The following is a 57,671-nucleotide window of genomic DNA, read 5'->3' as shown; positions in this document are numbered from 1 at the left end:
TAAATTCACCGCAGACGTGGTCGCTATCGCACCGGATGTCAGCGGCTTACTGACCGAGGTACCGGTAAAAGACAACCAACTGGTGCAGAAAGGCCAGATTCTGTTTGTCATTGATCAGCCCCGTTATCAGCAAGCGTTGGCCGAAGCCGAGGCCGATGTGGCTTATTACCAGACCTTGGCTGCTGAGAAACAACGGGAGTCCAGCAGGCGGCACCTCCTGGGTATTCAGGCACTGTCACAAGAAGAGATTGACCAGGCAAGCAATGTGTTACAAACCGTCCAGCATCAGCTGGCAAAAACCATTGCCGTGAGGAATTTAGCCCGCCTTGATCTGGAAAGAACCACGATACGTGCACCAGCAGAAGGGTGGGTGACTAACCTGAATGTACATGCTGGCGAGTTTATTAACCGAGGGGCTACGGCGGTCGCATTGGTGAAAAAAGATACTTTCTATATTTTAGCCTATCTGGAGGAGACGAAGCTCGAAGGGGTTAAACCGGGCTACCGAGCGGAAATTACCCCACTGGGCAGTAACCGCATCCTGCATGGCACCGTCGACAGTATTTCAGCCGGTGTCACCAATAGCAGTAGCCGTGCCGACAGCAAAGGGCTGGCGACCATTGATAATAATCTTGAATGGGTACGGTTGGCGCAACGGGTACCGGTGAAGATTCATCTGGATAGCGAAGACCTGCAATATTTGTATCCGGCGGGCACCACGGCCACGGTGGTGATCACTGGGCCGAATGACCGTGATCCTTATCAGGCATCGCCCATGACCAAGTTGATGCATCGCCTACGTGAGTTTGGCTAAGATGACCCACCCGAGCTTTATTCGCCTACGGTTTGCGTTCAAGCTGAGTTTTGCCATTGTGGCGGCATTGTTTCTTGGCTTTCATCTGCAATTAGAAACACCGCGTTGGTCAGTGCTCACTGCCGCTATTGTTTCTGCCGGGCCTGCCTTCGCTGCGGGTGGCGAACCCTTCTCTGGCGCTATTCGCCACCGAGGTTGGCTACGGATTATCGGCACCTTTATCGGCTGTATTGGGGGGCTGATCATTATTGTTTTGACCATTAGAGCGCCAGTATTAACGTTGATGCTGTGTTGCCTATGGGCTGGGATCTGTACGTGGATCTCATCGCTGGTACGGGTAGAGAATTCGTATGCGTTCGGCTTGGCCGGTTATACCGCGTTAATCATCATTGTCACTACTGGTGAAACGCCACTACTGACGCCCCAATTTGCGGTTGAGCGCTGTAGCGAAATTGTCCTCGGGATTGTCTGTGCGGTGATGGCGGATCTGCTGTTTTCACCCCGCTCGATCAAACAGGATATTGATCGATTGGTCGATAAGGTTTTAGTGGATCAATATCAGCTCTTACAACTGTGCATTCAGCCAGCAGAAAAAAACGAGATTGACCGCGCTTGGAATGAGTTGGTTAAAAATACTACGTCACTCAATGGGATGCGCAGCTACCTGATGATGGAGTCTTCCCGTTGGCAGCGCTGTAATCATCGTTTACGGGCATTACATACCGAATCTTTGGCGCTGATCACACAGGCGTGTGAAACCTATCTGGTCATGACCAATCACCCGGAGGTGATCAGTGCTGAACTGAAAACCATGCTGTGCGAACCCGCTCAAACTCCTGCTGAGATCCACCAACAGATGAAAAAACTGCGTCAGTTTATTGCTGCCAGCCACAGTGAGGCGATCCCGCACACCATCAGCAGTTGGGTTGGGGCGGCGACTCGTTATTTATTGCTGTCCAAAGGGGTCCATACCAACAGCAGCATCAGTCAGGTCGAAGAGGATATTCTGGCGGGCGATACACCGGTTAAACCTATTTCTGCCGAAGGCCATCATGCGATGATCAATGGCTTGCGAACCGGTATTGCCACGGCGATTGGTGGCCTGTTCTGGCTGTGGACCGGCTGGACATCCGGGGCGGGATGTATGGTGATGGTTGCAGTGGTCACTTCGCTGGCGATGAGGACACCGAATCCACGGAGGATGGCGCTCGATTTTCTGGTCGGCGTAATTATCGCACTGCCCATCGGGGCGCTTTACTTTATGTTTATTATCCCGTCCACCCAGCAAAGTATGCTGTTGCTTTGCATTAGCTTGGGTGTGCTGGCATTTATTATTGGCATCGAAGTGCAAAAACGGCGTTTGGGTTCACTGGGGACACTGGCTAGCACCATAAATATTATCGTGCTAAGCAACCCAATGATATTCAATGTCCGCCAGTTTCTCGATAGCGCATTAGGTCAAATTGTAGGCTGTTTTGTCTCTTTAATTGTCCTGCTGTTGATCCGTGATAACGCCAAGGACAGAACGGGCAGAACCTTACTCAACCGCTTTGTTTACAGTGCGGTATCGGCTCTGACCACCAATAAAACCAAGCGCCGTGAAAATCATTTACCCGCGCTGTATCAGCAACTGAACCAGTTATTGATGATGTTCCCTGCCGATATTGATAAATATCGTCTGGCATTAACGCTGATCATTGCTCACCAGCGGTTAAACAGGACTGAAATCCCGGTGAATGTGGAGTTGAGCGCTTTTCATAAACAGATCCGCTCTACCGCAGAGCGGGTAATTACGGTCAACAATGACCAGAAACGGCGTTATTATTTTGCCCGGTTATTACAGGAACTGGATCAATATCAGCAGAAATTGGTGGATTATCAGGCTGCTGATGCGGTTATTCGTCCGGTTAAGCGGCTGGCAGAGATGTTGCGTAAATATCAGAGTGCGCTGATTTAGCCATACACCTATGGATATAAGGTGTTCTCATCACCTTATCAAGGGCTATAATAAGTTTGGTACCAGACTGCTGACAAACCCCGATAATTCGATCTTAAATGGTGAGGATAGGCAGGCAAGGCACGGTTCGAGCCCTCATAAAGGAGTTCACGGCGTCTCTATGATTTATCTATTCTCCCGCTGCTGGCACGTTGTCATCAACCTCGGTACTTTCCTTCTTCGCCTTCCTTTGATGGGGGGCATCATCTCCTCAGGAGGTTGACACTATGCCCGCACAAAATCCTTTACAAAATCAACGACAGCACGACGGTATATACCACATTGGCTATTTTGTCGGTGGAAAATGGTATCAGGCACAGGATCAATTTGACGTCCGTAACCCTGCAACTGGCGAACTGGTCGCTAGAGTAGCTAAATCCGGTAAACAAGAAACCGAAGCGGCGATTAAAGCCGCCAGCGAGGCTTTCCCCGCCTGGCGAAAAACGCCAGCTAAACAGCGAGCCGAGATTTTACAGCGTTGGTATTTGCTGATAATGGAACATCAGCAATCATTGGCAGAACTGATGGTCTCAGAGCAAGGAAAACCCTTAAAAGAAGCCTTGGTTGAAGTGGCTTATGCCGCCAGTTTTATCCAATGGTTTAGTGAGCAGGCCAAGCGTGCTAACGGTGAGATTATCCCGTCAGCCAAAGAGGGCGCTCGTATACTGGCGACCCGTGAACCTATTGGTGTGGTAGCCGCTATCACACCGTGGAATTTCCCGCTCGCGATGCTCACCCGCAAGCTGGGGCCAGCACTGGCCGCCGGTTGTACCGGGCTGATTAAACCCGCTAATAACACGCCATTATCTGCCTTCGCCTTACTGGCACTGGCAGAACAGGCTGGCGTGCCTGCTGGGGTACTCAATGGCGTCGTGGGGGATACTCATGCTATCAGCGACGCGATTATGGCCAGTTCAGAAGTGCGTAAAATCTCCTTTACCGGCTCAACTAATGTCGGTAAGACGCTGATGCGTAATGCTGCTGCAACCATGAAGAGAATTTCGATGGAGTTGGGCGGCAACGCGCCTTACATCGTTTTTGATGATGCCGATTTAGATGCGGCGGTCGCCGGTGCGATGGCGTGTAAATTCCGTAATGCCGGGCAGGTGTGTGTGTGCGTCAATCGCTTCTATATTCAGGATGCTATCTACGACGAGTTTGTTAGCCGCCTGGCTGCCGAGGTGAAAAAACTGAACGTCGGCAACGGGATGGATAAAGACGTCAACATGGGGCCGTTGATTAATCTGGCCGGTCTGGAGAAAGTAGAAGAGCACGTAAAAGACGCGCTTGAGAAGGGGGGGCGTCTTTTAGCCGGGGGGCATCGCCATGCACTGGGCGGTAATTTCTTCCAGCCAACGGTGATTGCAGATGCCAATGAGCAGATGAAAGTGGCCTCGGAAGAGACATTTGGCCCGTTGGCCGCCTGCTTCCGTTTCACCACCGAAGCAGAAGTGATTCAACGGGCCAATAATACGCCATTCGGGCTGGCTGCCTATTTCTATACGCAGAACTTGCAACGGGTGTTCCGAGTTTCAGATGCGTTGGAAAGCGGTATGATTGGCGTCAATGAATGCTCGGTTTCTACCGAGTTGGCCCCTTTCGGCGGTGTTAAAGAATCTGGCATGGGCCGTGAAGGTTCGGTGCTGGGATTGGATGAATTTATGGAAGTGAAAACCTTGCATTTGGGTAACTTATAGACAGCCTTGTCGGTCGAATTAATGGGCCAGCGTTAAGCATGGCTTGTAGCAATGATATGGCTTGTAGCGATGACATAGATGTAGCGATGGCATAGATGTAACGATGACATAGATGTAACAATGATTAGCACTGCCGTAGTAGGGAGCCTGAGGATTAAGGGAAACCATGAATAAAAGACTGATGGCCATACTGGGTGCTGTGCTGTTATTGATCGCAGGTGTATGGCAAGGGATTGATGGTGTAACGGCGCGTGATGTTGGTTCCTCGGCGGAGCTTGAGCGCCCGCTGCCGTCGGCCTCTGCCGCTATCGAGCCGTTAACGCAGCATCAGAACGTAGTGAAATATTTACAAACGTATCATCGGCTACCGGATTTTTATCTGACCAAGAAACAGGCCCGTGAGCAAGGTTGGGAGCCACAAAAGGGGAACCTGTGTCATGTGTTGCCGGGCAAAGCTATTGGCGGTGATCGTTTCTCCAACCGTGAGCGTCGGTTGCCTGATGCTAAAGGCCGTCATTGGCGAGAAGCTGATGTGAATTATCGCTGTGGGCGTCGTGGTAGTGATCGCTTGTTGTACTCCAATGATGGCCTGATTTATCTGACCCAGGATCACTATAAGCATTTCATTCGGATGGAGTAAGAAGATGGTAAAGGCGGTATTCGATTTTAACCATATACCGGATCTTCCTGCATTTTACCGCGCATTTGCTCAGCATTTTGCGCTGCGCGAAGATTTCGGTGCCAATCTGGATGCGTTGTGGGATGTGGTCACCGGAGAAATAGTGTTACCGGTAGAGATTGAATTCGTTCATTTCAGCCGCCGCCATCAACGGCGCTTTGCTGCGATTGTATTGCTGTTAGAAGAGGCTGAAGAGGAGTTGGCAGGGCGTTTACATTTTAATATCGTTGATGAACACATCGTTTGATGAATACACTACTTTGTGAATAAATCATTTTGTGAATAGATTATTTGGCCCCCAACGGTATTGAGTCGGGAGCCGGGAGTGACCCGGCCCCGCCCGATTACTTTTGTTTTTCAGCCAGTTCACGTAAATACTGGAAAATCTGACGGAATGATTTTGGCGGCTTATTCGCGGCCTGTTCTTTTTGTGCATTACGCACCAGACTGCGTAATTGTTGGCGGTCAGCATCGGGGTACAGCTCTAGCACCGTTGGGATAGCATCATCACCTTCCGCGATCAGGCGGTCACGCAGTGTTTCCAGTTTATGAAACAGCGAGACTTGCTGGTTGTGGCGGTTTTTCAGTTTATCCAACGCGGTCTGGATTGGCTCGACATCACGGGCGCGCAGCATTTTACCAATTAACTGGATCTGGCGGCGGCGGCCTTCTTTTTTGATCTTCTGCGCCAGTTCAATGGCGGCCAGCAGATCTTCATCCAACGGGATGCGTTCGAGTGCGTTTTTACCCAGATCAACCAGCTCGGTACCAAGGTCTTTCAGCACTTCGGCATCACGTTTAATTTCACTTTTACTGACCCAGATAATCTCATCGTCATCGTCGTTTTTATTTTCTGGGATTTCATCTAGCCAATCTTCGGGCTGTTTGTTCATGGTCAAATTCCTTAAAAAGAGGCTAATCGTAGCAGGTTGTTGGCTTTCTGCGAAATTGTACAAAGATCCTGTTAGACTCAGAACTATGGCGTTCTATATTTTATCCGTATAAGTCGTCGTATTACTACGCCGCCACGGCACTTTCCTGAACGATTATCTCATTAATTATGGCAGATCGATGAAAGTAGTCACTCAAGTTGCAGAACAGCGTAAAACGCTGGAACAAGCTGTTGCACAGGCTTTGGAATTAGCCCGTGCGGGTTCTGATGCGGCCGAAGTCGCCGTTAGCAAAACCACCGGGATCAGCGTTAGCACCCGCTTTGGTGAAGTGGAAAACGTGGAGTTCAACAGTGATGGTGCGCTGGGAATTACCGTTTACCACCAACAGCGTAAAGGCAGTGCGTCCACCACAGATCTAAATCCGGATGCCGTTGCCCGCACCGTGCAGGCGGCATTAGATATTGCCCGTTATACGTCACCCGACCCTTACGCTGGACTGGCAGACAAATCTCTGCTGGCCTTTGATGCACCAGATTTGGATTTATTCCATCCTGGCGATCTGGATGCTGAGCAAGGTATCTTGCTGGCGGCCCGCGCAGAACAGGCGGCATTGCAGGCTGACAAACGGATCACCAATACCGAGGGAGGCAGTTTTAACAGCCATTATGGCATCAAAGTTTTCGGTAACAGCCACGGTATGTTGCAGAGCTACTGCTCCAGTCGTCACTCGCTCTCTAGCAGTGTAATTGCCGAGCACAATGGGGATATGGAACGTGATTACGCCTATACCATTGGCCGCCGGATGGAAGATTTGTCCACGCCAGAATGGGTAGGTGAGGAGTGTGCGCGTCGTACTCTGTCTCGCCTGTCTCCACGTAAATTGCCAACCATGCAGTCACCTGTGCTGTTTGCGGCTGAAGTGGCAACTGGCCTGTTTGGTCATTTGGTGTCAGCGATCAGTGGCGGTAATATTTATCGCAAATCGACTTTCTTACTCGATCATTTAGGCCAACAGATTTTACCTGAATGGCTGACCATTGAAGAACATCCACATTTATTGCGTGGTCTGGCATCGACACCGTTCGACAGTGAAGGCGTACGCACACTGCAACGTGAAATCGTTAAGGACGGGGTGCTGCAAACTTACTTGTTGACCAGTTATTCTGCCCGTAAATTGGGGCTGCAAAGCACCGGGCACGCTGGTGGCATCCATAACTGGCGCATTGCCGGTCAGGGCCAGGATTTCGCGGGTATGTTGAAGCAACTGGATAAAGGTTTGGTCGTCACTGAATTGATGGGCCAGGGCGTTAGCACGGTTACCGGGGATTATTCCCGAGGTGCTGCGGGTTTCTGGGTCGAAAATGGCGAGATTCAATACCCGGTTAGTGAGATAACCATCGCGGGTAACCTGAAAGATATGCTACGCAATATCGTCAGTGTGGGCAGTGATATCGAAACCCGCAGTAATATTCAGTGCGGCTCCGTTTTATTGCCCGTTATGAAAATCGCGGGCGAATAATAACCTTCCTGTCATCTTACTGTTCCACAACTCGCGGGTAGAAAATACCCGCGAGTTTGTCTGCGCTTTTCCTTGATATGATAGTCTTCCCCAGTTTATATGGATGTTTTATACTCGTCATACTTCAAGCTGCATATGCGTTGGCTGCTCTCTTTCACCCGAATCACTTACTGCAGTAAGCTCATCGGGACTCTCTCGCTTGCCGCCTTCCTGCAACTCGAATTATTTAGGGTATATAGTCAAAAGAAATGATTATGCCGGTATTGATTCGGGGAAGTTCAAATATGATTGTTATGCCAAGTACTTATAGTCCAGCGACAATTGCTAGAGAATTTAAGGTCATTCATGAATTTGAATTGTCTAGCATGAAATACGGTGTGATTTTCGATAAAAATGTCCCTAAAGCGGCCATTATCCGCATGAATACGGAAAGTTTTAATGGTATACCGCGTCACCGGATTATCGCGGCTCTTGATCTGGTTGCGAAGCAAGAGTTAGGTGAAAACGTTATTTCTGTTCAGCACTTTTGGCAAGATTCTGCTCTTTTTCAAGTGGAAGGAATGGTGGTTGAACAGGGGGCGCGTGGCAAAGGGTTGGCTACATTACTTTATGAAGAATTAGTCGTTAAGTGTGGCGTGATTTTAATGAGTGATAATAAACAATATGAAGCCGGTAAGGCGCTGTGGCAGAAGATTTCTCAAGAATCGGACAAGCTGGCGGTGTTTATATTAGATTCTGACGTTGGTCAGTTTTACCCTTATTGTGGTGATCGCGTTCTCTATAATGGTAAAGGCATTCCTGAAGAAAGAATTTGGAGCCTGCATCCAGATACCACCAAATGGGGCGTGGTTTTGGTCGCTGAGAATAGAGAGAAAATATCGCAGTATTGTTGATAAATGAGTAAGTCTGCTACTGTTTCCAATTCTTGCTGTCTGCTCATCGCTAAGGTTGTCGGTGTACGCTTTTAATCTACTTCCCCCTCCCTTATTTTTCACCGATTACTAAAATTAACTGTCAGTTTTACCTGCCATTGCCTATGTTAAGGAAGAGCAAAATAAGTCGTAAATACTAACCTAACGATAACAATAGGAATGTGAGCATGGGTAAAACACTAATGGCATTAATCACCGCGGCGTTACTGAGCACAAGCAGTTTAGTCATGGCGGCCAGCGTTGCTGACGATATGGAGACGATTGCCGAGCATTACGGCAAGGTATTGAAGGCCGACTCTACAGAGGTGATTAAACAAGATTTACAGGCGATGCGAGTGGCCGCAGTGGATGCACAAAAGGGCATTCCCACAAAATTGAAGAGTAAAGTTGCAGACAGTCCTGAAATGAAGGATTTTCGCCATGGCATGGATGTGCTGATTGGGGAAATTGATGGGGCGCTGGCCTTGGCGGATCAAGGTAAGTTGGATGAAGCAAAGCAAGCGGCACAAGATTTTAAGGACACCCGCAATACTTATCACAAAAAGTACCGTTAAGCCTGAGATAGATAAGGGCGCAGATTGGAACGCGGCTTGCCGTGGCGAAGCCCATAGATGGGCTAGGCAATGAGTGCAGCCAACGCCCTGCATCTTGAAGGATGGCGGATATAAAAGTGAGCGATAGAGGGTAATGGCCTGCGGCGGTTACCCTCTATTATCTTCTATTACCCTCTATTACCCTCTATTACCCTCTATTACCTTTTTACCTGACACTGCATCTCTGCATCTCTGCATCTCTGCATCACGTATTAGCGGTGATATTCACCCGCTGATTCTGGCTGATACAGCAGTTCCAGTACGGTAATGCGGGTTTCATCCCCACCAGGTAATTTCCAACTGATCTCATCATTGACGTGCAGGCCCAGCAGTGCAGCGCCCAGGGGGGCCATGACTGAAAGTTGCTCGTTACTGTCTTTTAATGATGCAGGATAAACCAGTGTACGAATGTGTTCTTCTTGGCTATTCAGGTCAAGAAAACGCACGCGGCTGTTCATGGTCACCACATCCGCTGGAATCGCATTAGGTGGCAAAATTTCTGCCCGGTCCAGTTCTTCATTGAGCGCTGTTGCGACCACAGAACCGGCAAAAGCCGGTTGCGCCAGCAACGCATCCAAACGCTCAGCATCCAGCTCGTTAATCGTGATGGTTGGCTTGGTCATAACACTCTCCAATTCAATTTCAGCAAAACATAAAAACAACACCCCCACGCCATAGGAGAGGGGGTGTTAGAAAATAGCTTAATGTTAATCTGATATTAGGCGCTTCCGACAAGAAAAGAAAGAGATCCGGATCACGAACTTTTTTCCACCACGAATAGCAGCCGCACATTGATATGAAAGTTATTTTGTTGTTAATGATTACATTGGAAAGTTAACAGCATATTTTGCGAATACGACCCCATCAGGACATTTTGCGCTTATGGATTCACCTATCACCGGCCCTTCGAAAAATGACACTTTTATCCAATGATTACCTAGCCAATAAATTACCCTCGCACCCAATAAATCCCCTCATATCCGCGTAATACCATGTCTTGCGGTTGGAAGGCGCTTTGGTCGTAGCTGCTCATCAATAATTGCCAGTTACCGTCCAGCGTGAGGTCCTCGGGTTGCCACCGCTGTGGTTTCTCACTCAGGTTAGCGACCACCAACAGTTGCTTCCCTTGCCAACTGCGCAAATAGCACCATAAATCAGGGTGCTGTGGGCAAAGATCCTGATAATCACCGAAAGTGAAAATATCGTATTGCTTACGCAGAGCTATCAGATGTTGATAGGCATAAAACACCGAATCAGCGTCTGCCAATGCGGCATTAACGTTAATCTCATGATAATTGCTGCAAGGGGCAATCCAGGGAGTGCCTTGGCTGAAGCCCGCATTATCGCAGCTATCCCATTGCATGGGGGTACGGCTATTATCACGGGATTTGGCTGCCAGAATCGCCAATAACTCATCGGGTTCGCGGCCAGCAGCACTCAGTTCGGCAAACATATTCAGGCTTTCAACATCACGGTATTGAGTGATATCAGTGAAATTGGGGTTCGTCATGCCAATTTCTTCCCCCTGATATATATAAGGCGTGCCCTGCATACCGTGCAGTACCATCGCCAACATTTTTGCCGCTGGCAAACGTAGTGCGCCTTCATGACCAAAACGCGAGACAATACGTGGTTGATCGTGATTACACCAAAATAGTGCGTTCCATGCACGGTTGTGCATCCCTTGCTGCCACTGATTAAAAATGTGTTTCAACTCCACCCGATTCGGCGGCATCAACGACCATTTTTCACCGTTAAGATAATCCACTTTCAGGTGATGGAAATTAAAGGTCATGGATAACTCATCACCGCCTAATGCCGCATATTGCTGACAATGCTCAAGACGGGTAGATGACATCTCGCCTACCGTCATCAGGCCGCGTGGCTGGAACACATCGCGGCTCAGTTCCTGCAAAAATTCATGAATGCGTGGGCCATCGGTATAAAAACGACGGCCATCGCCGTCCATATCATTAGGGAAATCCTGCTGTTTGGACACCAGATTGATGACATCCAAACGCAGACCATCAACCCCCAGATCGGCCCAAAATTCACACACCTTTTTGAGCTCATCGCGTACCGGTTGGTGTTCCCAGTTCAGATCAGCCTGCTCTGGGGCAAACAAATGCAGATAATACTGGCCGCTGGCCACGTGCCATTGCCAGGCGTGACCACCGAATTTCGAGCGCCAGTTATTCGGTAAGCTGCCGTCTCCACCGTCACGCCAAATATAAAATTGCCGATAAGGGTTATTACGATCCTGCGAGGCTTTAAACCAGGCATGTTCTGTGGAGGTGTGATTGAACACCATATCCATGATGATGCGTATGCCTCGCTGATGAGCACCTGCGACCAAATGTTTAAAGTCATCCAATGTGCCATAAGCGGGATCAATGGCGCAGTAATCCGCCACGTCATAACCGTTATCCACTTGTGGCGAGACATACACCGGTGTCAGCCAGATGGCATCAACGCCCAGCTTTTGCAGATAATCCAGCCGCTGCGCCACACCCGCCAGATCACCATAGCCATTACCGGTGCTGTCCTGAAAGCTCTTCGGGTAAATCTGATAGATGACACCATGTTGCCACCAAGGGATTGGATTATTCATAGCGGACTCTTATGTATTGAAAAATGACCCCGCCAGACGATCACCGCTGGCGGGAGAACACAACTTACTATCGATATCATCCAGAACGACATCATCCAGGACGACACCATTCAGACCGGCAATTCACCACGGCGTTCTTTACGTTTATACACCAGAATGGTCAGTGCTAATGGCACAACGATAGCCACTAACATCGCCACGGCATAAATTCCCCAGAACTGCGGTTGGATAGATAAAATACCGGGCAACCCACCCACACCGATGCCGTTCGCCATCACTCCCGTCAACCCGCAAATCAGGCCAGCCAGTGCGGAACCGATCATGGCGCATAACATCGGAAAGCGGTATTTCAGGTTGATACCGTACATTGCTGGTTCGGTCACACCCAGATAGGCGGAGATCGCTGCGGGTACTGAAATCTCACGTTCATTGATTTTACGGCTGATGATGATGATACCCAGTACTGCCGAAGCTTGTGCGATGTTGGACAACGCAATCAATGGCCAGACCGGTGTGCCGCCCATGCTCTGAACCATCTGCATATCAATAGCCAGCGTGGTCTGATGTACCCCGGTAATCACCAGCGGTGCATACAGGAAACCAAATAGTGCTGCACCGACCGGTGCGAAACTGCCGGTCATCACCGCCTTCACGCCCCATGCCACACCGTCACCAATCATGCGGCCAAACGGCCCAATCAGTGTATGGGCAAGGAATACGGCTAGTAGCAGGGAGACCACTGGGACGACCACCAGGTAGAGGTAGGCGGGGATGATTTTCTTCAAGTTGGTTTCAATCCATCCTAGTGCCAGACCCGCCAGAATAGAGGGGATCACCTGTGCCTGATAACCGACTTTCTCAATGGTAAACCAACCGAAGTTCCAGACTTCAGGCAGTTGTTGCCCTAGTAAGTAGGAGTTCATCAATTGCGGAGATACCAGTGTTATCCCCAGCACAATCCCTAACACCGGTGTCCCGCCCATTTTCTTCACTGTTGACCAGCAGATAGCCACAGGCAAGTAGAAGAAGATGGCTTCGCCAAGTAACCAAAGAAAGTCATAGATGGTTTGCCACGCTGGGTACATCTGCGCCAGCGTTTTCCCCTCCGACATTGGGATGTCACCGATGACATTACGGAAGCCGAGGATCAACCCTCCGCTGATCAACGCCGGTAGCAACGGGAAGAAGATCTCAGCAAAGTGAGAAATACCGCGCTCAAACCAAGTCATGTTCTGCCGCGCCGCCAGCTTGGTCTGCTCTTTGTCTACTTCACTTTGGCCAATTTTAGCAATCAATGCCTTATAGTAATCATCGACTTCTGGCCCGATGACCACTTGAAATTGGCCAGCATTAGTAAAACAGCCTTTGACCATTGAGAGATTTTCAATCTCTTTTGGTGATGCTATCGACGGATCTTTTAACACAAAACGTAATCGAGTAATGCAGTGACTGACGGTGGCAATATTTTCTCTGCCTCCCACCAGAACGATCAGTTGATCGATATCCTGCTGTTTTACTTTGCCCATTTTATCGTCCTTTCCGTAAAGGTTACGTGCGCGCATGAGATGTCATATCTGCCTGAAATAAGCAGCGAATTAAATCTATATTCCCTTTTTATTCGGTGTTACCGCGACGCTCACTCACCCAAATCACTCATCTGAACCAGCTCATCGGGGGGGCGCATTAATGCTGTTCAAATCAGTCGATAACTGATTTGTCATTCGCTTTCGGTCTTATTACAACACCAATGACGTTGGATATAGGTGGAGAAATATCCAACTTAATAAAGATTAGCTAGATATTTATTTTTATGGAATGGGAACGTTCCCATTTTGTATTAAAGATCACAATTTGATAAATTTTTATACAGTTGTTCACTGTTAAGGCAATCGATGCAGAGTTATTCCCCTGTACAGGGTGGGATCAGACGAGTTGGCCTGGAATAATAATTTGCTGAATAGGCTGGCTATTATTCAGTTGATCCAGTAATTGCTGTGCGGCTTTCATGCCTGCACGGCCATAACCCAGCTCAATTGATAAGGTATCGGGAAATAAAAAGTGTAACAGCGGTGTATTACCAATACCGCATACCTGAATGGGTTGTTGCCCCTGCTGTTGCAAGTATTTACTGACGCCCATGGCGATAGTGTCAGAGGCACAAACCAAGGCTGAGGTCTGTGGTGTTATCACCTGAGGAGCCAACTGAAAGCCACTCTGATAGCTCAATTCCCCCAATGCGACCACGGGTGTCAGGCCATGCTGTTGGCTGTAATCGAGATACGCTTGATGGCGGCGCACACCGGTGGTTGCATCGGAAGGTTGTACGCCGATATAACTGATATGGCGGTGCCCGGCTTGACATAATTTGTCCATTAAGAGGTATATGGCACCTCCGTCGTCATAACAGACCGAAGAAAAACCACTGTACTCCCGCGCCAGTACCACCATTTTTTCCTGCCACGGTGCTAGTATTTCCGCGGTTAATCCGCTGAAACCGAACAGGATAACGCCATCAACATGGCGCTGTTGCAGAATATGTAAATGCTCGCTAACCAATGCGGTATCAAATTGGCTCTCCATCAGGATCGGGTCGTAACCTTGCTGATAGAACAGCGGTAACATAGTACGTACCGCCTGATTCTCGGATGGCGAATCGAGACGAGAGACAATGATGCCAACAACCTTGTCGCTTTGCCCACGCATAGCTCGGGCTGATTTGGAGGGAGTAAAATCGTGCTGGCGGATCACCGCCTCGACCCGTTCACGGGTCTGTGGGCTGACGCTGTTTTCATTATTTAGTACCCGTGAAACTGTGGATTTTCCAACACCACTCATGCGGGCAATATCTTTGATGGTCAAACGGTTTTGCATGGTTTGCCTAATGTTCAGGTTTGAAAATACATTTTAAACTCATTATTTATATATGCGGTGGCATTGGGAAGTTCGAGATGCATAGAACCAGATGGCACGCATGATATTCCAATGGCCGGCAGCATAGGGATACCCTAACGGATTTTCTCACCGTTAGGGTATTTTTTACTGCGGTGATAGCGATTATGTGGTTTGGTTTTATTGGGGGTGAACTGAATTTGAATGCAGAACCATCAGTGGGGTGGAGCATCGATGGGCAGACAGACCTCACAAAGTTCTTTCAGTAGTGATATATAATCACTTTTGGTATCTGATTGAATACTCAATACTTTATTGATGCTTTTCGGCCCCAGGCTGAAGGCATCAACCTGCAAATAGTTACCTGATCCAGTAGTCAATTGGGATACGATCAATTCTTTATTGCCATCACCATTGATATCAATAAATTCTACCCGAGGTTTTCCATTATCTTGGAATATCGAACCATCACGAGGAAACACTCCGCCAGCAATAAAGTCCAAAAAAGTATCATTCTTGAAAATAGCGACAGAATAGCTGCCGACAGATGCCGATTCTAAATCTCCCTCAGACAACACCGCGATTCGCTTATCAGGTAATGGGATGGCGACACCATTTTTGGCTATTGCGGTACTTCCCCAAAAAAAAGTTGAGCATATTATCGGCATTAATAACCGAGTGCGCAGTTTCATCCTTAATCCCCTCTCAATAGGCTACAGAGTATACGAATGCGGTAGCTGAACCGTATCCGTTTGATAACGCGGCGTTCGAAGAGTTTACTGTACCTTGGGCGCTTGGGTGACTTATGCCGCTTGTATCTACGACCCAACGGCCTGTATCCCCTTCATCTAATCTTGTCGGCAGCCCGATAGTCCCCGCTTTTTTTAAAACCGTCAACGGAGATTCGGTCATGGAACGCGAAGAGAGAGGCAGAGAGGAGAGAAATAAAATCACCACATACGGCTGGCGATAACCAGCCGTATGTGGTGATGGGGGAGGGATTAACGACGTACGGCGATGGCTTCGATTTCGATTTTTACATCTTTTGGTAAACGGGCTACTTCAACACAAGAACGGGCTGGGAACGGGGCGCTGTGTTCTGTAAAGAAGGCTTCGTAAGTTGCGTTAACGGTACTGAAATCATTCAGATCTTTAACGAATACGGTGGTTTTCACGATATCGGCAACTTTCAGGCCAGCCGCTTCAACAATGGCTTTCACGTTTTCCAGTGACTGACGAGCCTGAGCGGCAATATCATCAGCGACTAAGCCGGTTTTTGGATCGACCGGGATTTGACCGGAAGTGATGATCATGCTGCCTAGATCGACACCTTGAACATAAGGGCCAATAGCTGCTGGGGCGAGTTCAGTACTGATAACACGTGACATGTTGACTCCTGATTTACGTAATGCGGAAAGGGATATCATAATGATCCCGACCATTATAAAGGCGAACTGAATTACAGCAACCCGTGGGGCGAAGTTAGCCACTGCCCATTGGGATGAATGTTACTGTCATCGTTAATACTGGCATTGTTGTTAATACTGGTATTGTTGTTAATACTGCCACCATATTAATACTGACAATAGTACTCTCCGCGCTGGCTTATCGTTAATCAATCCGCGTGCAGTACGGCCAGGTGATCGAACTCTTTCTCACAATATTTGCACTTCAGGCTAATTTCACCTCGCTGCGCTTTGACGGTAAAGCTGGAGTCGACCGGTTCGTTGTGGCTGATACAGTTGCTGTTTGGGCACGTCAGTACCGCATCGATACGCTCTGGCAGGCTGAGGGTCAGCTTCTTCACCACTTCATAGTTATCGATACGATTGACGGTTGCATCTGGCGCATACATTGCCAACTGGTTCGCTTGTTGCTCGGTCAGGAAAGTGTTCTCGATCTTAATCAGATCCTTACGGCCAGAGCGTTTAGACGGCAGATTCAACCCAATGGTGATGCGCTGGTCGGTTGCCGTTAGCTTAAACAGTGAGAGCAATTTAAAGCCGATTTGAGCCGGAATATGGTCAATCACGGTGCCGCATTTAATCGCTTCAACCTGAAGTTTGTAATCCTGGGTCATCATCATTCCCCTTAAAGAGCTAATTCTGCGTTTAATACCAGTGCCAGTAGCGCCTGACGTGCAAAAATACCGTTACCCGCCTGTTGGAAATAGTAGGCGTAGGGGGTTTTATCGACATCGGTTGTGATTTCGTCAATACGTGGCAGCGGGTGCAACACTTTAAGATTATCCCGTGCGCCCGTTAAATCAGAAGAGCGCAAAATAAACTGTGCTTTGACGTTGGCATATTCCGATGGATCAAGGCGCTCTTTCTGTACGCGAGTCATATAGAGAATATCCAACTCCGGCACCACCTCTTCGATGCTTTCGTGCAGGCTGTACTCAATCTCTTTTTCTTCCAACATTTGCAAAATATAAGCGGGCATTGCCAGCGCATCAGGGGCGATAAAGAAGAAGCGGTTGCCATTGAATTTTGCCAGTGCTTGCGTCAATGAATGCACGGTACGGCCATATTTCAGGTCACCTACCATGGCGATATTGATGTTATCCAGCCGGCCCTGCGTTTCCTGAATGGTGAATAAATCGAGCAGGGTTTGTGTTGGGTGCTGGTTTGCACCGTCACCGGCATTCACGATAGGCACATTACCCGAGAATTGCGTGGCCAGACGTGAAGCCCCTTCTTGTGGATGGCGCATTACAATAGCGTCAACATAAGTGCTAATGACTGACAGGGTGTCTGCTAGTGTCTCGCCTTTCTTACCTAATGAGGTATTGCTGCTATCAGAAAAGCCCACGACCGAGGCACCCAGGCGGTGAATGGATGTTTCAAATGACAAGCGGGTGCGGGTCGAGGCTTCAAAAAAGCAACTGGCGATCACTTTATGTTTTAACAACTCTGGCTGAGGGATCTTTTTCAGGCTGGCGGCAGTACGTAAGACCAATTCTAGTTCATCGCGACTTAAATCGTTAATTGAGATGATATGTTTGTGATACAACGGATTGGACATTTTTTGCTCTCCTCTGTGCTCGCCCGTGGTCGCGGGCTACCCTTATTTTAATGAGTCGTAATGCTTAACCTGGTTCTGATCGACAGACAAAAAAAAGCCCCTCAACGAGGGGCCTTACAGGATCGGTTTAGCAACGGGAGAAACCACGGCAGTTGGCTGCCCGCAGGCAGGTGATTCTGTCGATGATCAATTGCATGTTGTTCAACAAAATATAGGCGGTTTTTCATCATTTCCCCCGGCAAATTGTGGCGAATTATACTCGCGTCTGATTTCTCTGCAAGGAGTAAAGATCGTATTTTTCGTGATTAGCAAACGATGACTTACACTGCGCACCTAATCTTCATCAAATCCCGAATTAAACAACTCAATAACCGCCGCCAATGCCTGAATCTCATCAGCCCCGGTTGCTTCAACCTCTATTTGGCGGCCTTTGGCTGAATCCAGCATCAGCAGCGCAATGACGCTGCTGGCCTCCGCTTCGGTACCGCTGTCATTGCGTAACATCACTTCTGCATCAAAACTCTGAACCAATTCGAACAATTTCATCGCGGGTCTGGCGTGCATTCCCAGCTTGTTTTTGATCTCAACGGTCTGTTTGACAGTCATTGTTTACGTTTTTCCAAGGTACGATGGCGTGATTGGACATTCTTACCACGGGCGCGGAAATAATCGGCTAGTTGTTCAGCAACATAGACCGAGCGGTGTTTCCCGCCGGTACAACCAATGGCAACCGTTAGGTAACTGCGGTTATTGGTTTCCAACATTGGCAGCCACTGTTCCAGATAGCTGCGTGTTTGATAAATAAAGTTATGTACTTCCGTATGGCGATCGAGGAAGGAAATAACGGGTTTATCCAGACCGGTCATGGGGCGTAGCTTCGGATCCCAGTGTGGGTTGGGAAGGAAACGGACATCGAAGACATAATCTGCGTCAATGGGAATGCCGTGTTTAAAGCCAAAGGACTCAAATACCATGGTCAGTTCACGCTCGCGTTTACCCAGCAGGCGGGTACGCAGCATTTCAGCCAACTCGTGCACTGACATTTCCGAGGTGTCGATAATCAAGTCAGCCCGCGAGCGTAGAGGCTCCAGCAGGTCACTCTCCTCATCAATCGCGCTTTCTAACGATAGGTTCTTCGCCGACAGTGGGTGCAGGCGACGGGTATCACTATAGCGACGAATTAGGGTATTACGGTCAGCATCTAAAAATAGCAACTGCGGGGAAAAGCTGTCCGGCAGTTGGGTCATGGCATGTTCAAATACCTCAGGAGATTCAGGCATATTGCGCACATCTATGCTTACGGCGGCGGAGATGTTCCTATCGGCAAGTGTACTTGCCAACTGCGGCAACAGAACCACAGGCAAGTTATCGACACAATAAAAGCCCATATCTTCCAATGCACGCAAAGCAACAGACTTCCCTGAACCGGAACGGCCGCTGACAATCATCAGCACCATGTAGTCACTCCCCTTGGTATCTCTTTGGCGCTTATCGCCATTATTAGGAACCTGCATTCCGGTTACAAACCGGGGTGTGGTGGGTTCTGTACCCACCACCATCTTTCAAGCCGCAGGTGTGTTGGCTACTCTCATCTACCCGAATCACTGATTTATGTAAATTTTTCGGGCCTTTTTGTTTGCCGCCTTACTGCCTTCCTACATTTTGAAATCTATTGGGCATATTGGCCCCAAACTAGGCTATTTCTGGCGGTAATTCAGTAATAATCTGATAAAGCTCATCATCACTTTGTGCTGACCGCAGGCGGCGACACACTGTTTTATCAGCTAATCGTTTGGCGACTAAAGATAAAGTATGTAAGTGAGTTTTACATTGGTCTGCTGGAACCAACAAGGCAAACAGCAGGTCAACGGGTTGGTTATCAATCGCATCAAAGGCAATAGGCTGTTCCAGACGAATAAATACACCCACCGCGCGCAGTGTATCCTCTTCCAATTTGCCATGAGGTATTGCGATACCGCTGCCAATCCCGGTACTGCCCATGCGTTCACGGGTTAACACTGCATCGAAAACGACCTGTGAAGGTAGATTAAGCTGCTTGGCAGCTAACTCGCTGATAATTTCCAAAGCCCGTTTTTTACTTGAGCAATGTACGGAGCTTTTGGTGCTCTCGATATTAAGTACCGAGCTTAATTGCAATGCTGGATCGTTGGTCATCTCATCTTTCACTTAAGCGCTGTTTTACGCCGGGTACCGGTGGGAATAAATATCCACCGGTACCCGGCTATGTAGCGAGTGTAGAACCTTTGCTGAGTAATAACAGCAACAAGGGCTTCTAATGTTGTTTCAATTTATCTTTATGTTTGTTCAACTGGCGTGCCAGTTTATCAACCAAAATATCAATTGCTGCATACATATCTTCTTGTTCCGAGCTTGCATGCAACTCGCCTCCATTCACATGTACCGTTGCTTCTGCAATTTGTTTTACTTTTTCGACACTTAAAACCACATATACTTGGTTAATGCGATCAAAATATTGCTCAAGTTTGGCAAATTTTGTGGTAACAAACTCGCGTAATGCTTCGGTTATTTCGACATGATGACCGGTAATGTTGAGCTGCATAGTCTATTCCTTCTCAGTTCGGGTCAAACCAACTGTTTACGTTGATTAGACGGCGGGATGGATAACGACTCTCGGTATTTTGCGACGGTGCGCCGTGCCACCATAATGCCTTGTTCACATAATAAAGCGGTTAGTTTACTGTCGCTTAGAGGCTTGGCAGGGTTTTCTGCCGCCACTAATTTTTTCACTAGCGCGCGGATTGCGGTAGAAGAGGCTTCGCCCCCGCTATCGGTATTGACGTGGCTAGAGAAAAAATACTTCAGTTCAAAAATCCCTCGGGGACTGTGCAAGAACTTCTGCGTGGTCACTCGAGAGATTGTTGACTCATGCATATCCACAGCCTGGGCGATATCAGCCAGCACCATGGGTTTCATAAATTCTGCGCCTTTCTCAAAGAACTCGACTTGCTGTTCTACAATACATCTTGCCACTTTCAGCAGCGTTTCGTTACGGCTTTCAAGGCTTTTGATCAACCATTTTGCTTCTTGCAAATTACTACGAATAAACTGCCCGTCACTGTCATTACGGACACTGTTACCCATAGCCGCATATTGCTGGTTAACTTTCAGACGTGGAATGCTATCGGCATTAAGCTCCACCGTCCAGATACCTTTGTCTTTACGAACCAGAACATCGGGGATGACATATTCAGACTCCCCGGTATTGATCGACTGGCCTGGTCGTGGATCCAGTGATTGGATCAGCGCGATGGCTTCTTTAAGTGTATCTTCTTTTAGCCGACTCAAGCGGATCATCATGCGGAAATCATGGTTGCCTAGCAAATCTAAATATTCGCTGACGATCAGACGCGCTTCGGCTAAATAAGGTGTGTCTTTGGCATATTGTGATAACTGTACCAATAAGCATTCGCGCAAGTTACGGGCAGCGACCCCGATGGGATCAAAATGCTGAATACGTTTGAGTACTGCTTCCACTTCATCGAGCGCTACGTTCTCATCACCCATGCTTTCCAGAATGTCTTCCAGCGGCACAGTGAGATAGCCAGTGTCATCAACAGCGTCAACGATAGAGGTTGCAATGGCGGCGTCAGTCTCAGAGAACGGTGTTAAATCTACCTGCCACATCAGATAGTCTTGCAGTGTTTGGGTGGTTTCACCCTGATAGACTGGCAGTTCGTCGTCACTGTAGTCATTGCCCATACCGGATGGGGTACCTGCGGTGTAGATCTCATCCCAGGTGGCATCTAGCGGCAATTCTTCAGGCATATCCTTTTGTTCTAGCGCTTCGCGGGTGTCCAGCGATTCACTGTCCACGGTTTCCTTGGCATCTATCTCTTCATGAAGGTCCGTTTGCTCAAGAAGGGGGTTGCTCTCCAGCGCTAGCTGAATCTCCTGCTGGAGTTCAAGCGTCGAAAGTTGCAACAAGCGAATAGCTTGCTGAAGCTGAGGAGTCATCGCCAGTTGTTGGCTGAACTTCAGTTGCAGACCTTGCTTCATAATGCTGTATCAATTTTCCTTAATGGACGACAAACAGAAGATCCAAATCAGGTGCATGGTTCAAAGACGGAACTCTTCACCTAAATACACTCGTTTAACCTGTTCGTCAGCCAAAATATCTTGCGGTGTACCGTGAGCGATGAGATGCCCTTGGCTTACAATGTAAGCCCGCTCACAAACATCCAGAGTTTCACGCACATTGTGGTCGGTAATCAGTACACCGAGGCCACTGTCGCGTAAGTGTTTGATGATTTTTTTAATGTCGATAACTGAAATTGGGTCAACCCCGGCAAACGGTTCATCCAACAAAATAAACTTTGGATTAGCGGCCAAGGCACGGGCTATCTCCACACGGCGACGTTCACCACCAGAAAGCGATTGCCCCAGGCTGTCACGCAGATGGCTGATATGAAACTCTTCCATCAATTCTTCAGCCCGTTCCTCGCGCTGTTCCGCCGACAGATCTTTGCGGATTTCCAGTACCGCCATGAGGTTATTAAAGACACTCAGGCGACGAAAAATCGAGGCTTCTTGCGGTAAATAGCCAATACCACGACGCGCACGTTCATGGAGGGGCAAGAGGCTGATATCTTCGTCATCAATCACAATACGGCCGGCATCACGCTGGACGATACCGACAACCATGTAAAAAGTCGTGGTTTTACCTGCGCCGTTTGGCCCCAACAGGCCCACAATTTCCCCAGACTTCACGTTGAGGCTAACGTCTTCGACCACTTTACGGCCTTTGTACGCCTTAGCCAGCTTTTCTGCGATTAATGTTGCCATAAATGATTACTTACTCTTCTTTTGGCCTGATGCTGCTGGACCTTTATCTTGTAATTGGGACGGTAATAACACGGTGGTGACGCGATTACCTTTATCACTAAAGGCTTCCATCTGCTGCTTTTTCACCAAATAAGTGATGCGATCACCTTTGATATTGCTATCGAGCTGTTCCAGATAGGCATCGCCGGTCAGTACCACAAAGTCGTTAGCGATTTCGTAACGTAATTTCTGCCCATGGCCTTTTACGGGTTTACCGCTATCTTGCATCTGATAGAAGGTGACTGGGTTACCAAAGCCTTCAATGATCATTTTGCTTTGATCGCCACCGGGGCGCGTGACGACCACTTTATCGGCTTTGATCTCAATTGTGCCTTGCTTGATCACCACGTTATCAATAAAGGTGGCCGTATTGGCTTCCATATTCAACGCTTGTTTATCTGATTTCACCTCGACAGGTTGTTCCGTATCGCCAGTTAACGCGAATGCAGACAAGCTTGCGGCTAAAAGTGAGCAGGCAAGTAAAAGATGGCTTATTTTATTTTTGGATTTCATAAGAGGTTTTAACCTTTTCAATCAGCTCAGCGGTTTTGTCCCGCAAATTCCCACGCATTCTCATGCCATCAGAGGTAAATCCAATACCGAAAAGACTCACTTCATCGTCTGAGGCGACATCTTGGGTAATTAGATTCACTTGGGCGTTATCCGTTCGAATCTTTTTTAACTGTGCGTCGGCGGTTAGGCTGTCAACCTCAACGTGACCATATAGATAAAGCATTTTATCATCAGTCAACTTGGCGCGATCAGCGCGCACTGTCCAGGTTGCCACCGCATTGTCACCAAACAGGGTCATGACCGGTTTAGTAAACCAAGTCAGTTCCTTAGCGCTAAAATTCTGAACATCTTCGGCGACTAACTTGTAATTCAGTTGGCCGACCGGATTAAAAACGGTCGTCACCGTATGCTGGCTTTGCGACGATGGCTCATTATCATCAGCCACTGTTGGCGCATCTTGTTGATTAAAACCTGACATATTCCAGCCAATCAAGGCTAACGCAATCAGTGCCAGGGCCATCGTTATCCAGCGTCTTGTCCTGCTCATATTGATAATCCTGTGGCCCCTTCGAGCTTGTCTTGGGCCAATAATATCAAATCACATACTTCACGTACCGCACCCCGGCCCCCCTTGATTCGAGTCACATAATGCGCCTTGGGTAACAGTAACGGATGGGCATCTGCCACCGCAACAGATAACCCAACTTGCGCCATTACGGGCCAATCAATCAAGTCATCACCAATATAAGCGACCTGCTCGGGCTGACACTGTAAGGTAGCTAATAATTTGTGGTAGGCCACCAGCTTATCAGATTGCCCTTGATAAAGGTGGGTAATGCCTAAGGTGTTGGCACGGTCTTCCAGTAATTTTGCCTGGCGGCCAGTAATGATAGCGACGTCAATGCCTGAGGTTATCAGGCAGCGGATACCATAGCCATCACGCACGTTGAACGCTTTCAGCTCTTCGCCTTGATTGCCCATATAAATCAGGCCATCAGACATGACACCGTCGACATCACAAATCAGTAGACGAATGTTTGCTGCACGTTGTATTACGTCATGGGCCACTGGCCCGTAGCATGTGGCTACATATGCGGTGTTGCTCATTAACTCTTACCCTTCTTACTTGAAGTTGCAGCGTTGTTAGCGGCGCTCACTCACCCGAATCACTGACTGATGTCAGCTCATCGGGATTCATTCGTTTGCTGCCTAGCTGTCACACCAAGTACTTTGGGTAAACCCTTCTTACTTGAAGTTGCAGCGTTCTTGAAATTACAGCATGCTTGAAATTACAGCATTGTTAGCGGCGCTCATTGATTCAACTAAATTGTCAGACAACACCCGCTCTCAGCATATCGTGCATATGTACGACACCCAGTAATTGGTCACCATCAGCGACTAACAAAGCAGTGATATGGCGTGACTCCATCAGATTGAGCGCGTCCACAGCTAACATGTTCGGAGGGACTCGAATACCCCCGCTGGTCATGACGTCAGCAATCTTTGCATTATTCAGATCAATGCCCATATCAAATACCCGGCGCAAGTCACCGTCGGTAAAGATACCTTTAATCATCATTGAATCGTCACAAATAACGGTCAAACCCAGACTTTTCCGAGTAATTTCTAGTAAGGCATCACGTAATGATGCATCAGGGCTGACGGTGGGGATCTCAGTGCCAGTATGCATAATATCGCTGATCCGCAGCAGCAACTTACGCCCCAGCGCGCCACCTGGGTGAGAGAGTGCGAAATCTTCCTGCGTGAAACCCCGTGCTTTGAGCAAGGCTACCGCCAGTGCATCCCCCATAACCAGTGTCGCAGTCGTACTGGTAGTTGGTGCTAGCCCCAGCGGACAGGCCTCTTGTGGCACATTAATGCACAAGTGAATATCGGCCGCTTTGCCCATGGTGCTCTCAGGGTTACTGCTCATACAAACCAACAGAATTCTCTGGCGCTTAAGCACGGGAATCAACGTGAGGATTTCGTTGGATTCCCCAGAGTTAGAGATAGCTAATACAATATCTTGTGGCGTGATCATGCCCAGATCGCCATGGCTGGCTTCACCAGGGTGGACAAAGAATGCAGGTGTACCCGTACTGGCGAATGTTGCCGCAATTTTGCAGCCAATATGACCAGATTTACCCATTCCCATCACGACGACTTTGCCGTGGCAACGAAAAATGGCCTCACAGGCTTTGGAGAAATCCTCGTTTATGTATTGATCGAGTTGAGCCAGCCCTTCGCGTTCAATCTGAAGTACCTGCTTACCTGCCTGCTGGAAATCCACGCCCGGCTGTAAATCAAAAGTAGACATACTTAATTTCCGCCCAATGTTGGTATTACCGTCATCTTTCACGTTGTAGGTGTGTCGGTTGCTTTCGCATCCCGTCTTCTTACCTATTGAAATTTGTAGTTAATTTTATATTACAGTGCACTTATGGGAGCAAAAAATAACACCGCAAGATAAGCGATAAACCCACATAATAACAGAGCGCCTGCCAGATGGCCGATTCGATGTTTACGGCCCAAACAAAGAAGGGTGAACACCACACTGACCGCGAGCATCACCCAATAATCACGCTGGAAAGCCTCGGGATTGATCTCTCCGGGCGACAGTAGAGCTGGCACACCGAGTACAATCACAATATTAAAAATATTGGAGCCGATGATATTGCCGACGGCGATGTCATTTTCACCTTTCAACGCACCGGCGATGAAGGTGGCCAGTTCAGGTAAACTGGTGCCGATGGCGATCACTGTCAGCCCAATGACCAACTCACTGACACCGGCCACCCGGGCAATGACTGTCGCATTATCGATAATCATCTTGGCGGAGAGCGGTAAAATAATGAAGGCCAATACGAGCCACAACAACGCCACGGTAGTGCTACTATCTTGTGGTAATTCAGATAGTTGCTCGCGGGTTAGTATATCATTCCCTTCCGCATGAGCCAGGCGTGCGATTTTGAGCATCAGAACAATAAAAGCGGCAGCAGCCAAGAGTAAGATGACACCATCTCCGCGGCTGAGGTGGCTATCTGCCAGTAGAAAACCACACAACACCGTGACCATTAGCATCAGTGGCAACTCCCGCCGTAGAATCTCTGAGCGTACTGTCAGCGGGCGAATAAGTGCTGCCCCTCCCACAATCAGCAGTAGGTTGGTAATATTGGACCCCAGCACATTACCCACCGCCATATCAGTTTGGCCATTCAATGCCGCTGTAACTGAAACAATCAGTTCTGGTAGTGATGTACCGATACCGACAATGGTCATCCCGATAATGAGAGGGGGGACCCCAAAAGAACGGGATAACACTGCGGCACCGTAAACTAACCGATCAGCGCCATACACTAATAAAACCAAGCCAATGATTAATAGTGTTATCGCAAGAAACATGCAGAGTCCTTTATTAGGTATAATCCCGATGCGTTGGCAAAGGTTGTCCGTAGGCAAAAGTGATTAAAAAATATACTTTCAATCTCTTTTTTATTTACCCCCTAATTTTGACTGTGAGTATCAGAAAAGTAAAACAGATGGCTACTTTGGTGATGAAAAAGCGTTAATAAGTTGCCAAAATGCTTCTGGCTACGCTTGTCACCGTCATTTGATGTAGCATTAACGGACGGATCAGTCGTAAAAGGCCTTAAGGGATGAATAATAATGAAACAACTGGCATCGAATGTGATGAATTTGATAGAGATCCATGGGATGAGTTTTACCCGTGGTGAGCGGCTAATATTTGCTGACATCAATATGACCGTACCACGCGGCAAAGTGACCGCTATTATGGGGCCTTCTGGGATTGGGAAAACCACACTATTGCGCCTTATCGGCGGTCAGTTGGCACCCGATACCGGTGAAATTTGGTTCGATGGTGATAATATTCCAGCACTTTCGCGTCAGCGTTTGTATGATGTTCGCAAGAAAATGAGCATGTTGTTTCAGTCTGGGGCCTTATTTACCGATTTAACGGTATTTGAGAATGTGGCTTTCCCATTACGTGAACATAGCCGTTTGCCTGAAGAGCTACTGCGTAGCACGGTGATGATGAAATTAGAAGCTGTTGGGTTACGTGGTGCGGCCAATTTGATGCCCGCAGAACTGTCCGGCGGTATGGCACGGCGTGCGGCACTGGCACGAGCGATTGCCCTTGATCCTGAATTAATCATGTTTGATGAGCCTTTTGTTGGCCAAGACCCTATTACCATGGGGGTGCTAGTAAAACTGATTGATGAACTGAATCATGCTTTAGGGGTGACATGCGTCGTGGTTTCCCATGATGTGCCAGAGGTACTCAGTATTGCTGATTATGCTTATATAGTTGCTGATCAGCATGTTATCGCAGAGGGGACACCTGAGCAGTTGCAAACCAATAGCGACATGCGCGTGCGCCAGTTCCTCGATGGTATTGCCGACGGGCCGGTACCTTTCCGTTTCCCTGCCGGTGATTATAAAACCGAGTTGTTATATCCAGAGTAATTGGCGTTGCAGCCAGGTAGCAAGCGAACGACAAATTGGTTATAAACCATGTTGAACAGCGCTGGCGCTGGCCCGCAAGGGAGCCTCTGGTGAGGCACATAATCCCGATGAGCTTATCTATAAGTAAAATCTACTACAGGTAATGGATTCAGGTGAGTAAACATAGCGAATACCCTTGTAGCATCAAGCAATAAGGGGATGGGCTGATGGAGTATTCATGTTAGTAAAGTCGTTAGCATCTTTAGGTCGCCGAGGAATTAATGTTTGCGCATCATTTGGGCGCGCAGGCTTGATGCTGTTCAATGCCCTTGTCGGGCGGCCTGAACCGCGCAAACAATGGCCATTATTAATCAAACAACTGTACAGCGTTGGGGTTCAATCCCTGTTGATTATCGTGGTCTCCGGTTTGTTCATCGGTATGGTTCTGGGTTTACAGGGCTTTTTGATCCTTACCACGTACAGCGCAGAAGCCAGCCTTGGCATGATGGTCTCTTTATCACTGCTGCGCGAACTGGGGCCTGTGGTTACTGCGTTACTGTTTGCGGGGCGTGCCGGTTCTGCCCTGACCGCAGAAATTGGCCTAATGAAAGCCACTGAACAGATCTCAAGTCTGGAAATGATGGCTATCGACCCTTTACGGCGAGTGGTTGCGCCTCGCTTCTGGGCCGGTCTGATCAGTATGCCATTGCTGACGGCTATTTTTGTTGCTGTGGGTATTTGGGGCGGTTCAGTGGTCGGCGTTGATTGGAAAGGGATCGACAGTGGTTTCTTCTGGTCAGCGATGCAAAATGCGGTGGAGTGGCGTACAGATTTACTGAATTGCCTGATTAAGAGTCTGGTATTTGCTATTACCGTGACCTGGATTGCGCTGTTCAATGGTTATGATGCGGTCCCAACGTCTGAAGGGATTAGCCGGGCAACGACACGTACTGTAGTGCATTCGTCACTGGCGGTATTGGGATTGGATTTTGTGCTGACAGCACTGATGTTTGGGAACTGAGTCGATGCAAACGAAGAAAAGTGAAGTCTGGGTAGGAATGTTTATACTGATTGCTATTCTGGCAGTCGTATTCCTCTGCCTGAAAGTTGCAGATATCAAGTCAGTGGGCAATCAGCCCACTTACCGTATTTACGCGAATTTTGACAATATTGGCGGTTTAAAAAACCACTCGCCTGTCAAAATTGGTGGCGTAGTCGTGGGGCGGGTGGCGGAAATCACTTTGGATACCAAGAATTACACGCCACGCGTCGCGATAGATATTCAGCAACGCTATAACCAGATCCCAGATACCAGCTCATTGGCTGTGCGCACATCGGGTTTACTGGGCGAACAATTCCTGGCGCTGAATGTGGGTTTTGAAGATCCGGAAATGGGCACCAGTATTTTGAAAGATGGCGGCACCATTCAAGACACCAAGTCTGCATTAGTTCTGGAAGATCTGATAGGTCAGTTCCTGTACAAGAGCAGCGGTGATAGCCCGGCAGTAAGTGAAACGGCTCCGGCAACTGAAACTGCGGCTCCACAGGCTGCGGTACCTTCTCTTCCCGCTCAACATCCTTAAGAGGGCATCTGAATGTTTAAACGTTTATTCATGGTCGCATTGTTGGCCATCGCACCACTGGTTCATGCTGTCGATCAAAGCAATCCTTATCGTCTGATGGATGAGGCTGCGAAGAAAACCTTTACACGTCTAAAAAATGAACAACCTAAGATTAAGCAAGATCCAGATTATCTCCGCACCATTGTGCGCGAAGAGCTGTTGCCGTTTGTTCAGATCAAATATGCTGGTGCGTTAGTGCTGGGGAGCTACTATAAAGATGCTACGCCTGCACAGCGTGAAGCGTATTTCAATGCATTCGGTAAATATCTGGAGCAGGCATACGGGCAGGCATTGGCGCTGTATCATGGTCAAACTTACGATGTGGCACCAGACCAGCCTTTAGGGGATGCCAACATCGTTGCTATCCGCGTCACCATTCTCGATCCAAGTGGGCGCCCACCTGTCCGGTTAGACTTCCAATGGCGTAAAAATAGCCAAACAGGTAACTGGCAGGCTTATGACATGATTGCCGAAGGGGTGAGCATGATCAGCACTAAACAGAATGAGTGGGCCTCTATTCTGCGCCAGAAGGGTGTGGATGGTTTGACCCAACAATTGCTGAGTGCGGCTAAACAGCCAATCACCTTAGATAAGTAGTCATTTTAGATAAATTATAGGGATAAACAGTCATTATGGCGGGTGAGCTAAGCTGGCAGTCTCAGCAGGAAACACTGGTACTGCAAGGTGAGCTGGATCGTGAAACACTGTTGCCGCTTTGGCAACAGCGTGAAACCTTGCTGGCAGATAAGAGCCGTATTGATGTTAGCCAATTACAACGAGTCGATTCGTCTGGTCTGGCTCTGTTAGTGCATTTTCGCGAGTTACAAAGCCAACGCGGCAGTTCTCTGGATATTATCGGTATCAGTGACCGGCTGGCAACGTTGATTGAATTGTACAACCTCCAGCAGATAATTCCTGTGGAAACGGCCAGTTAGCATCGCTGCAGTGTTAAGTCCGAAGGTAAGATAATAAAGCTCCTGTGCATAATTGCATTACAGGGGCTTTTCTTTAGTTTCAGAGCTTGCCGTATTCCACTAATATGTTTGCCTGATTATGATCCTCTTAAAATAGAATGAATCTTATGGATACTAACGAAATTAAAGATGTGCTGATGAATGCATTGGCATTGCAGGAAGCTCATGTTACTGGTGACGGTAGCCACTTTCAGGTGATTGCTGTGGGTGAGTTATTTGCCGACATGAGCCGAGTGAAGAAACAGCAGGCTGTTTACGCGCCGTTGATGGAATATATCGCCGATAACCGTATTCATGCCTTATCCATTAAGGCCTATACGCCACAAGAGTGGCAGCGGGATCGTAAACTAAACGGCTTTTAATGCTGTTGGCTAAACGCTGTTTACTGTGATGGTAATTTACTGTTGTAGTAATTTACCGTTGTAGTAAACAGTGGCTGAGGCGGGCAGCGAATTCGAATTTGACAACAAGATTTGACAACAACCAAGAGTGGTCACAATGGATAAGTTTCGTGTGCAGGGGCGGACTCGCCTGAGCGGTGAAGTCACTATTTCCGGAGCGAAAAATGCTGCATTACCGATATTGTTCGCAGCATTGTTAGCAGAAGAGCCGGTAGAGCTACAAAATGTCCCAAAGCTAAAAGACATTGATACCACCATTAAGTTACTCAGTCAGTTAGGCACTAAAATTGAACGTAATGGTTCCGTTTTTGTTGATGCCAGCGCTGTTAATGAGTTTTGTGCGCCTTACGATTTAGTAAAAACGATGCGTGCCTCTATTTGGGCGTTGGGGCCACTGGTTGCCCGTTTTGGCCAAGGTCAGGTTTCTTTGCCTGGTGGTTGTGCGATTGGCGCACGTCCGGTTGATTTGCACATTACGGGTTTAGAACAACTGGGTGCTGAAATCAAGCTGGAAGAAGGCTATGTTAAAGCCTCCGTTAATGGCCGTCTGAAAGGCGCTCATATTGTGATGGATAAAGTCAGCGTTGGTGCGACGGTGACTATCATGAGTGCGGCAACACTGGCGGAAGGGACGACCGTGATTGAAAACGCGGCCCGTGAGCCAGAAATCGTTGATACGGCCAACTTCCTGAATACGCTGGGTGCTAAAATCAGTGGTGCCGGTACTGACCGCATTACCATTGAGGGGGTTACCCGTTTAGGGGGGGGCGTATACCGTGTGCTACCTGACCGCATCGAAACCGGTACTTTCCTGGTTGCAGCAGCCATTTCAGGTGGCAAAGTAGTGTGCCGCCAAACACGCCCTGACACACTGGATGCGGTCTTGGCTAAACTGCGCGAAGCGGGGGCTGATATTGAAGTCGGTGATGACTGGATCAGTCTGGATATGCATGGTAAACGCCCTAAAGCCGTTACCTTTCGTACCGCGCCACACCCTGGCTTCCCAACGGATATGCAGGCCCAATTCAGTTTATTGAATTTGGTGGCTGAAGGAACGGGTGTTATCACTGAAACCATTTTCGAAAACCGTTTTATGCATGTCCCAGAGCTTATTCGCATGGGCGCACATGCAGAAATCGAGAGCAATACCGTGATTTGCTATGGCGTTGAACAGCTTTCTGGTGCTCAGGTTATGGCAACCGATTTACGTGCTTCCGCTAGCCTGGTATTAGCCGGTTGTATCGCTGAAGGTGTAACAATTGTTGACCGTATTTATCACATCGATCGTGGCTACGAACGTATTGAAGATAAACTGCGGGCGCTGGGTGCGAAGATTGAACGCGTGAAAGGTGAGTAAATCTGCAGATCGACAGAAGGCTGATTGGTAGAGAGCTGATCGTGATCGGTAGATAAAAAATGCCAGCCGGTGATGTGGGGCTGGCATTTTTATATCTATTCCCATCAGATTTTAAGTTACACGCGTATTGGCTGCTTGCGGGTTAATCTGCCGCCTGAGTGGTTAGCATCTCATTCTGATCGAGTTCAGTGATGGTGATTTGAACCGCTATCTGTTGACCATTACGTAATAGTAAAACAGGAATGGTCGTACCGGGGCGGACTTCTGCTACCTGATCCATAGTTTCGATCACGGAGGTTGCCGGCTTATTATTCACGTTAAGAATGATATCGCCAACGTGTATTCCTGCCCGAGCCGCTGGGCCGTCTGGTGAAACTTTTTTGACCTTAATACCGTGTACCCGATCTGAGCCATTATCGTTAGCATTAAACGGTGGGTACTCCTCGCCGGTAATACCGATATAACCGCGGATCACACGCCCATCACGGATCAGTTTTTCCATCACTTTCGTCGCCAGTGCTGTTGGGATCGCAAAGCCGATGCCTTCAGGTGTTTCGCCATTATTGCTTTTATCAAATGAGAGCGTGTTAATCCCCATTAGCTCACCAAGGGTGTTGACCAGCGCACCGCCGGAATTACCCTGATTAATTGATGCATCTGTTTGCAGGAAGTTTTGCCGCCCGGAAGAGCTTAAACCAATGCGCCCGGTTGCACTGATAATCCCCTGCGTTACTGTCTGCCCGAGGTTATAAGGGTTACCAATTGCCAACACGACGTCACCAATATGTGGTGTGCGGTTAATATTAATGGGGATCACCGGCAGGTTTGTTGCGTCAATCTTTAGGACAGCTAAATCTGTCAGATTATCTGAACCAACCAATAAAGCTTCTGAGATACGGCCATTTTGCATGGCAACAATGATCTGTTCTGCATCATTGATAACGTGTTTATTGGTAAGAATGTACCCCTTATCGCTCATGATCACACCCGAGCCAAGCGTGCGGATGGCTAACCCCTGCTGTGTAGCGCTAAGGCTTCGGTTATAGACATTGACCACCGCAGGTGCGGCACGACGTACGGCTTGGTTATAGCTGGCAGGAACCTCTTCATTTAAGTTATTGCTTTTAGCGGAAAATAGATAACCTGGGCTGCGGAGCATGGGGAGGGCAACCAGCAGAATACCGGCAACGATTAGCCCCAAAATAATAGAACGCAATAGCTTAAGAAACATGAGGTTTAAGGCATAAATGAATGGATGAAAAGGAGGATAGCATGAGTTAGGCGGACACAGCATTGTGCTGTGTCCGATTTTTCGGCAAATTAGCGGATTAATAGGTAAATATTATCCCCACCACGTACGATATTCAGTGCAATCACGGCCGGTTTGGCTTCGATGGCTTTACGCAACTCAGTAATATCTTTAACCCGTTCGCGGTTTACGGCAATAATCACATCATCTTTTTGTAAGCCAGATTGTGCGGCTGGCGAACCTTTAGTGACGTTATCAACTTTGATCCCCTTACTACCGTCTTTGATCTCGCCGTTACTCAGGGATGCACCCTGCAATGATGGCAATAAGTTTTCAGCGCTGGTGGATGTTGAATTGCTGTTATCCAGCGTCACCGATACTTCCAATGGTTTCCCCTCGCGCAGTAAACCGACTTTAATGGTTTTGCCCGGCCCAGTAGTCCCGACTTTGGCACGCAATTCAGCAAAGCTGCTAATCATTTTCCCATCAACGGAAACCAACACGTCACCTGGTTTGATGCCGGCTTTCGCTGCCGCTGATTTTGGTAGCACTTCGCTGACAAAAGCCCCACGCTGAGCATCAATATTAAAGGCTTTCGCGATGTCAGCCGTCATCTCACTACCACGGATACCGAGCAGCCCACGCTTCACTTCGCCAAACTCGATCAACTGCTGGCTGAGGTTTTGTGCCATGTTACTTGGTATAGCGAAGCCGATACCGATATTACCGCCACCTGGCGCAAGGATTGCGGTATTAATCCCGATCAGTTCCCCATCCAGATTCACCAGAGCACCGCCAGAATTACCACGGTTGATTGAGGCGTCTGTCTGGATAAAGTTTTCCAGTCCTTCCAGATTCAAGCCACTACGACCCAGTGCTGAAATAATACCTGACGTAGCGGTTTGCCCCAGACCAAATGGGTTACCTACGGCGACAGCAAAATCCCCCACCCGCAGGTTATCGGAATCTGCAATTTTGACCGCAGTCAGATTTTTAGCATCCGTTAATTGCAGTAAAGCGATGTCGGTTTGCTCATCACGGCCCAACAATTTTGCATCATATTCACGACCATCATTCAACTGAACACGAATTTTATCGGCATTATTGATGACGTGATTGTTGGTCAGGATGTAGCCCTTCTCAGCGTTAATAATAACACCTGACCCTAAGCCTTCGAATGGCCGGCTGCTCTCTTTTCCTGATGGTGCATTTGGGCCAAAGAAGAATTTAAACTCTTCTGGCAAGCGTTGTTGCTGAGCCTGGCTCCCAGAGACATGAACACTGACAACGGCAGGTAATACTTTTTCTAGCATTGGTGCCAGGCTAGGTAACGTTTGTCCAGCGACCGCCGAAGGCAGTGCTGCTGTACTCATCATAGGAACAGAAGCGAGACCTAAGCCGACGCTTATTGCTAGCGCACTAAGAAGTAATGATGTTTTCTTCATTTATTTAAACTCTCTCAATACCTAACGGTGAATGAATAGGATGGGTGACGCTCACAAGTCTGTATAAGTTCAGACCCGTAAATAGCAAAAAAATTCGCTCATTTCAAAAGGATAGTATTGGTCTAAAAGTAAACACTCTTGATATCGTTTGATATAAGGGCCGCGTCACAGCAATTCAAGGAGAGGCAAGTATAGAAGTGTAAATGTAGAGAGTTGCGGTGGAACGGAGATGTGCCCCACCGCAGTGAGTATAGATGTTTAAACGCGGACTTAATCGCGATTCTGGTGTTCCGGGCGTAATAAACCAGATGCGCCTTCAGAGTAATCACGAGGTGGCAGTTTAACGGGTGCCTGATCATTATCCGCTTCAGATTCTGTCAGACGGTAACGGAACGGATTATCCTGTAATGGTAAGTCCGGTAATAAGTTATTGGAGCTTTTCGCCATATGCTGATAAAGCTGACGATAATCACGGGCCATGTTATCCAGTAATTCGGCACTACGTGCGAAGTGCCCAACCAGCTCCTGACGATACTCTTCCAAATCTGTTTTGCTCTTCTCCAGCTCATTTTGCAGCACTTGCTGCTGACGCAATTTGCGGTTGCCAAAGCGCATAGCCACCGCGCCGATCACAACACCAACAACCAATCCAATAAGCGCATACTCCCAGGTCATGATGACTCCTTTTTTGACTTCATTGTTCAGCAGAACTTTTTCACTTAATAATACCCACTATAACCGTTAACCTTGTCTGAGTGGAATCCTGATGCAATGTTACCTATGGTTATCAGGTTTTTTCCGCAGTTGCGGAGTCGGTAAATGCTATGATTTCCCGAAAAATCAGTAAGAAAGCGTAGCGAAAAATAGATAACTATTTTATCAGGGATTGCGGATAAACATGCAACAGAGTTCACCTATAACGCTTTATCAACAGGCACTTGATGCCGGCAACTATCAGCCTGATGATGTGCAGCAGCGTGCTGTAGCACGGCTAGAGACAATTTATCAGGCGCTAAATCAGTACCAAAATGCCCATGCGGCCAGTGCAAGTCTACGCAATCGCTTGAGCCGTTTATTTGGGAAGCCGGCTCGACGATCACCAGTAAGCCCCGTTCAGGGGTTATATATGTGGGGCGGTGTGGGACGGGGGAAAACCTGGCTGATGGACTTGTTTTTCCACAGTTTGCCTGGAGAGCGGAAACTCCGTCTCCATTTTCATCGCTTTATGCTGCGAGTACATCAAGAACTGACCGAACTGCAAGGTCATGAAAACCCATTGGAAATTGTTGCTGATGGTTTCAAGGCCCAGACTGACGTTCTATGTTTTGATGAGTTCTTTGTCTCGGATATTACCGATGCCATGTTGTTGGCAACATTATTAGAGGCATTATTTGCCAGAGGCATCACACTGGTCGCCACGTCTAATATTCCGCCGGATAATTTGTACCATAACGGGTTACAGCGCGGGCGCTTTTTACCCGCTATCGCCTTAATTAAGCAACATTGTGAGGTGATGAACGTGGATGCGGGTATCGATTATCGTTTGCGGACATTGACTCAGGCTAATCTTTATCTGGCTCCGTTAAATTCACAGACCGAACAAGAGATGGCAGCCATTTTCGTTAAACTTGCGGGAAAAAAAGGGGAAAAGGCCGCAGTGCTGGAGGTGAATCACCGGCCTTTGCCTGCGATTTGTGTGGCTGAGGGGGTGCTGGCGGTTGATTTCCATACGTTGTGTGAAGAAGCGCGCAGCCAACTGGATTATATCGCTTTGTCTAAGCGCTATCACACGGTATTGCTCCACAATGTCCGTTGCATGGCGACCCGTGATGAGAATACGGCCCGGCGTTTTCTAGCCTTGGTGGATGAGTTTTATGAACGACGTGTGAAACTGATTATTGCGGCTGAAGCCTCAATGTTTGAGATTTATAACGGTGAGCGACTTAAGTTTGAATACCAGCGTTGTTTGTCGCGATTACAAGAGATGCAAAGCGAAGAGTACCTTTCTTTACCTCATTTACCTTAAGGGCTATCGCGCCACAATGGTTCACTTTTGGGCGGCTTAAATGCTATTCTATGGCGGGCGACAATTTGTCGTCCGCACTTAACATGTTTAATTTATACCTTTCTCGTGAAAAACAGTTCGATCTTTGACGCTGACTTCTCTATAATCTTGCGACCCCACGTTACAACAAAGTTTTTTTCCCAAAAACTTTGATAGTGCCAGCATTGGCTATTCGAAGGGGTAGGTTTGCTGGACTGATGGTCGTGTGAGCCTCAACTGTTTTTGAACGTTTGGGTGTTCACCAACGTGTAACTTATTAATTGGGTAAGCTTTTAATGAAAACTTTCACAGCTAAACCAGAAACTGTAAAACGCGACTGGTATGTTGTTGACGCGAGCGGTAAGACTTTAGGTCGCCTCGCTACTGAACTGGCTCGTCGCCTGCGCGGCAAGCATAAAGCGGAATACACCCCGCACGTTGATACTGGTGATTACATCATCGTTCTGAACGCAGAAAAAGTTGCTGTAACCGGCAACAAGCGTACAGACAAGATTTATTACCATCACACCGGTTTCGTCGGTGGTATCAAACAAGCGACCTTTGAAGAGATGATTGCCCGCCGTCCTGAGCGTGTGATTGAAATCGCGGTTAAAGGCATGCTGCCGAAGGGCCCGTTGGGTCGTGCAATGTACCGTAAACTTAAAGTTTACGCAGGTACTGAGCACAATCATGCGGCACAGCAACCGCAAGTTCTGGACATTTAATCGGGATTATGGCAATGGCTGAAAATCAATACTACGGCACTGGTCGCCGCAAAAGTTCTTCCGCACGCGTCTTTCTTAAGCCGGGTAGCGGTAAAATCGTTATTAACCAACGTAGCCTGGAAGTTTACTTCGGCCGTGAAACTGCCCGCATGGTAGTTAATCAGCCGCTGGAACTGGTAGACATGGTTACCAAGTTTGACATGTACATCACTGTTAAAGGTGGTGGTATCTCTGGTCAAGCTGGCGCTATCCGTCACGGTATCACCCGTGCACTGATGGAGTATGACGAGTCTCTACGTGGTGAACTGCGTAAAGCTGGCTTCGTAACGCGTGATGCGCGTGAAGTTGAGCGTAAGAAAGTGGGTCTGCGTAAAGCACGTCGTCGTCCACAGTTCTCCAAACGTTAATTTTTTGCCTTTACGGCATCAGATTGATGGTAAAAACCCGGTGTTTCACCGGGTTTTTTTATGCCTGAAAAACACATACCTGCCATTTTATACGCTACCTTTTGGGCGTTAAACTATTGTCGGATAGACAATTCACCATGAAATAGCAGTACCATCCCCACAAAACATGCAAAATCTGGTACACTACCAACCACTTTTGTGCCTGTTCGGCGAACTGTTGACGTCTATGTATCTCCCTGGCTGAATTCTTATCTCGTCCAAGGCTCATTTACGGCACAGCGGTTGAGATTGCGAACCGGTGGTAAAACGACCCAGGATAGCAACCTAACCGTGGGCTATTCGCACTGTTTTCTAGATAAACTTGGAGGTTTTCATGGCTGTCGCTGCCAACAAACGTTCGGTAATGACGCTGTTTTCCGGCCCGACCGACATTTTTAGCCATCAAGTACGTATCGTACTGGCAGAGAAAGGTGTCAGTGTTGAGATTGAGCAGGTTGAAGCTGATAACCTGCCACAGGACCTGATTGACCTCAATCCCTACCGTACTGTCCCTACTTTGGTTGATCGCGAGCTGACGCTGTATGAATCCCGCATTATCATGGAATATTTGGATGAGCGTTTCCCTCACCCACCATTGATGCCGGTCTATCCTGTTGCTCGTGGAAGCAGCCGTTTGATGATGCACCGTATTGAGCATGACTGGTATTCCCTGCTGTATAAAATTGAGCAAGGTAATGCACAGGAGGCTGAAGCGGCACGTAAACAGCTACGTGAAGAGTTACTGTCCATCGCGCCAGTCTTTAACGAAACACCTTTCTTTATGAGTGAAGAGTTCAGTCTGGTCGATTGTTACTTAGCTCCGTTGCTGTGGCGTTTACCGGTGTTAGGTATTGAGTTCATAGGGGCGGGATCTAAAGAGCTGAAAGGCTATATGACTCGCGTCTTTGAGCGTGATGCGTTCTTGGCTTCATTGACTGAAGCTGAACGTGAAATGCATCTGAAAACTCGGAGCTAATTGTCATGGAGATGTCGGATATGTCTCCGCGCCGCCCTTACTTGTTGCGCGCATTTTATGAGTGGTTGATTGATAATCAGCTCACTCCACATCTGGTTGTGGATGTTACCCGCCCTGGTGTTTCAGTGCCGATGGAGTTTGCCCGTGATGGGCAGATTATATTGAATGTGGCACCACGTGCGGTAGGTAATCTGGAACTGAGCAATGATGATGTCCGTTTCAATGCTCGTTTCGGCGGTGTTCCTCGTCAGGTTACCGTACCGATTGCAGCGGTAATGGCGATTTATGCGCGCGAAAATGGCTCAGGCACGATGTTTGAGCCAGAAGCGGCTTATGATTCTGATGCTGATGGTAATTTTGATGGCGTCGAAGGAAAAGAGAACGAGACAGCACCGACTGAGAGTTTGATGTTGGTAACAGATGATACCCGCATTGAGCAGGATGATGACAATTCACCGGATGATAAGCCGCCGCAACCGCCACGGAGTGGTGGTCGCCCGGCATTACGCGTGGTTAAGTAACCTTTCGCGGTTCGGATAAATACAGACTCTATTCCTTCAGGGCGGCGTTAGCCGCCCTTATCGTTTCTGTTTTGTGCGAGCGTCTTGATTTAGCTGGCAGTTGGTTAGCCGGTCTTCGTTTACTGGATGCTGGGCTTTCATTTACTTGATAATAGCTACAACAGTTTTTTCAGCTCAGCCAGGCAGCTATCACGTGGACCTGCCATGTCACTGTTCTTGATGGTCAATAATGTCCGTGACGCCCGTTGCTGGAAGTTGGTTTTCGCCTCACTGTCTTTGGCATCTATCGGTGCGGTACAAACATCTGATAATGTTAATGTTTTACTGCCGCTTACTGCTTTCAATACTGCTGCTGGGTTATAAATCAGGGCAGAGGAGAGGGCGGATTTTACCCCTTCAGTAAACTTCACATTACCGGCACTGACTAATTTTGGTGCCAGAGCAATCCAGTTATCATCACCCATCTTAATATTATTCTCAACCGCTGGCAGTTGTCCGGATTTCTCCAGTTCGGCAACAACTGCACGTGCACCACGCGCTTCAATATTGTAGCCAACTTCTTGATAATTTAGAGACATCGCGAATACGCTGCTACTCATAGCCAGTAAGCCGCTAACAATAAACGGTAAGTGAGATTTCATAACAGATTATCCTTTGTTTAAAGCAAGGCGTGACAGTATATGCCAGTTGTGAGGGGCTTGCACTTAACAACCAAGCCTTCACTATAGCGCTATAGTGGATAACATACTGAAAATAAGGCTATTTGAAATTGTTACAAAATCTTGGGTAATATCCATCCTACTTCAAGCCGCCTATGCGTTGACCGCCTGCGTTTCCCCAATCATTTACTGATACCCATAGGTGTGCGGAATGTATGTACGCTATAAATGTATTCACTTGATGAGAATGTGTGATTGATAAATATAGGGAAATTCAGAAGTGGAAATGAGGGAATAGAAGTGCACAAAAATAGAAGTGCACAAATAGAAAGGGCGGGTTCTGTGAATGGAACCCGCCCTTGCGTTTATGGGATGACTTGGGGATCTACGGCATTAGACTTCCAGATAATTCATGATGCCGTCTGCGGCTTTACGGCCTTCAGCAATGGCGGTAACCACTAAATCGGAACCACGGACAATATCGCCGCCTGCAAAGATTTTTGGGTTACTGGTCTGGAAGGCATTATCAATACTTTCCGGTGCAATCACCCGGCCTTGCTTATCCAGCTTCACATCGTGAGCGGCCAGCCATTCCATACTGTGTGGGCGGAAACCAAATGCCATCACCACGGCATCTGCTGGCAATACATGTTCTGAGCCAGGGATCTGTTCAGCCATACTCCTGCCCTGAGCATCCGGTGTACCCAACTGGGTGCGGACCATTCTGACACCACAGACTTTGCCATTGCTGTTCACTTCAATGCTTAATGGTTGCAGGTTGAATTTAAATTCTACCCCTTCTTCACGGGCGTTTTTCACTTCCCGCTTGGAACCCGGCATATTCACTTCATCGCGGCGATAGGCGCAGACCACATCGGTTGCTCCCTGACGAATTGAGGAGCGCACACAGTCCATTGCGGTATCACCACCACCAAGAACCACGACGCGTTTACCTTGCATGCTGATGTACGGCTCGTGAGTTGTCGCTTCATAGCCCATTAGCTGCTTGGTATTAGCAATCAGGAAAGGCAAGGCATCATATACACCGTTAGCCTCTTCATTTTCCAAACCACCACGCATAGATTGGTACGTCCCAACACCCAGGAAAACGGCATCGTAATCTTTCAGCAGCGCATCCATGGTGATGTCTTTGCCTACTTCGGTATTCAGTTGGAATTCAATTCCCATCTCGGAGAAGATTTTACGGCGCTTAATCATCACTTCTTTTTCCAGCTTAAACGCTGGGATACCGAAGGTCAGTAACCCCCCAATTTCTGGATGGCGGTCAAAGACCACAGCCTGAACACCGTTACGTGCTAATACATCAGCACAGGCCAGCCCGGCAGGGCCGGCACCGATAACGGCCACACGTTTACCGGTAGGGTGGACATGCGACATATCCGGTTTCCAACCCATAGCAATGGCTTTGTCACTGATATAACGCTCGATATTGCCGATGGTCACGGCACCAAATTCGTCGTTCAGAGTACAAGATCCTTCGCACAGACGATCTTGTGGACAAACACGGCCACAGACTTCCGGTAGGCTGTTCGTTTGGTGCGCCAGATCAGCCGCTTCCATAATCCGCCCCTCGTTGGCCAGTTTCAGCCAATTAGGGATGTAGTTATGAACCGGGCATTTCCATTCACAGTACGGGTTGCCGCAGGACAGGCAGCGATCGGCCTGTGCTTTGGCTTGTGTTTCTGAGAATGGCTCGTAAATTTCAACAAATTCAATTTTACGGATCTTCAGCGGTTTTTTCGGCGGATCAACGCGCTGTAAGTCGATAAACTGATAAACGTTCTGACTCATATCAACTCCTTACTGCGCTTGAACCCGCAGCTCAGCTGCGGAACGGCTACGGTGGCCCAACAGTGCTTTCACATCGCTGGATTTCGGTTTAACCAATGCAAACTTGGTCACCCATTCTGGCCAGTTAGCCAGAATCTCTTCGCCACGGCTAGAACCGGTCAACTGAACGTGTTCAGTGATCAGCCCACGCAGATGTTCTTCATGGATAGCCAATTGCTCGACATCCAGCACTTCTACCAGCTCAGGGTTAACACGTTTACGGAATTCACCGTCTTCATCGAGAACATAAGCGAAGCCACCGGTCATACCGGCACCAAAGTTAATCCCAGTACGGCCCAGAACACAGACAATCCCGCCAGTCATATATTCACAACCGTTATCACCGATACCTTCAACGACAGTGATCGCCCCGGAGTTACGTACTGCGAAGCGTTCACCCGCCCGGCCTGCGGCGAACAATTTACCGCCGGTGGCACCGTATAGGCAGGTGTTACCGATGATGCTCGCTTCATGGCTGCGGAAGTTGGAACCGACTGGCGGACGTACTGCGATACGGCCACCAGCCATCCCCTTACCGACGTAGTCATTTGCGTCACCAGTCAGCATCAGCTCAACGCCGCCTGCATTCCATACCCCAAAACTCTGCCCGGCAGTCCCTGAGAAATAAGTTTTGATCGGATCCGTTACCAACCCTTGATCGCCATGTTTCGTGGCAATCGCCCCCGATAATGCTGCACCGACGGAGCGGTCAGTGTTGCGAATATCAAAATAGAACGTCTTACTTTGTTTGGTTTCTATATAGGGTTCAGCCTGAGAGAGTAACTCTTTGTTCAGTAAGCCTTTATCGAACGGCGGGTTACTTTCAGTACAATACAGCGCCTTGCCCGGATGTGGCGTTGCTGTTTTCAGCATTGGCGACAGATCCAGTTTGTTTTGCTTCGCTGAGATGCCATCCAGTTCCAGCAACATATCGGTTCGGCCAATTAAATCAACCAGTTGACTCACGCCCAGTTCGGCCATAATTTCGCGAGTTTCACGGGCGATGAAGTGGAAGTAGTTCACTACGCGTTCCGGTAAGCCGTGATAATGGTCACGACGCAATTTTTCATCTTGCGTAGCCACGCCGGTCGCGCAGTTATTCAGGTGGCAAATACGTAAGTATTTACACCCTAGCGCCACCATAGGGCCGGTGCCAAAACCGAAGCTTTCCGCCCCCAAAATAGCGGCTTTAACAATATCAACACCAGTTTTCAGGCCGCCATCAACTTGCAGGCGGATCTTATGGCGTAACCCATTGGCCACCAACGCTTGTTGTGTTTCAACCAGACCCAGTTCCCATGGGCAACCGGCATACTTCACCGAAGACAGCGGGCTGGCACCGGTACCACCGTCGTAACCGGCAATGGTAATTAAATCGGCGTAAGCTTTTGCGACACCGGTCGCAATGGTGCCGACACCCGGTTCAGATACCAGTTTCACCGAAATCAGGGCTTTCGGATTGACCTGCTTCAAATCGAAAATTAGCTGAGCCAAGTCTTCGATTGAATAAATATCATGATGTGGTGGCGGGGAGATCAATGTCACACCTGGTACGGAATAGCGCAGTTTGGCGATATACGGTGTGACTTTATCACCCGGTAACTGGCCCCCTTCGCCGGGTTTCGCTCCCTGAGCCACTTTGATCTGGATAACATCCGCATTGACCAAATATGCTGGTGTTACGCCGAAGCGGCCAGAGGCCACCTGCTTGATACGGGATACCTTATTGGTACCGTAACGGGCTGGGTCTTCGCCTCCTTCGCCGGAATTCGAGAAGCCTCCCAAGCTGTTCATAGCGATAGCCAGTGATTCATGGGCTTCCGGGCTTAAGGCACCGATAGACATTGCAGCAGTATCAAAACGTTTAAACAGAGATTCAGCCGGTTCAACTTGATCCACCGGAATCGGGGTGCCTTGCGGTTTAATGGCTAACAGATCACGCAGTGTGGCAATCGGGCGCTCATTAACCAGCTTGGCGTATGCCTGATAATCGCTATATTCACCGCTATGAACGGCTTTTTGTAAAGTGCTGACCACATCTGGGTTGTAGGCGTGGTATTCGCCGTTGTGGACAAATTTCAGCAAACCGCCTTGATCCAGAGGCTTACGTTTCAGCCAGGCGCGTTTGGACAGATTCTGTAAATCCTGTTGGAAATCACTGAAGCTGGCCCCGCCGATACGGCTGACAACACCCTGGAAACAGAGATCAGACAAATCACGATGCAAACCAACCGCTTCAAACAGTTTGGAGCAGCGGTAAGAGGCCACCGTCGAGATGCCCATTTTGGACATGATCTTGTACAGACCCTTATTGATACCATTGCGATAATTGAGCATCACATCGCGATACTTTTTATCAATCGCTTGGGAATCAACCAGTTTGGCCAATGATTCATAAGCCAGATAAGGGTATATCGCTGTCGCACCAAAACCGAGCAGCACCGCGAAGTGGTGCGGGTCACGTGCGCTGGCGGTTTCGACAATAATATTCGCGTCACAGCGTAGGCTTTTTTCTACCAGACGCGTCTGGATCGCACCGACAGCCATGGGGGCTGGCACTGGCAAGCGATTAGGCGCAATAGCACGGTCTGATAGCACCAACATAACGGCACCATCACGGACTTTACGCTCTGCTTCATCACACAGCGACAGTACAGCTTGCTCCAAGCCATTCTCTGCAGGATTGAACGTTAGATCTAAACGGTCAGCACGGTAATGTTCCCCTTCCAGCGTGGTTAATTGCTGAAAATCAGAGTAAAGCAAGATCGGCGATTTAAAGCTCAAACGGTGAGCCTGTCCCTCAGCTTCGCAGAATACGTTCATCTCACGGCCAATACTGGTCGCCAGTGACATAACGTGTGCTTCACGCAGTGGATCGATAGGGGGGTTAGTCACCTGAGCAAATTGCTGGCGGAAATAGTCATAAATAATGCGCGGGCCGCTGGAGAGCACTGCAAATGGCGTGTCATCGCCCATCGACCCAGTGGCTTCCTGACCGTTTTCACCCAGTACACGAATGATTTGATCCAGCTCTTCATTGCTGTAACCAAACTGCTTCTGATAACTTTCCAACAGCGATTCATCTAACTGACGGTTCCCTACCTGCTCTTCCGGTAGGTCTTCGAACGGCACCAGACGCTTAACGTTCTTTTCCATCCACTCTTTATACGGGTGGCGGCTTTTCAGATCGTTGTCCGTTTCGGCGGAATGCAAAATTTTACCGCTGCGGGTATCAATCACCATGAGTTCGCCAGGACCCACGCGGCCTTTTTCAACCACCTCATCGGGCTGGTAATCCCAAATCCCGACTTCCGAGGCACAGGTAATCAGTTTGTCTTTGGTGATGACGTAGCGCGCAGGGCGTAGGCCATTACGGTCAAGGTTACAGGCCGCGTAACGACCATCAGACATCACGATCCCTGCGGGGCCATCCCACGGTTCCATATGCATGGAGTTGAAGTCAAAGAAGGCGCGCAGATCGGTGTCCATATCTGGGTTGTTCTGCCAGGCCGGTGGCACTAACAGACGCATTGCACGGATCAAGTCCATCCCACCACTGAGGAACAGTTCCAACATGTTATCCAGCGAGCTGGAGTCAGAGCCGGTCTCATTGACGAAGGGGGCCGCATCCTGCAAATCCGGAATTAATGGCGTTTTAAATTTATAGGCACGGGCCTTGGCCCATTGGCGGTTACCGGCGATGGTGTTGATTTCGCCGTTATGTGCCAGATAGCGGAACGGCTGAGCCAGCGGCCAGCGAGGGACGGTATTGGTGGAGAAACGTTGATGGAACAGACAAATTGCCGATTCGAGGCGCAAGTCAGCCAAATCAAGATAGAAGCGTGGCAAATCCGCAGGCATACATAAGCCTTTATAGATTGTCACCAGATTCGAGAAGCTACACGCGTAGAAATCTTTATCTGATATACGCTTTTCAATACGGCGTCGTGCCACAAATAAGCGACGTTCCATATCACGCGAGCGCCAGCCTGCAGGGGCGTTCACAAAAATTTGTTCAATCCGGGGCAGGGAGGAGAGAGCGATTTCACCGAGTACATCTGGGTTAGTCGGCACTTCACGCCAGCCGACAATCGACAGCGTTTCATTTTGCAATTCTTCTTCTACAATGCGGCGGCTTGCCTTAGCGAGTTCTTCGTCCTGACTGAGAAACATCATACCTACGGCATAGTTTTTGGCCAAACGCCATCCGCGTTCTTCAGCGACCATCCGGAAAAAGCGATCCGGTTTTTGCAATAATAAGCCACAACCATCGCCAGTCTTGCCATCAGCAAGGATCGCGCCACGGTGTTGCATACGGGCCAGTGCGTGTATAGCGGTGCGCACTACCTTATGGCTAGGTTCGCCTTCTATATGGGCGATTAGGCCGAAACCACAGTTGTCCCTCTCTTGGGATTGATCATACAACATATCAGTGAACCTCCCCAGGCTCTGTGAGACTCTCACAAACCAGCTCGTAAAGGACATATTGATATCAGACAGTGTGGGCTGACAGGCGCGTGTTTTGCGGCAAATCTGCTTTTCCGCCCTCCGCCAATGGCCTCTCGTGACGGTTCTCACAAGTGGTAAAAGACTTGTTTTAAGAGGGAGTCTTAAATTACTGCATAATTATGACTAGACGTTTGCCCGTTTAGAAATCTTCCAGCGGACTTCCAACTTAGCGAGAAAGAATACGCAGGTCAAATATAAGCATGAGATATATCTTTATGGTAATAAATGCTCTTATCATTATGAATAATATTGATTTATTTCCATTTTCCACCTGTCGAATGCTCCATGAAGCAGACACAAATATGTGAGCTGTCTCACTATAGTGTAATCGTCAAATCTCTGCACAATGCTAGCGTGGATGGGGATGCTAGAATTATAGACTGATTTTGTTTTATTTATTAGATTTTAAAACTATTTTTCACCGATTTGTAATAGAAGCGCTAAGAGCTTGGCTGGAATAAGAAAATTTAATAATCGGTCAAGTGGTTTTATTTGCATTTATGATGAATGGTTATGCAGGGTTGCACCCAAAAGCGTGGGAGTTGATCTCTGTCATCGCATGCGACATCGTCGGCGGGTTAGGCTTATCCCCTTAATTTGACGTTACAGCGGTATTCGCGGCCCTCACTTATCCGGTTTACTGACTTAATTCAGATCCGCAGGATTCGCTCGTTTGCTGCTTGGCCGCAACGCTAATAGCTTTGGGGATGGGTTCTTTTTGACAGGCAGTGCCAAGATTATGCAGTTGCAGCAATTAGTCAATATGTTTGGTGCGGACTTACAGCACCGTTATGGCGAAAAAATTCATAAACTCACGCTGCATGGCGGGTTTAGTTGCCCGAATCGTGATGGAACACTGGGACGTGGCGGGTGCACCTTTTGTCAGGTTGCCTCCTTTGCTGATGAGCAAATGCAGCAGCAAAGTATCACTCAGCAGTTAGCGATACAGGCAAAAAAAGCCAATCGAGCGAATCGTTACCTGGCTTATTTTCAGGCCTATACCAGTACTTATGCAGAGGTGAATGCGTTAGCCGCAATGTACCAACAGGCATTGTGCGAGGCCGATATTGTGGGCCTGTGCGTGGGTACTCGCCCGGATTGTGTGCCAGATGCCGTTCTGGATTTGCTGAGCAGCTACCAGCAACAAGGTTATGAAGTTTGGCTTGAGTTGGGTCTACAAACGGCTAATGATAAAACGCTCAAACGTATTAACCGTGGACATGATTTTGCCTGCTACCAGCAAACGGCCCGCCGCGCTCGCGCTCGTGGTCTGAAAGTGTGTTGCCATTTAATTGTGGGTTTACCAGGAGAGGAGCGGGCACAGGGGATGGAAACCTTGGAAAAAGTGGTCACCACAGGTATTGATGGGATAAAACTGCATCCACTGCATATCGTGGAAGGCAGTACGATGGCGAAAGCCTGGCGGGCGGGGCGTTTAACGGCGTTGGCGCTGGAGGATTATATTCTCACCGCAGGTGAAATGATTCGCCATACACCCGCAGAGATTGTCTATCATCGGATTTCTGCCAGTGCGCGCCGCCCTACATTGCTGGCCCCCTTGTGGTGTGAGAATCGTTGGACAGGCATGAATGAGCTGAATAATTACTTACTCCAGCATGGCGCACAGGGTACCGCCATTGGGGATGCTTATTGCTATGGCTAAAATGCTTATCGCCATGGTTAAGATATTTATTATTACAGTTTGTGGGGTATCTATCGGCTGGCATTATCTGCCGTTTGCTTACTGTTCAGGTCCATAAAAGCGTTATTCCCCGATATCTCCCACGTGATCTGCAATCTTTTCCACACTTCTGAGTAACCTGGCTTATCTCTTTGTGGTTTTACGGTATGATTTATCCGATAAGCACTGACAGAGGTTGCTATGAAGCAAATCAGGGTATTAGCCCAGTACTATGTTGATTTAATGGTTAAATTAGGGCTGGTGCGCTTTTCGCTGCTACTGGCATCGGTATTGGTGTTATTGGCGATGGTTGTTCAAATGGCCGTCACCTTCGTATTGCGCGGCTCTGTTGAAACTCTCGATCTGGTGCGCTCCATTTTCTTTGGTTTGCTGATAACTCCTTGGGCCGTGTATTTCCTGTCGGTTGTGGTTGAGCAACTGGAAGAGTCGCGCCAGCGTCTGTCTCGGTTGGTTGATAAGCTCGAAGTGATGCGTCATCGCGATCTGGAGCTGAACAAGCAACTGACAGAAAATATTACGCAACTGAATCAAGAGATTGTTGAACGCGAAAAAGCAGAGAAAGCGCATCTGCAAGTGGTCGATAAACTGAAAGAAGAGATGGGCCACCGCGAGCAGGCGCAGATTGAGCTGGGGCAGCAATCGGCCTTATTACGTTCTTTTCTCGATGCCTCGCCAGATTTGGTTTATTACCGTAACGAAGATAATGAGTTTTCTGGTTGCAACCGCGCAATGGAATTGTTGACGGGTAAAAGTGAGAAGCAACTGGTCGGATTGACCCCAAAAGATGTTTATGCACCGGATATCGCCGAGAAAGTGATGGAGACAGATGAGAAAGTTTTCCGCCATAACGTCTCTCTTACCTACGAACAGTGGCTGGTTTACCCTGATGGCCGTAAAGCCTGTTTTGAACTGCGTAAAGTGCCTTTTTATGACCGTGTCGGTAAAAGACATGGGCTAATGGGCTTTGGGCGCGATATAACCGAGCGTAAGCGCTACCAGGATGCGCTGGAGAATGCCAGTAGGGATAAGACGACATTTATCTCAACAATCAGCCACGAGCTACGTACGCCGCTTAATGGCATCGTTGGCCTCAGTCGCATCTTATTAGATACCGAATTAGATGCCGAACAACTGAAATACCTAAAAACCATTCATGTCAGTGCTATCACTCTTGGGAATATTTTCAACGATATCATTGAGATGGATAAACTGGAGCGGCGAAAAGTACAGCTCGATAATCAACCAGTTGATTTTACTGGGTTCATGGCCGATCTGGAAAACCTCTCCGGTTTACTGGTGCAGCCAAAAGGATTGAAATTCATTATGGAACCGCAGTTGCCATTACCGGAGAAAGTGATTGCCGATGGGACCCGGCTGCGCCAAATCCTGTGGAACCTGATTGGTAATGCGGTGAAATTCACCCAGCAAGGCAAAATTGTGGTGCGGGTACGGCGGGAGGGTAATGACCGCCTAATTTTTGAAGTAGAAGATTCAGGCATGGGGATACCGGAAGACGAACAGGATAAAATTTTCGCCATGTATTATCAGGTGAAAGATCGTAATGGTGGCCGCCCGGCCACAGGCACCGGTATCGGCCTCGCTGTCTCTAAACGGCTGGCACAGAGTATGGGCGGTGATATTACGGTGAAAAGTACGCAGGGGGCGGGTTCTTGCTTCACCTTAACCATTAAGGCACCTGCGGTACAGGAAGCCTCCAACGCGCCGTCAGGCGACAATATACCATTACCTGCTCTTCATGTACTGCTGGTGGAAGACATCGAGCTGAACGTCATTGTTGCGCGTTCAGTTCTGGAAAAATTGGGGAACAGTGTTGAAGTGGCGATGAATGGTCACGATGCATTAGCCATGTTTAACCCAGACGATTTTGATTTGGTTTTATTAGATATTCAGTTGCCTGATATGAGCGGGCTGGATATCGCCCGGCAAATTCGGGCTGAATATGGCAAGCAGTCATTGCCCCCGTTGGTCGCATTAACCGCTAACGTTCTTAAAGATAAGAAAGAATATTTAGACGCCGGCATGGACGACGTGCTGAGTAAGCCACTGTCAGTCCCTGCACTGACGGCCATGATTAAGCAATTTTGGGATAGTAAGCCCTCTTCCGCGGTACAAAAACAGGAGCATAAAGTGATGCAAACCCATGAATCGTTACTTGATACCACCATGCTGGAACAATACATCGATTTAGTTGGCCCACAGTTGATTCATCAAAGTCTGGAGATGTTTGAACAGATGATGCCAGGTTATTTGGCGGTGCTGGATTCAAATATGACAGCGCGGGACCAAAAGGGGATCACGGAAGAAGCACACAAAATTAAAGGGGCGGCAGGTTCTGTTGGTTTACGCCACATACAGCAACTGGCCCAACAGATTCAGACACCGACATTGCCAGCATGGTGGGATAACGTGCAGGACTGGGTCGATGAGTTAAAATTAGAATGGCGTAATGATGTTCAGGTGTTGCGTGAGTGGGCAGCGGAAGTTGAAAAAAAATAACCCCGACCGAGTACTGCGCCAACACCAGGGAAAACGTTAACCTGCGTATTATTTCGATTTCGAGTGAATTCGCAGGTTGTCAGGATTCTTCTATACATCATACAAGCAACAACATAGCAAATGTAAGCGCTCTTGTTACAAGATTCATTAAAATTTGTGATAGAGATTGGTCTTTGTTACTAGAACGGGTTAAGTGATTGACAGAGGAAGACAAGGGAGAAGCGAGATGAAAACAGTTGGCGTAGTGCTCAGTGGATGTGGTGTTTTGGATGGCGCTGAAATCCATGAATCTGTCTTAACAATGCTGGCATTGGATCGTGCGGGCGCAGAGGTTTTGTTTTTCGCGCCAGACAAACCTCAACTTCATGTTATTAATCATATTACTGGTGAGGTTGTTGCAGAGGAACGGAACGTTTTAGTGGAGTCTGCCCGCATTGCCCGTGGCCTGATTACCCCCCTTTCTGTTGCTGATCCAGAGGTATTAGATGCGCTTATTGTACCGGGAGGTTTTGGGGCAGCAAAAAACCTCTGCGACTTTGCCATTAATGGGGTCGAATGTTCCGTTGAACCCGATTTATATAAGTTAATTCAATTAATGCATAAGTCCGGTAAACCAATTGGATTGATGTGTATTTCCCCGGTGATGCTGCCTAAGCTGTTGGGCAAACCCATTCGACTGACAATTGGTAACGATCCCGATACGATTGATGCCATTGAAATTATGGGGGGGGAGCATGTTATTTGCCCAGTTGATGATGTTGTCATTGATATGGAAAATAAAGTGGTGACGACACCGGCTTACATGTTGGCTGGCTCCATTTCAGAAGCGGCTAAAGGTATTGATAAATTGGTCACGAAAGTCTTGGATTTAACTGAATGACCTCAGTCAGGTGGGGATTAAGTCGATTTTGGTATTGGGGGAAACGGGGTGTTATCGGCATTATTGCGCTGTGGATGGCCGGTATTCTGATTTTTGCTTTTTTGCCGGTCCCGTTTTCTATGGTCATGATAGAAAGGCAACTGGGTGCCTGGCTGACCGGTGATTTCGCTTATGTTGCCCACTCTGATTGGGTACCAATGGATGAAATTTCACCCTATATGGCGTTGGCCGTCATGGCTGCAGAGGATCAAAAATTCCCTGACCACTGGGGGTTTGATGTCGGTGCCATCGAATCAGCGCTGTCCCATAATCAGCGAAATCAAAAGCGTATCCGTGGGGCATCGACGTTATCACAGCAAACGGCTAAAAACTTGTTTCTTTGGGATGGCCGTAGCTGGGTACGCAAAGGGTTGGAAGTCGGATTGACTGCGGGAATTGAATTGATATGGACGAAGCGCCGTATCCTAACGGTTTATCTGAATATTGCCGAATTTGGTAATGGTATCTTTGGGGTCGAAGCTGCTGCGCGCCATTTTTTCAACAAGCCCGCCAGCAAATTAAGCGCCTCGGAAGCCGCATTATTAGCGGCAGTGCTGCCGAATCCACTTCGTTTTAAGGTTAATGCGCCGTCTGGTTATGTTATTTCCCGCCAGCAATGGATTTTGCGCCAGATGCGCCAGTTAGGGGGCAAAGCATTCTTGCAGGAAAATAGGCTGGATTGATAGTGATACCCTCCGACTTTGATGTTTCTACCGGAGTTTGTCGCTCTTGGTTAAATTACGGGCAGGGGCAAGCTCATTGGCGTTTATCCACCAGTTGGCTGCCTGTGAGATACTAATGACGTTAGGTATCGATGTGGCAGATAAAAAAACGGGCCTGGCGGTTTAGCGCTAAGCCCGTGATAAATCTTATTTAATATTCTTTAAAACAAGGTTTTATTTAACACTTATCTTATTTAACACTTATGTTATTTCACAATAGTGAAGGCCGTCGTGACGTGTTTAACGCCGCTGACCTTGCTGGCGATCTGTGCCGCCGATTGCCCTTCTTGTTGAGTGACCAGGCCCAGCAAGAAGACTTCGCCGTTTTCAGTCGTCACTTTGACGTTAGAAGATTTAACCGAATCACTGGTCAGCAACTGTGAACGTACTTTGGTCGTGATCCAGGTATCCATTGACGCAGTGCTCAGATCAACCGGTTTCCCCACACGCATCTCGTTGTACACTTCCGTTGCACCATCGACACCAGAGGCAATCTGCTTAGCGCGGTTGGACAGTTCAGCTGATGGGGTTTGCCCGGTTAGCAATACTTTTCCCTGATAAGCCGTTACCACAAATCGTGTTTGGCTCTTGATTTCTTGATCTTTGCTCAAGGCATTAACGACTCTGGCTTCCAGCGTGCCGTCATCTACTTGCGTACCGATGGTACGTGGATCTGTAGCGGTTTTTGTGGCAACCGCCGCACTACCGACGACCACTGCGCCGACACAGCCCTGCAAAAGTAGGGCGCTGAATAGCATGGCAAATATGTAACCAACCTTCATTGGTGCTCCTTTAATCGTCCTGATGAGGAAATAGAGTGTTGTCAATTAAGTCACACAAGCAATTCACTGTGAGCATGTGCAGTTCTTGAACCCTGGCTCCACGGTGTGAAGGAATACGGATTTCGACATCCAACTGGCCTAACAGGCCAGCCAGTTCGCCGCCATCATAACCGGTGAGAGCGACAATGGTCATATCCCGAGTAACTGCTGCTTCGACCGCTTTAACAATATCACGGCTATTGCCACGAGTGGAAATAGCGAGCAAAACATCCCCGGCCTGGCCAAGCGCCCGTACTTGTTTGGCGTAAACCTCGTCATGTAAGCGATCGTTAGTGATCGCCGTTAAAACAACATTATCAGCATTCAGAGCGATAGCGGGCAGACTTGGCCGCTCGGTTTCAAAGCGATTTATCATGCTGGCAGCAAAATGCTGCGCATTCGCTGCAGAAGTCCCGTTACCACAGCAGAGAATTTTATTGCCGTTGAGCAATGACTGGACCAGCGCCATCGCTGCACAGGATATAGCATCAGGCAGAGCTTCCGCCGCCGCAATCTGGGTTTGAATACTTTCAGTAAAGCAGCCTTTGATTCTTTCCAGCACGTTGATTTAACCCATTCAGTAAAATTAATATACCCGCCATACTTCAAGCTGCATGTGCGTTGGCTACGCTCAATAACCCTAACCACTTACTGGTCGTTGACTTTAAAGTAAGCTCATCGGGATTAGTGAACCTCATCCCTAAGGTTCACCCTTCGGGCAGCATAAATGCTGTTCAAATGGGTTCCAGGCCAATTTGTCTCTCCCTTGCCGCCTTCCTGCAACTCGAATTATTTAGGGTATAGCTCGGTATCAATCGGAGAATAAACATCAATCCGTATTGAAAGCATTGGGTAGCCATTCTAACTGGTTACCGGTGATCGCAAATACATCAAAACGACATGATGTTGTGGCAAAACTATCGCCACGCTGTGCCAGCCAAACAGCGGCGGCCAGACGTAGCCGTTGTTGCTTGCGCGGGGTGATACTGGCGGCCGCGCCACCAAACAGGTCATTGCGTCGGAAGCGAACCTCAACAAATACCCACATATCCCCGTCACGCATAATAAGGTCAATTTCGCCTCCACGGAAGGCAACATTGGCCGCTTGAAAAACGAGACCCGCCCGCTCCAGATGGCGACGAGCCAGGTTTTCGTAATGTGCGCCAGTATCCCGTTGGCTCATCAATGGTCCCTAAAATCTTTAATCACTCGACAGTATTTTCTACAATATTATTTTCTACAACACCATTCTCTACAACATATGAGAAAAATGTGACTGAATTATGCGAGTGGTACCACCATTCCCTGACGATATTGTAACCACGGTAGCTTACGGGTGATAACACAATCTGATGATGCAGTTAAATCACCGGTGGCCCCTTTGACCTGGAAGCCAGGGATTTGGCGCATTTCAGAAAAATGATTTGCCAATGCCCAGGCATCAATCCCCATGGCGTATAAGCGCACCAGAGAATAATCGTTAGCATATTTAGCCGATGCTTGTTGCAGCAACGCGGGGTTAGAGCCGGCCATCAACGGAATATCACTAAACTGTATGCCTTCCATTTCCAGACGGTAATCTGGGCCAGCACCTGCCTGGTAGCTACGTGAACTGGCAAACAGCGCAGGCTTACTACGTGAACTGGTTGCCATATCGATCATTGGCTTAATCAGGGTTAACTCAGATGGAGTCGCAATGATATAGACCGCATCAATGTTACCGCTCGAAGACGTTGACACTACCGGTGCATCGATTGGCGGTGCTGGAATGGTCAGGCCAGCAATAGTGACGGAGGCCGGGGCGGCGGCTACATTAGAAACGCTAACGGGGGTACCGGTCAGGCGAATACCTGCACCACTGTTGATAGATTGCTTCAACTCAGTAGTTGAACCGAAATTCTGTTGTAATACCGTTTGCCCACCTTGTTTTTGCCATTCGTCAGCGAATGCTTTAGCAATACGTTCACCAAGGGCACCACGAGGCACTAGCAGCAGTGGCAATCTTTTTTGCTGTTCCCATAGGTGATGCGCAGCATCACGTGCTTCATCTTCTGGTGATAGGGCAAAGTAACAGATGTTTGGGCTGTTATTGCTGGCTTCTGGTTGGTTCAACGCCAGAATATTCAATGTGCTTGGGGTGGTACTGAGTTGCTCAACTTCGGGTTTTAGCAGAGGGCCAACGACCAGTGTTGCACCATCTTGCTGGGCTTGAGCCAATAATGCTGCCAGCGGTTGAGTGTTGGTATCGTAGATTTTTACCTGTGCGTTGGTGGTGACGGGGGTTGTCACAGGGGCCGGAAGAGCGGCCGGTGTATCTCCTGAAACAACCGCAGCAGCCTCTATTGGGCTGCTTTCCGTCACATTTGGCATTACTGGTGCTGAAGTGGTTACCGATGATCCACTTTGGGCGGCAGTAAAACCTTGCTGGATGGCATCGGCGAATACCTGTGCCGGGCCACTTAATGGCAACAGCAGGGCAATTTTGGCGGTGGATGCCTGGCTGAAATTGCTGACCTGAGTTAATGCAGTTGGCAGGTTTTTCGCCGCCGGGTTTTGGGGATAACGGGTTTGCCAGTCTTTAATTCCGGCTTTCAGTAGCTCTGGATCTTGCTTGTTATCTTGATAAACATGCAGTAAATCCAGCCAGCCTTGCAGCATATTTTCGTCTGCGTTGATCACCATGGTATTTAATTCTTGTGGTGTCAGTTGGGATAGCGACTGCCAAGTGCCATCGATATTATCTTGATGGGCTTTATCTGTCAGTAACGGTTCCTGAGCGATAAATGCACGAATCAATGGCAGGGTGGCTTTACCCTGATTGGCGGCGATTTGGGCCTGATAGTAGCGTACTTGTTGGTTAGCTGAGAGCTGGGTTGCCTCTAATTTGGCAAGAACATCAGCCGCCGCTGGCGTATTTTTCTGCGCGATCAACAGTTCAGCAGTTAGCAATTGCTGCTCCTGGCGCTGTGTGTCGCTCAGGTTGGTAGGGAGAGTGCTGAGTTGTTCGGCGGCCTGAGGTATTTTTGCTTCACGTAATAGGGCACGAATGGCAAGTAATTGCCAGTCAGCCTTGTTATCATCACTGCTCTGCTGCAACTGTTGCAGATAATAATCAGAGTTAGCGCTTGCTTCGTCCTGTATATTTACGGGGGACGGCGTTTGTGGCGCATCGCCTGTACAGGCCGCTAAAATAAGAGCAGCCAGAACGACAGGAACAAACCCTGCTTTAGAACGAACGAATGTTGAGGAAAGCATACTGTATCCAGTGATGTTTTTTTCAAGATGCTCAATATTAAATCGGTAATTCGGATGAAACAATGAATCAACACGATCGAGCAGTAATTTCTGCATCTACGCTTTATGTGGTACCTACCCCAATCGGTAATTTAGGGGACATTACCCACCGGGCGTTAGAGGTACTGAAAGGCGTTGATTTGATTGCGGCTGAAGATACACGCCATACGGGGTTGTTGTTACAACATTTTGCGATCAACGCCCGCCTGTTTGCACTTCATGACCATAACGAACAACAAAAAGCTGATCAGTTGCTGGCTAAACTGCAAGAAGGCCAGAGTATTGCGCTGGTTTCCGATGCAGGTACGCCACTGATTAACGATCCGGGCTACCATTTAGTGCGCCGTTGCCGTGAAGCTGGCATCAGAGTAGTGCCCTTGCCGGGCGCTTGTGCGGCGATTACCGCACTTTCTGCCGCAGGCCTTGCCTCAGATCGTTTTTGCTATGAAGGCTTCCTGCCAGCAAAAACCAAAGGGCGTAAGGATACTCTGCAAGCGTTGATTGAGGAACCTCGAACACTGATTTTCTATGAATCAACGCATCGCTTATTAGAAAGCTTACAGGATATGGTAACCGTACTTGGCCCACAACGCTATGTCGTACTGGCGAGAGAGCTGACCAAGACCTGGGAGTCTATTCACGGTGCGCCAGTCGGTGAGTTGCTGGCTTGGGTTAAGGAAGAAGAGACTCGCCGCCGTGGTGAGATGGTTTTGATTGTCGAGGGGCATAAAGTACAGTCCGATGATGCATTACCGGCTGATGCACTGCGCACACTGGCTTTACTGCAAAAAGAGTTACCGCTGAAAAAAGCTGCCGCATTAGCCGCGGAAATTCATGGAGTCAAAAAGAATGCGCTCTATAAATATGCTTTAGAGCAGCAACAAAACGATGTAGAAACAGAAGAGGATGACATTCAGCAGTAATGTGCCTATAATCCGCCGCGGAGTTGACTAGACAGTCGCCGCTTCATTGCCGTCCCTTTCGGGGGAGACAGGTGGAGGGGAGGAAAGTCCGGGCTCCATAGGGCAGGGTGCCAGGTAACGCCTGGGAGGCGCAAGCCTACGACAAGTGCAACAGAGAGCAAACCGCCGATGGCCCGCGTAAGTGGGATCAGGTAAGGGTGAAAGGGTGCGGTAAGAGCGCACCGCGCGGCTGGCAACAGTTCGTGGCATGGTAAACTCCACCCGGAGCAAGGCCAAATAGGGGTTCACATGGTACGGCCCGTACTGAACCCGGGTAGGCTGCTTGAGCCAGTGAGTGATTGCTGGCCTAGAGGAATGACTGTCCACGACAGAACCCGGCTTACCGGTCAACTCCACTCATTCCACAAAATCCCGTTTCGGCGGGTTTTTGCTTTGCAGGATAGGGCGCGAGGGGAATGACTGTCCACGACACTTTTCATAAAAGAAAGCGGCTTACCGGTCAAC

The 57,671-nt window shown here is 48.5% G+C and carries 56 protein-coding genes and 1 other RNA gene (1 of these 57 running past the window's edge); 26 read left to right on the top strand and 31 right to left on the bottom strand.

Features of this window, described 5'->3' with window-relative positions:
• The 5 genes from aaeA to AC971_RS08925 form a co-directional block, all read left to right on the top strand.
• Window positions 1–814 carry the 3' portion of a p-hydroxybenzoic acid efflux pump subunit AaeA gene (aaeA, locus tag AC971_RS08945; protein ID WP_025381622.1) on the top strand. It extends 122 nt beyond the left edge of the window, so 814 of the gene's 936 nt are visible here — the last part of the coding sequence; its start codon lies beyond the left edge, outside the window; the stop codon is at window positions 812–814.
• A gap of 1 nt (window position 815) precedes the next feature.
• Window positions 816–2,771, top strand: coding sequence for a p-hydroxybenzoic acid efflux pump subunit AaeB (gene aaeB / locus AC971_RS08940; RefSeq protein WP_025381621.1), 1,956 nt, complete (start codon window positions 816–818; stop codon window positions 2,769–2,771).
• A gap of 266 nt (window positions 2,772–3,037) precedes the next feature.
• Window positions 3,038–4,507: an NAD-dependent succinate-semialdehyde dehydrogenase gene (locus AC971_RS08935; RefSeq protein WP_025381620.1), complete on the top strand. Its 1,470-nt coding sequence runs from the start codon at window positions 3,038–3,040 to the stop codon at window positions 4,505–4,507.
• 166 nt (window positions 4,508–4,673) lie between these two features.
• Window positions 4,674–5,147 carry a ribonuclease gene (locus AC971_RS08930; RefSeq protein ID WP_025381619.1) on the top strand — a complete coding sequence of 158 codons (474 nt, stop codon included), beginning with the start codon at window positions 4,674–4,676 and terminating at the stop codon, window positions 5,145–5,147.
• A 4-nt stretch (window positions 5,148–5,151) separates the two neighbouring features.
• Entirely contained in the window at window positions 5,152–5,433 is a 282-nt protein-coding gene (locus tag AC971_RS08925) for a barstar family protein (RefSeq protein WP_025381618.1), read from the top strand.
• A 97-nt stretch (window positions 5,434–5,530) separates the two neighbouring features.
• Here the strand turns inward: AC971_RS08925 and yjgA are convergent, their stop codons facing one another.
• Window positions 5,531–6,079 (bottom strand): ribosome biogenesis factor YjgA, encoded by a 549-nt coding sequence (gene yjgA / locus AC971_RS08920; RefSeq protein ID WP_025381617.1) that lies wholly within the window; start codon window positions 6,077–6,079, stop codon window positions 5,531–5,533.
• A gap of 178 nt (window positions 6,080–6,257) precedes the next feature.
• Here yjgA and pmbA point away from each other — a divergent pair, with 178 nt between their 5' ends.
• The 3 genes from pmbA (at window position 6,258) to cybC (ending at window position 9,084) form a co-directional block, all read left to right on the top strand.
• Window positions 6,258–7,598 carry a metalloprotease PmbA gene (gene pmbA, locus AC971_RS08915; protein WP_025381616.1) on the top strand — a complete coding sequence of 447 codons (1,341 nt, stop codon included), beginning with the start codon at window positions 6,258–6,260 and terminating at the stop codon, window positions 7,596–7,598.
• Between the two features lie 248 nt (window positions 7,599–7,846).
• Window positions 7,847–8,491 carry a hypothetical protein gene (locus AC971_RS08910; RefSeq protein ID WP_025381615.1) on the top strand — a complete coding sequence of 215 codons (645 nt, stop codon included), beginning with the start codon at window positions 7,847–7,849 and terminating at the stop codon, window positions 8,489–8,491.
• Between the two features lie 206 nt (window positions 8,492–8,697).
• Window positions 8,698–9,084 carry a cytochrome b562 gene (gene cybC, locus AC971_RS08905; RefSeq protein WP_025381614.1) on the top strand — a complete coding sequence of 129 codons (387 nt, stop codon included), beginning with the start codon at window positions 8,698–8,700 and terminating at the stop codon, window positions 9,082–9,084.
• Between the two features lie 251 nt (window positions 9,085–9,335).
• Here the strand turns inward: cybC and rnk are convergent, their stop codons facing one another.
• The 20 genes from rnk to AC971_RS08810 all read right to left on the bottom strand — a co-directional run bounded on the left by rnk (window position 9,336) and on the right by AC971_RS08810 (window position 26,428).
• Window positions 9,336–9,746: a nucleoside diphosphate kinase regulator gene (rnk, locus tag AC971_RS08900; RefSeq protein ID WP_025381613.1), complete on the bottom strand. Its 411-nt coding sequence runs from the start codon at window positions 9,744–9,746 to the stop codon at window positions 9,336–9,338.
• 326 nt (window positions 9,747–10,072) lie between these two features.
• Window positions 10,073–11,734 (bottom strand): alpha,alpha-phosphotrehalase, encoded by a 1,662-nt coding sequence (gene treC / locus AC971_RS08895; RefSeq protein ID WP_025381612.1) that lies wholly within the window; start codon window positions 11,732–11,734, stop codon window positions 10,073–10,075.
• A 110-nt stretch (window positions 11,735–11,844) separates the two neighbouring features.
• Window positions 11,845–13,260: a PTS trehalose transporter subunit IIBC gene (gene treB, locus AC971_RS08890; protein WP_025381611.1), complete on the bottom strand. Its 1,416-nt coding sequence runs from the start codon at window positions 13,258–13,260 to the stop codon at window positions 11,845–11,847.
• 397 nt (window positions 13,261–13,657) lie between these two features.
• On the bottom strand, window positions 13,658–14,605 hold the full coding sequence (gene treR / locus AC971_RS08885; protein WP_025381610.1) for a trehalose operon repressor TreR: 948 nt from the start codon (window positions 14,603–14,605) through the stop codon (window positions 13,658–13,660).
• Between the two features lie 233 nt (window positions 14,606–14,838).
• Window positions 14,839–15,315 (bottom strand): PliI family lysozyme inhibitor of I-type lysozyme, encoded by a 477-nt coding sequence (locus tag AC971_RS08880; RefSeq protein ID WP_025381609.1) that lies wholly within the window; start codon window positions 15,313–15,315, stop codon window positions 14,839–14,841.
• A gap of 309 nt (window positions 15,316–15,624) precedes the next feature.
• Entirely contained in the window at window positions 15,625–16,011 is a 387-nt protein-coding gene (gene ridA / locus AC971_RS08875) for a 2-iminobutanoate/2-iminopropanoate deaminase (protein WP_025381608.1), read from the bottom strand.
• A gap of 227 nt (window positions 16,012–16,238) precedes the next feature.
• On the bottom strand, window positions 16,239–16,703 hold the full coding sequence (gene pyrI / locus AC971_RS08870) for an aspartate carbamoyltransferase regulatory subunit (RefSeq protein ID WP_012104412.1): 465 nt from the start codon (window positions 16,701–16,703) through the stop codon (window positions 16,239–16,241).
• An 11-nt stretch (window positions 16,704–16,714) separates the two neighbouring features.
• Complete coding sequence (gene pyrB, locus AC971_RS08865; protein WP_025381607.1) at window positions 16,715–17,650, bottom strand: aspartate carbamoyltransferase; 936 nt, start codon at window positions 17,648–17,650, stop codon at window positions 16,715–16,717.
• Between the two features lie 101 nt (window positions 17,651–17,751).
• A complete protein-coding gene (locus tag AC971_RS25495) occupies window positions 17,752–17,877 on the bottom strand; it encodes a hypothetical protein (RefSeq protein ID WP_002355113.1) in 126 nt (41 codons plus the stop codon).
• 106 nt (window positions 17,878–17,983) lie between these two features.
• Window positions 17,984–18,256, bottom strand: coding sequence for a PTS phosphocarrier protein NPr (gene npr, locus AC971_RS08860; protein ID WP_025381606.1), 273 nt, complete (start codon window positions 18,254–18,256; stop codon window positions 17,984–17,986).
• A complete protein-coding gene (rapZ, locus tag AC971_RS08855; protein ID WP_002210113.1) occupies window positions 18,253–19,107 on the bottom strand; it encodes an RNase adapter RapZ in 855 nt (284 codons plus the stop codon). The genes npr and rapZ overlap by 4 nt, the downstream gene beginning before the upstream one ends.
• A gap of 235 nt (window positions 19,108–19,342) precedes the next feature.
• A complete protein-coding gene (gene ptsN, locus AC971_RS08850) occupies window positions 19,343–19,825 on the bottom strand; it encodes a PTS IIA-like nitrogen regulatory protein PtsN (RefSeq protein ID WP_002213952.1) in 483 nt (160 codons plus the stop codon).
• 118 nt (window positions 19,826–19,943) lie between these two features.
• Window positions 19,944–20,231 (bottom strand): ribosome hibernation promoting factor, encoded by a 288-nt coding sequence (hpf, locus tag AC971_RS08845; protein WP_004392031.1) that lies wholly within the window; start codon window positions 20,229–20,231, stop codon window positions 19,944–19,946.
• Between the two features lie 23 nt (window positions 20,232–20,254).
• Entirely contained in the window at window positions 20,255–21,688 is a 1,434-nt protein-coding gene (gene rpoN / locus AC971_RS08840; RefSeq protein ID WP_025381605.1) for an RNA polymerase factor sigma-54, read from the bottom strand.
• Between the two features lie 60 nt (window positions 21,689–21,748).
• Complete coding sequence (gene lptB / locus AC971_RS08835; RefSeq protein ID WP_025381604.1) at window positions 21,749–22,474, bottom strand: LPS export ABC transporter ATP-binding protein; 726 nt, start codon at window positions 22,472–22,474, stop codon at window positions 21,749–21,751.
• 6 nt (window positions 22,475–22,480) lie between these two features.
• A complete protein-coding gene (gene lptA / locus AC971_RS08830; protein ID WP_025381603.1) occupies window positions 22,481–23,026 on the bottom strand; it encodes a lipopolysaccharide ABC transporter substrate-binding protein LptA in 546 nt (181 codons plus the stop codon).
• A complete protein-coding gene (gene lptC, locus AC971_RS08825) occupies window positions 23,010–23,573 on the bottom strand; it encodes an LPS export ABC transporter periplasmic protein LptC (protein WP_025381602.1) in 564 nt (187 codons plus the stop codon). The genes lptA and lptC overlap by 17 nt, the downstream gene beginning before the upstream one ends.
• Entirely contained in the window at window positions 23,570–24,133 is a 564-nt protein-coding gene (gene kdsC / locus AC971_RS08820; RefSeq protein WP_025381601.1) for a 3-deoxy-manno-octulosonate-8-phosphatase KdsC, read from the bottom strand. The genes lptC and kdsC overlap by 4 nt, the downstream gene beginning before the upstream one ends.
• 223 nt (window positions 24,134–24,356) lie before the next feature.
• Window positions 24,357–25,343, bottom strand: coding sequence for an arabinose-5-phosphate isomerase KdsD (gene kdsD / locus AC971_RS08815; RefSeq protein ID WP_038402032.1), 987 nt, complete (start codon window positions 25,341–25,343; stop codon window positions 24,357–24,359).
• Window positions 25,344–25,453: 110 nt separating this feature from the next.
• Entirely contained in the window at window positions 25,454–26,428 is a 975-nt protein-coding gene (locus tag AC971_RS08810) for a calcium/sodium antiporter (protein ID WP_025381599.1), read from the bottom strand.
• Window positions 26,429–26,692: 264 nt separating this feature from the next.
• Here AC971_RS08810 and mlaF point away from each other — a divergent pair, with 264 nt between their 5' ends.
• The 7 genes from mlaF to murA all read left to right on the top strand — a co-directional run bounded on the left by mlaF (window position 26,693) and on the right by murA (window position 31,844).
• Window positions 26,693–27,511 (top strand): phospholipid ABC transporter ATP-binding protein MlaF, encoded by an 819-nt coding sequence (gene mlaF / locus AC971_RS08805; protein ID WP_025381598.1) that lies wholly within the window; start codon window positions 26,693–26,695, stop codon window positions 27,509–27,511.
• Window positions 27,512–27,728: 217 nt separating this feature from the next.
• Window positions 27,729–28,511 (top strand): lipid asymmetry maintenance ABC transporter permease subunit MlaE, encoded by a 783-nt coding sequence (gene mlaE, locus AC971_RS08800; protein ID WP_025381597.1) that lies wholly within the window; start codon window positions 27,729–27,731, stop codon window positions 28,509–28,511.
• Window positions 28,512–28,515: 4 nt separating this feature from the next.
• Complete coding sequence (mlaD, locus tag AC971_RS08795; RefSeq protein WP_025381596.1) at window positions 28,516–29,073, top strand: outer membrane lipid asymmetry maintenance protein MlaD; 558 nt, start codon at window positions 28,516–28,518, stop codon at window positions 29,071–29,073.
• Between the two features lie 12 nt (window positions 29,074–29,085).
• Complete coding sequence (gene mlaC, locus AC971_RS08790) at window positions 29,086–29,709, top strand: phospholipid-binding protein MlaC (RefSeq protein ID WP_025381595.1); 624 nt, start codon at window positions 29,086–29,088, stop codon at window positions 29,707–29,709.
• Window positions 29,710–29,744: 35 nt separating this feature from the next.
• On the top strand, window positions 29,745–30,047 hold the full coding sequence (gene mlaB / locus AC971_RS08785; RefSeq protein WP_025381594.1) for a lipid asymmetry maintenance protein MlaB: 303 nt from the start codon (window positions 29,745–29,747) through the stop codon (window positions 30,045–30,047).
• Window positions 30,048–30,193: 146 nt separating this feature from the next.
• Window positions 30,194–30,448, top strand: a complete 255-nt coding sequence (gene ibaG, locus AC971_RS08780) for a BolA family iron metabolism protein IbaG (RefSeq protein WP_025381593.1) — start codon at window positions 30,194–30,196, stop codon at window positions 30,446–30,448.
• A 136-nt stretch (window positions 30,449–30,584) separates the two neighbouring features.
• The gene (murA, locus tag AC971_RS08775; protein WP_025381592.1) at window positions 30,585–31,844 is read left to right on the top strand and encodes a UDP-N-acetylglucosamine 1-carboxyvinyltransferase; all 1,260 of its coding nucleotides are present in this window, start codon (window positions 30,585–30,587) and stop codon (window positions 31,842–31,844) included.
• 142 nt (window positions 31,845–31,986) lie between these two features.
• Here the strand turns inward: murA and degS are convergent, their stop codons facing one another.
• From degS to zapG, 3 genes are all read right to left on the bottom strand, one after another.
• Entirely contained in the window at window positions 31,987–33,075 is a 1,089-nt protein-coding gene (gene degS / locus AC971_RS08770) for an outer membrane-stress sensor serine endopeptidase DegS (protein WP_025381591.1), read from the bottom strand.
• Between the two features lie 89 nt (window positions 33,076–33,164).
• Window positions 33,165–34,538 (bottom strand): serine endoprotease DegQ, encoded by a 1,374-nt coding sequence (gene degQ / locus AC971_RS08765; protein WP_025381590.1) that lies wholly within the window; start codon window positions 34,536–34,538, stop codon window positions 33,165–33,167.
• A 270-nt stretch (window positions 34,539–34,808) separates the two neighbouring features.
• Window positions 34,809–35,213, bottom strand: a complete 405-nt coding sequence (gene zapG / locus AC971_RS08760; RefSeq protein WP_002210130.1) for a Z-ring associated protein ZapG — start codon at window positions 35,211–35,213, stop codon at window positions 34,809–34,811.
• A 223-nt stretch (window positions 35,214–35,436) separates the two neighbouring features.
• Between zapG and zapE the strand changes: the two genes are divergently transcribed.
• The 5 genes from zapE (at window position 35,437) to sspB (ending at window position 39,250) form a co-directional block, all read left to right on the top strand.
• Complete coding sequence (gene zapE / locus AC971_RS08755; protein WP_025381589.1) at window positions 35,437–36,564, top strand: cell division protein ZapE; 1,128 nt, start codon at window positions 35,437–35,439, stop codon at window positions 36,562–36,564.
• Window positions 36,565–36,878: 314 nt separating this feature from the next.
• Entirely contained in the window at window positions 36,879–37,307 is a 429-nt protein-coding gene (gene rplM / locus AC971_RS08750; RefSeq protein WP_002210132.1) for a 50S ribosomal protein L13, read from the top strand.
• Between the two features lie 14 nt (window positions 37,308–37,321).
• Window positions 37,322–37,714 carry a 30S ribosomal protein S9 gene (gene rpsI, locus AC971_RS08745; protein WP_002210133.1) on the top strand — a complete coding sequence of 131 codons (393 nt, stop codon included), beginning with the start codon at window positions 37,322–37,324 and terminating at the stop codon, window positions 37,712–37,714.
• 373 nt (window positions 37,715–38,087) lie between these two features.
• Complete coding sequence (gene sspA, locus AC971_RS08735) at window positions 38,088–38,729, top strand: stringent starvation protein SspA (protein WP_025381588.1); 642 nt, start codon at window positions 38,088–38,090, stop codon at window positions 38,727–38,729.
• Between the two features lie 5 nt (window positions 38,730–38,734).
• Complete coding sequence (gene sspB, locus AC971_RS08730) at window positions 38,735–39,250, top strand: ClpXP protease specificity-enhancing factor (protein ID WP_025381587.1); 516 nt, start codon at window positions 38,735–38,737, stop codon at window positions 39,248–39,250.
• Window positions 39,251–39,405: 155 nt separating this feature from the next.
• On the opposite strand, the gene AC971_RS08725 is transcribed toward sspB, so the two are convergent.
• The 3 genes from AC971_RS08725 to gltB form a co-directional block, all read right to left on the bottom strand.
• On the bottom strand, window positions 39,406–39,891 hold the full coding sequence (locus tag AC971_RS08725; protein WP_025381586.1) for a hypothetical protein: 486 nt from the start codon (window positions 39,889–39,891) through the stop codon (window positions 39,406–39,408).
• A 411-nt stretch (window positions 39,892–40,302) separates the two neighbouring features.
• Window positions 40,303–41,721 (bottom strand): glutamate synthase small subunit, encoded by a 1,419-nt coding sequence (locus AC971_RS08720; RefSeq protein ID WP_025381585.1) that lies wholly within the window; start codon window positions 41,719–41,721, stop codon window positions 40,303–40,305.
• Window positions 41,722–41,730: 9 nt separating this feature from the next.
• Window positions 41,731–46,188, bottom strand: coding sequence for a glutamate synthase large subunit (gltB, locus tag AC971_RS08715; RefSeq protein WP_025381584.1), 4,458 nt, complete (start codon window positions 46,186–46,188; stop codon window positions 41,731–41,733).
• Window positions 46,189–47,008: 820 nt separating this feature from the next.
• Here gltB and mnmL point away from each other — a divergent pair.
• From mnmL to mtgA, 4 genes are all read left to right on the top strand, one after another.
• A complete protein-coding gene (gene mnmL, locus AC971_RS08710) occupies window positions 47,009–47,932 on the top strand; it encodes a tRNA modification radical SAM protein MnmL/YtqA (protein ID WP_038402437.1) in 924 nt (307 codons plus the stop codon).
• 219 nt (window positions 47,933–48,151) lie between these two features.
• The gene (arcB, locus tag AC971_RS08705; protein ID WP_025381582.1) at window positions 48,152–50,488 is read left to right on the top strand and encodes an aerobic respiration two-component sensor histidine kinase ArcB; all 2,337 of its coding nucleotides are present in this window, start codon (window positions 48,152–48,154) and stop codon (window positions 50,486–50,488) included.
• Window positions 50,489–50,714: 226 nt separating this feature from the next.
• Window positions 50,715–51,368: an isoprenoid biosynthesis glyoxalase ElbB gene (elbB, locus tag AC971_RS08700; RefSeq protein ID WP_025381581.1), complete on the top strand. Its 654-nt coding sequence runs from the start codon at window positions 50,715–50,717 to the stop codon at window positions 51,366–51,368.
• Window positions 51,365–52,090, top strand: coding sequence for a monofunctional biosynthetic peptidoglycan transglycosylase (gene mtgA, locus AC971_RS08695; protein ID WP_025381580.1), 726 nt, complete (start codon window positions 51,365–51,367; stop codon window positions 52,088–52,090). The genes elbB and mtgA overlap by 4 nt, the downstream gene beginning before the upstream one ends.
• 245 nt (window positions 52,091–52,335) lie before the next feature.
• Here the strand turns inward: mtgA and dolP are convergent, their stop codons facing one another.
• The 4 genes from dolP to AC971_RS08675 all read right to left on the bottom strand — a co-directional run bounded on the left by dolP (window position 52,336) and on the right by AC971_RS08675 (window position 56,205).
• Window positions 52,336–52,911 carry a division/outer membrane stress-associated lipid-binding lipoprotein gene (gene dolP, locus AC971_RS08690; RefSeq protein WP_025381579.1) on the bottom strand — a complete coding sequence of 192 codons (576 nt, stop codon included), beginning with the start codon at window positions 52,909–52,911 and terminating at the stop codon, window positions 52,336–52,338.
• 10 nt (window positions 52,912–52,921) lie between these two features.
• Window positions 52,922–53,512 (bottom strand): DnaA initiator-associating protein DiaA, encoded by a 591-nt coding sequence (gene diaA / locus AC971_RS08685; protein WP_011193139.1) that lies wholly within the window; start codon window positions 53,510–53,512, stop codon window positions 52,922–52,924.
• A gap of 267 nt (window positions 53,513–53,779) precedes the next feature.
• Window positions 53,780–54,133: a YraN family protein gene (locus AC971_RS08680; RefSeq protein ID WP_025381578.1), complete on the bottom strand. Its 354-nt coding sequence runs from the start codon at window positions 54,131–54,133 to the stop codon at window positions 53,780–53,782.
• 98 nt (window positions 54,134–54,231) lie between these two features.
• Window positions 54,232–56,205: a penicillin-binding protein activator gene (locus AC971_RS08675; RefSeq protein WP_038402435.1), complete on the bottom strand. Its 1,974-nt coding sequence runs from the start codon at window positions 56,203–56,205 to the stop codon at window positions 54,232–54,234.
• A 62-nt stretch (window positions 56,206–56,267) separates the two neighbouring features.
• Between AC971_RS08675 and rsmI the strand changes: the two genes are divergently transcribed.
• Both rsmI and rnpB read left to right on the top strand, forming a co-directional pair.
• On the top strand, window positions 56,268–57,167 hold the full coding sequence (gene rsmI, locus AC971_RS08670; RefSeq protein ID WP_025381576.1) for a 16S rRNA (cytidine(1402)-2'-O)-methyltransferase: 900 nt from the start codon (window positions 56,268–56,270) through the stop codon (window positions 57,165–57,167).
• Between the two features lie 19 nt (window positions 57,168–57,186).
• Window positions 57,187–57,565, top strand: an RNA gene (rnpB, locus tag AC971_RS21955) — RNase P RNA component class A.
• Window positions 57,566–57,671: the final 106 nt, after the last annotated feature.

It is taken from the genome of Yersinia similis (assembly GCF_001053095.1).
Taxonomy (GTDB): domain Bacteria; phylum Pseudomonadota; class Gammaproteobacteria; order Enterobacterales; family Enterobacteriaceae; genus Yersinia; species Yersinia similis.
Note: the sequence above shows the minus strand (reverse complement) of the source record. Positions and strands in the feature narration are given on the sequence as shown.

What these genes read in the sequence shown, in the direction of transcription:
- aaeB (WP_025381621.1), top strand. Translation starts at nt 816, where the DNA reads ATGACCCACCCGAGCTTTATTCGCCTACGGTTTGCGTTCAAGCTGAGT.
- AC971_RS08935 (WP_025381620.1), top strand. Translation starts at nt 3,038, where the DNA reads ATGCCCGCACAAAATCCTTTACAAAATCAACGACAGCACGACGGTATA.
- AC971_RS08930 (WP_025381619.1), top strand. Translation starts at nt 4,674, where the DNA reads ATGAATAAAAGACTGATGGCCATACTGGGTGCTGTGCTGTTATTGATC.
- AC971_RS08925 (WP_025381618.1), top strand. Translation starts at nt 5,152, where the DNA reads ATGGTAAAGGCGGTATTCGATTTTAACCATATACCGGATCTTCCTGCA.
- yjgA (WP_025381617.1), bottom strand. Translation starts at nt 6,079, where the DNA reads ATGAACAAACAGCCCGAAGATTGGCTAGATGAAATCCCAGAAAATAAA.
- pmbA (WP_025381616.1), top strand. Translation starts at nt 6,258, where the DNA reads ATGAAAGTAGTCACTCAAGTTGCAGAACAGCGTAAAACGCTGGAACAA.
- AC971_RS08910 (WP_025381615.1), top strand. Translation starts at nt 7,847, where the DNA reads ATGATTATGCCGGTATTGATTCGGGGAAGTTCAAATATGATTGTTATG.
- cybC (WP_025381614.1), top strand. Translation starts at nt 8,698, where the DNA reads ATGGGTAAAACACTAATGGCATTAATCACCGCGGCGTTACTGAGCACA.
- rnk (WP_025381613.1), bottom strand. Translation starts at nt 9,746, where the DNA reads ATGACCAAGCCAACCATCACGATTAACGAGCTGGATGCTGAGCGTTTG.
- treC (WP_025381612.1), bottom strand. Translation starts at nt 11,734, where the DNA reads ATGAATAATCCAATCCCTTGGTGGCAACATGGTGTCATCTATCAGATT.
- treB (WP_025381611.1), bottom strand. Translation starts at nt 13,260, where the DNA reads ATGGGCAAAGTAAAACAGCAGGATATCGATCAACTGATCGTTCTGGTG.
- treR (WP_025381610.1), bottom strand. Translation starts at nt 14,605, where the DNA reads ATGCAAAACCGTTTGACCATCAAAGATATTGCCCGCATGAGTGGTGTT.
- AC971_RS08880 (WP_025381609.1), bottom strand. Translation starts at nt 15,315, where the DNA reads ATGAAACTGCGCACTCGGTTATTAATGCCGATAATATGCTCAACTTTT.
- ridA (WP_025381608.1), bottom strand. Translation starts at nt 16,011, where the DNA reads ATGTCACGTGTTATCAGTACTGAACTCGCCCCAGCAGCTATTGGCCCT.
- pyrI (WP_012104412.1), bottom strand. Translation starts at nt 16,703, where the DNA reads ATGACCCAGGATTACAAACTTCAGGTTGAAGCGATTAAATGCGGCACC.
- pyrB (WP_025381607.1), bottom strand. Translation starts at nt 17,650, where the DNA reads ATGTCCAATCCGTTGTATCACAAACATATCATCTCAATTAACGATTTA.
- AC971_RS25495 (WP_002355113.1), bottom strand. Translation starts at nt 17,877, where the DNA reads ATGAAAAACCGCCTATATTTTGTTGAACAACATGCAATTGATCATCGA.
- npr (WP_025381606.1), bottom strand. Translation starts at nt 18,256, where the DNA reads ATGACTGTCAAACAGACCGTTGAGATCAAAAACAAGCTGGGAATGCAC.
- rapZ (WP_002210113.1), bottom strand. Translation starts at nt 19,107, where the DNA reads ATGGTGCTGATGATTGTCAGCGGCCGTTCCGGTTCAGGGAAGTCTGTT.
- ptsN (WP_002213952.1), bottom strand. Translation starts at nt 19,825, where the DNA reads ATGACCAACGATCCAGCATTGCAATTAAGCTCGGTACTTAATATCGAG.
- hpf (WP_004392031.1), bottom strand. Translation starts at nt 20,231, where the DNA reads ATGCAGCTCAACATTACCGGTCATCATGTCGAAATAACCGAAGCATTA.
- rpoN (WP_025381605.1), bottom strand. Translation starts at nt 21,688, where the DNA reads ATGAAGCAAGGTCTGCAACTGAAGTTCAGCCAACAACTGGCGATGACT.
- lptB (WP_025381604.1), bottom strand. Translation starts at nt 22,474, where the DNA reads ATGGCAACATTAATCGCAGAAAAGCTGGCTAAGGCGTACAAAGGCCGT.
- lptA (WP_025381603.1), bottom strand. Translation starts at nt 23,026, where the DNA reads ATGAAATCCAAAAATAAAATAAGCCATCTTTTACTTGCCTGCTCACTT.
- lptC (WP_025381602.1), bottom strand. Translation starts at nt 23,573, where the DNA reads ATGAGCAGGACAAGACGCTGGATAACGATGGCCCTGGCACTGATTGCG.
- kdsC (WP_025381601.1), bottom strand. Translation starts at nt 24,133, where the DNA reads ATGAGCAACACCGCATATGTAGCCACATGCTACGGGCCAGTGGCCCAT.
- kdsD (WP_038402032.1), bottom strand. Translation starts at nt 25,343, where the DNA reads ATGTCTACTTTTGATTTACAGCCGGGCGTGGATTTCCAGCAGGCAGGT.
- AC971_RS08810 (WP_025381599.1), bottom strand. Translation starts at nt 26,428, where the DNA reads ATGTTTCTTGCGATAACACTATTAATCATTGGCTTGGTTTTATTAGTG.
- mlaF (WP_025381598.1), top strand. Translation starts at nt 26,693, where the DNA reads ATGAAACAACTGGCATCGAATGTGATGAATTTGATAGAGATCCATGGG.
- mlaE (WP_025381597.1), top strand. Translation starts at nt 27,729, where the DNA reads ATGTTAGTAAAGTCGTTAGCATCTTTAGGTCGCCGAGGAATTAATGTT.
- mlaD (WP_025381596.1), top strand. Translation starts at nt 28,516, where the DNA reads ATGCAAACGAAGAAAAGTGAAGTCTGGGTAGGAATGTTTATACTGATT.
- mlaC (WP_025381595.1), top strand. Translation starts at nt 29,086, where the DNA reads ATGTTTAAACGTTTATTCATGGTCGCATTGTTGGCCATCGCACCACTG.
- mlaB (WP_025381594.1), top strand. Translation starts at nt 29,745, where the DNA reads ATGGCGGGTGAGCTAAGCTGGCAGTCTCAGCAGGAAACACTGGTACTG.
- ibaG (WP_025381593.1), top strand. Translation starts at nt 30,194, where the DNA reads ATGGATACTAACGAAATTAAAGATGTGCTGATGAATGCATTGGCATTG.
- murA (WP_025381592.1), top strand. Translation starts at nt 30,585, where the DNA reads ATGGATAAGTTTCGTGTGCAGGGGCGGACTCGCCTGAGCGGTGAAGTC.
- degS (WP_025381591.1), bottom strand. Translation starts at nt 33,075, where the DNA reads ATGTTTCTTAAGCTATTGCGTTCTATTATTTTGGGGCTAATCGTTGCC.
- degQ (WP_025381590.1), bottom strand. Translation starts at nt 34,538, where the DNA reads ATGAAGAAAACATCATTACTTCTTAGTGCGCTAGCAATAAGCGTCGGC.
- zapG (WP_002210130.1), bottom strand. Translation starts at nt 35,213, where the DNA reads ATGACCTGGGAGTATGCGCTTATTGGATTGGTTGTTGGTGTTGTGATC.
- zapE (WP_025381589.1), top strand. Translation starts at nt 35,437, where the DNA reads ATGCAACAGAGTTCACCTATAACGCTTTATCAACAGGCACTTGATGCC.
- rplM (WP_002210132.1), top strand. Translation starts at nt 36,879, where the DNA reads ATGAAAACTTTCACAGCTAAACCAGAAACTGTAAAACGCGACTGGTAT.
- rpsI (WP_002210133.1), top strand. Translation starts at nt 37,322, where the DNA reads ATGGCTGAAAATCAATACTACGGCACTGGTCGCCGCAAAAGTTCTTCC.
- sspA (WP_025381588.1), top strand. Translation starts at nt 38,088, where the DNA reads ATGGCTGTCGCTGCCAACAAACGTTCGGTAATGACGCTGTTTTCCGGC.
- sspB (WP_025381587.1), top strand. Translation starts at nt 38,735, where the DNA reads ATGGAGATGTCGGATATGTCTCCGCGCCGCCCTTACTTGTTGCGCGCA.
- AC971_RS08725 (WP_025381586.1), bottom strand. Translation starts at nt 39,891, where the DNA reads ATGAAATCTCACTTACCGTTTATTGTTAGCGGCTTACTGGCTATGAGT.
- AC971_RS08720 (WP_025381585.1), bottom strand. Translation starts at nt 41,721, where the DNA reads ATGAGTCAGAACGTTTATCAGTTTATCGACTTACAGCGCGTTGATCCG.
- gltB (WP_025381584.1), bottom strand. Translation starts at nt 46,188, where the DNA reads ATGTTGTATGATCAATCCCAAGAGAGGGACAACTGTGGTTTCGGCCTA.
- mnmL (WP_038402437.1), top strand. Translation starts at nt 47,009, where the DNA reads ATGCAGTTGCAGCAATTAGTCAATATGTTTGGTGCGGACTTACAGCAC.
- arcB (WP_025381582.1), top strand. Translation starts at nt 48,152, where the DNA reads ATGAAGCAAATCAGGGTATTAGCCCAGTACTATGTTGATTTAATGGTT.
- elbB (WP_025381581.1), top strand. Translation starts at nt 50,715, where the DNA reads ATGAAAACAGTTGGCGTAGTGCTCAGTGGATGTGGTGTTTTGGATGGC.
- mtgA (WP_025381580.1), top strand. Translation starts at nt 51,365, where the DNA reads ATGACCTCAGTCAGGTGGGGATTAAGTCGATTTTGGTATTGGGGGAAA.
- dolP (WP_025381579.1), bottom strand. Translation starts at nt 52,911, where the DNA reads ATGAAGGTTGGTTACATATTTGCCATGCTATTCAGCGCCCTACTTTTG.
- AC971_RS08680 (WP_025381578.1), bottom strand. Translation starts at nt 54,133, where the DNA reads ATGAGCCAACGGGATACTGGCGCACATTACGAAAACCTGGCTCGTCGC.
- AC971_RS08675 (WP_038402435.1), bottom strand. Translation starts at nt 56,205, where the DNA reads ATGCTTTCCTCAACATTCGTTCGTTCTAAAGCAGGGTTTGTTCCTGTC.
- rsmI (WP_025381576.1), top strand. Translation starts at nt 56,268, where the DNA reads ATGAATCAACACGATCGAGCAGTAATTTCTGCATCTACGCTTTATGTG.